The 57671-nt window shown below is 54.0% G+C and carries 43 protein-coding genes (1 of these 43 only partly in view); 28 read left to right on the top strand and 15 right to left on the bottom strand.

From position 1 onward, the window contains the following. On the top strand, positions 1-1319 hold the 3' portion of the coding sequence (locus PG062_RS14100) for a DUF5597 domain-containing protein (protein WP_270752732.1). It extends 319 nt beyond the left edge of the window; only the last 1319 of its 1638 coding nucleotides appear in the window; its start codon lies off the left edge, out of view; the stop codon is at positions 1317-1319. A 128-nt stretch (positions 1320-1447) separates the two neighbouring features. Here PG062_RS14100 and PG062_RS14095 read toward each other — a convergent pair whose 3' ends face one another. The 3 genes from PG062_RS14095 to PG062_RS14085 all read right to left on the bottom strand — a co-directional run bounded on the left by PG062_RS14095 (position 1448) and on the right by PG062_RS14085 (position 6969). After that, a complete protein-coding gene (locus PG062_RS14095) occupies positions 1448-2836 on the bottom strand; it encodes an MFS transporter (protein WP_270752730.1) in 1389 nt (462 codons plus the stop codon). A gap of 70 nt (positions 2837-2906) precedes the next feature. Then, a complete protein-coding gene (locus PG062_RS14090; protein ID WP_333559431.1) occupies positions 2907-5114 on the bottom strand; it encodes a glycoside hydrolase family 2 protein in 2208 nt (735 codons plus the stop codon). A 16-nt stretch (positions 5115-5130) separates the two neighbouring features. Continuing rightward, positions 5131-6969 (bottom strand): family 43 glycosylhydrolase, encoded by a 1839-nt coding sequence (locus PG062_RS14085; protein WP_270752729.1) that lies wholly within the window; start codon positions 6967-6969, stop codon positions 5131-5133. A 104-nt stretch (positions 6970-7073) separates the two neighbouring features. On the opposite strand from PG062_RS14085, the gene PG062_RS14080 reads away from it, so the two are divergent. From PG062_RS14080 to PG062_RS14050, 7 genes are all read left to right on the top strand, one after another. Then, positions 7074-8288: a helix-turn-helix domain-containing protein gene (locus PG062_RS14080; RefSeq protein ID WP_270752728.1), complete on the top strand. Its 1215-nt coding sequence runs from the start codon at positions 7074-7076 to the stop codon at positions 8286-8288. 208 nt (positions 8289-8496) lie between these two features. Further along, positions 8497-11094: a glycoside hydrolase family 2 TIM barrel-domain containing protein gene (locus PG062_RS14075; RefSeq protein WP_270752727.1), complete on the top strand. Its 2598-nt coding sequence runs from the start codon at positions 8497-8499 to the stop codon at positions 11092-11094. Positions 11095-11108: 14 nt separating this feature from the next. Next, positions 11109-13844 carry an alpha-L-rhamnosidase gene (locus PG062_RS14070; protein WP_270752726.1) on the top strand — a complete coding sequence of 912 codons (2736 nt, stop codon included), beginning with the start codon at positions 11109-11111 and terminating at the stop codon, positions 13842-13844. Positions 13845-13926: 82 nt separating this feature from the next. Continuing rightward, the gene (locus tag PG062_RS14065; protein WP_270752724.1) at positions 13927-15225 is read left to right on the top strand and encodes a glycoside hydrolase family 1 protein; all 1299 of its coding nucleotides are present in this window, start codon (positions 13927-13929) and stop codon (positions 15223-15225) included. A gap of 59 nt (positions 15226-15284) precedes the next feature. After that, the gene (locus PG062_RS14060; protein ID WP_333559430.1) at positions 15285-15644 is read left to right on the top strand and encodes a glycoside hydrolase family protein; all 360 of its coding nucleotides are present in this window, start codon (positions 15285-15287) and stop codon (positions 15642-15644) included. Between the two features lie 147 nt (positions 15645-15791). Next, positions 15792-16112, top strand: a complete 321-nt coding sequence (locus PG062_RS14055) for a type II toxin-antitoxin system RelB/DinJ family antitoxin (RefSeq protein WP_270752723.1) — start codon at positions 15792-15794, stop codon at positions 16110-16112. Continuing rightward, the gene (locus PG062_RS14050) at positions 16096-16434 is read left to right on the top strand and encodes a type II toxin-antitoxin system RelE/ParE family toxin (RefSeq protein WP_270752720.1); all 339 of its coding nucleotides are present in this window, start codon (positions 16096-16098) and stop codon (positions 16432-16434) included. Before PG062_RS14055 ends, PG062_RS14050 begins: the two co-directional genes overlap by 17 nt. A gap of 652 nt (positions 16435-17086) precedes the next feature. Here the strand turns inward: PG062_RS14050 and PG062_RS14045 are convergent. Then, entirely contained in the window at positions 17087-18466 is a 1380-nt protein-coding gene (locus tag PG062_RS14045) for an RNA-directed DNA polymerase (RefSeq protein WP_270752719.1), read from the bottom strand. A 309-nt stretch (positions 18467-18775) separates the two neighbouring features. On the opposite strand from PG062_RS14045, the gene PG062_RS14040 reads away from it, so the two are divergent. Together PG062_RS14040 and PG062_RS14035 are read left to right on the top strand one after the other, a co-directional pair. Beyond that, a complete protein-coding gene (locus PG062_RS14040; RefSeq protein WP_270752718.1) occupies positions 18776-19030 on the top strand; it encodes a DUF4160 domain-containing protein in 255 nt (84 codons plus the stop codon). Positions 19031-19043: 13 nt separating this feature from the next. After that, on the top strand, positions 19044-19478 hold the full coding sequence (locus tag PG062_RS14035) for a helix-turn-helix domain-containing protein (protein ID WP_270752717.1): 435 nt from the start codon (positions 19044-19046) through the stop codon (positions 19476-19478). 145 nt (positions 19479-19623) lie between these two features. Here the strand turns inward: PG062_RS14035 and PG062_RS14030 are convergent, their stop codons facing one another. Further along, positions 19624-20013 carry a hypothetical protein gene (locus PG062_RS14030; protein ID WP_270752716.1) on the bottom strand — a complete coding sequence of 130 codons (390 nt, stop codon included), beginning with the start codon at positions 20011-20013 and terminating at the stop codon, positions 19624-19626. A gap of 137 nt (positions 20014-20150) precedes the next feature. Between PG062_RS14030 and PG062_RS14025 the strand changes: the two genes are divergently transcribed. The 4 genes from PG062_RS14025 (at position 20151) to PG062_RS14010 (ending at position 25002) form a co-directional block, all read left to right on the top strand. Next, a complete protein-coding gene (locus tag PG062_RS14025) occupies positions 20151-20831 on the top strand; it encodes a response regulator transcription factor (protein WP_270752715.1) in 681 nt (226 codons plus the stop codon). A gap of 9 nt (positions 20832-20840) precedes the next feature. Next, positions 20841-21878: a HAMP domain-containing sensor histidine kinase gene (locus PG062_RS14020; RefSeq protein ID WP_270752714.1), complete on the top strand. Its 1038-nt coding sequence runs from the start codon at positions 20841-20843 to the stop codon at positions 21876-21878. Positions 21879-21979: 101 nt separating this feature from the next. Continuing rightward, a complete protein-coding gene (locus tag PG062_RS14015; RefSeq protein ID WP_005942816.1) occupies positions 21980-22663 on the top strand; it encodes an ABC transporter ATP-binding protein in 684 nt (227 codons plus the stop codon). An 11-nt stretch (positions 22664-22674) separates the two neighbouring features. Further along, a complete protein-coding gene (locus PG062_RS14010; RefSeq protein ID WP_456298759.1) occupies positions 22675-25002 on the top strand; it encodes an FtsX-like permease family protein in 2328 nt (775 codons plus the stop codon). Between the two features lie 394 nt (positions 25003-25396). Here PG062_RS14010 and PG062_RS14005 read toward each other — a convergent pair whose 3' ends face one another. Genes PG062_RS14005 through PG062_RS13980 form a run of 6 tightly spaced genes read right to left on the bottom strand, consistent with a single transcriptional unit; the run spans position 25397 to position 35071 of the window. Further along, positions 25397-26278: an SDR family oxidoreductase gene (locus PG062_RS14005; protein WP_270752712.1), complete on the bottom strand. Its 882-nt coding sequence runs from the start codon at positions 26276-26278 to the stop codon at positions 25397-25399. A 15-nt stretch (positions 26279-26293) separates the two neighbouring features. Next, on the bottom strand, positions 26294-27709 hold the full coding sequence (locus PG062_RS14000; RefSeq protein ID WP_270752711.1) for a family 43 glycosylhydrolase: 1416 nt from the start codon (positions 27707-27709) through the stop codon (positions 26294-26296). Between the two features lie 10 nt (positions 27710-27719). Then, positions 27720-30149 carry a glycoside hydrolase family 2 protein gene (locus tag PG062_RS13995; protein ID WP_270752710.1) on the bottom strand — a complete coding sequence of 810 codons (2430 nt, stop codon included), beginning with the start codon at positions 30147-30149 and terminating at the stop codon, positions 27720-27722. Between the two features lie 13 nt (positions 30150-30162). After that, positions 30163-32559 carry a glycoside hydrolase family 3 N-terminal domain-containing protein gene (locus PG062_RS13990; protein ID WP_270752709.1) on the bottom strand — a complete coding sequence of 799 codons (2397 nt, stop codon included), beginning with the start codon at positions 32557-32559 and terminating at the stop codon, positions 30163-30165. A 10-nt stretch (positions 32560-32569) separates the two neighbouring features. Then, positions 32570-33619: a family 43 glycosylhydrolase gene (locus PG062_RS13985; protein WP_270752708.1), complete on the bottom strand. Its 1050-nt coding sequence runs from the start codon at positions 33617-33619 to the stop codon at positions 32570-32572. Positions 33620-33679: 60 nt separating this feature from the next. Continuing rightward, complete coding sequence (locus PG062_RS13980; RefSeq protein WP_270752707.1) at positions 33680-35071, bottom strand: MFS transporter; 1392 nt, start codon at positions 35069-35071, stop codon at positions 33680-33682. Positions 35072-35303: 232 nt separating this feature from the next. On the opposite strand from PG062_RS13980, the gene PG062_RS13975 reads away from it, so the two are divergent. The 5 genes from PG062_RS13975 (at position 35304) to PG062_RS13955 (ending at position 43280) form a co-directional block, all read left to right on the top strand. Beyond that, entirely contained in the window at positions 35304-36527 is a 1224-nt protein-coding gene (locus PG062_RS13975; RefSeq protein ID WP_270752706.1) for a helix-turn-helix transcriptional regulator, read from the top strand. Then, the gene (locus PG062_RS13970; protein WP_270752705.1) at positions 36524-36760 is read left to right on the top strand and encodes a hypothetical protein; all 237 of its coding nucleotides are present in this window, start codon (positions 36524-36526) and stop codon (positions 36758-36760) included. The genes PG062_RS13975 and PG062_RS13970 overlap by 4 nt, the downstream gene beginning before the upstream one ends. A gap of 233 nt (positions 36761-36993) precedes the next feature. Next, positions 36994-39633 carry an alpha-L-rhamnosidase gene (locus PG062_RS13965; protein ID WP_270752704.1) on the top strand — a complete coding sequence of 880 codons (2640 nt, stop codon included), beginning with the start codon at positions 36994-36996 and terminating at the stop codon, positions 39631-39633. A gap of 88 nt (positions 39634-39721) precedes the next feature. Beyond that, positions 39722-41074 carry a family 43 glycosylhydrolase gene (locus PG062_RS13960; RefSeq protein ID WP_270752703.1) on the top strand — a complete coding sequence of 451 codons (1353 nt, stop codon included), beginning with the start codon at positions 39722-39724 and terminating at the stop codon, positions 41072-41074. A 10-nt stretch (positions 41075-41084) separates the two neighbouring features. Then, positions 41085-43280, top strand: a complete 2196-nt coding sequence (locus tag PG062_RS13955) for a glycoside hydrolase family 2 protein (protein WP_270752702.1) — start codon at positions 41085-41087, stop codon at positions 43278-43280. A 178-nt stretch (positions 43281-43458) separates the two neighbouring features. Here PG062_RS13955 and PG062_RS13950 read toward each other — a convergent pair whose 3' ends face one another. Beyond that, positions 43459-44694 carry a MobA/MobL family protein gene (locus PG062_RS13950; RefSeq protein WP_270752701.1) on the bottom strand — a complete coding sequence of 412 codons (1236 nt, stop codon included), beginning with the start codon at positions 44692-44694 and terminating at the stop codon, positions 43459-43461. Continuing rightward, positions 44691-45284, bottom strand: a complete 594-nt coding sequence (locus PG062_RS13945; RefSeq protein WP_270752700.1) for a CHC2 zinc finger domain-containing protein — start codon at positions 45282-45284, stop codon at positions 44691-44693. Before PG062_RS13945 ends, PG062_RS13950 begins: the two co-directional genes overlap by 4 nt. A 178-nt stretch (positions 45285-45462) precedes the next feature. Here PG062_RS13945 and PG062_RS13940 point away from each other — a divergent pair, with 178 nt between their 5' ends. Further along, entirely contained in the window at positions 45463-46584 is a 1122-nt protein-coding gene (locus PG062_RS13940) for a DUF6076 domain-containing protein (protein WP_270752699.1), read from the top strand. A 29-nt stretch (positions 46585-46613) separates the two neighbouring features. Next, positions 46614-48170: a hypothetical protein gene (locus tag PG062_RS13935; protein WP_270752698.1), complete on the top strand. Its 1557-nt coding sequence runs from the start codon at positions 46614-46616 to the stop codon at positions 48168-48170. Here the strand turns inward: PG062_RS13935 and PG062_RS13930 are convergent, their stop codons facing one another. Both PG062_RS13930 and PG062_RS13925 read right to left on the bottom strand, forming a co-directional pair. Continuing rightward, entirely contained in the window at positions 48171-49439 is a 1269-nt protein-coding gene (locus tag PG062_RS13930) for a sensor histidine kinase (RefSeq protein WP_333559432.1), read from the bottom strand. It lies immediately after the preceding gene. A gap of 47 nt (positions 49440-49486) precedes the next feature. Continuing rightward, positions 49487-50209 carry a LytR/AlgR family response regulator transcription factor gene (locus tag PG062_RS13925; protein WP_270752697.1) on the bottom strand — a complete coding sequence of 241 codons (723 nt, stop codon included), beginning with the start codon at positions 50207-50209 and terminating at the stop codon, positions 49487-49489. A gap of 190 nt (positions 50210-50399) precedes the next feature. On the opposite strand from PG062_RS13925, the gene PG062_RS13920 reads away from it, so the two are divergent. From PG062_RS13920 to PG062_RS13890, 7 genes are all read left to right on the top strand, one after another. Continuing rightward, entirely contained in the window at positions 50400-50759 is a 360-nt protein-coding gene (locus tag PG062_RS13920) for a response regulator (RefSeq protein WP_333559429.1), read from the top strand. A gap of 50 nt (positions 50760-50809) precedes the next feature. Continuing rightward, positions 50810-52873, top strand: a complete 2064-nt coding sequence (locus PG062_RS13915) for a PQQ-binding-like beta-propeller repeat protein (RefSeq protein ID WP_270752696.1) — start codon at positions 50810-50812, stop codon at positions 52871-52873. Positions 52874-53044: 171 nt separating this feature from the next. Continuing rightward, entirely contained in the window at positions 53045-53236 is a 192-nt protein-coding gene (locus PG062_RS13910; RefSeq protein ID WP_270752695.1) for a hypothetical protein, read from the top strand. Further along, positions 53212-53451 (top strand): hypothetical protein, encoded by a 240-nt coding sequence (locus PG062_RS13905; RefSeq protein ID WP_270752694.1) that lies wholly within the window; start codon positions 53212-53214, stop codon positions 53449-53451. Before PG062_RS13910 ends, PG062_RS13905 begins: the two co-directional genes overlap by 25 nt. A gap of 111 nt (positions 53452-53562) precedes the next feature. Next, the gene (locus PG062_RS13900; RefSeq protein ID WP_270752693.1) at positions 53563-54138 is read left to right on the top strand and encodes a TetR/AcrR family transcriptional regulator; all 576 of its coding nucleotides are present in this window, start codon (positions 53563-53565) and stop codon (positions 54136-54138) included. A 102-nt stretch (positions 54139-54240) separates the two neighbouring features. Next, entirely contained in the window at positions 54241-55623 is a 1383-nt protein-coding gene (locus PG062_RS13895; protein WP_270752691.1) for a DUF1254 domain-containing protein, read from the top strand. 21 nt (positions 55624-55644) lie between these two features. Further along, the coding region (locus PG062_RS13890) for an alkyl/aryl-sulfatase (protein ID WP_270752690.1) at positions 55645-57671 on the top strand (2027 nt) is incomplete at its 3' end.

Below are 57671 nucleotides of genomic sequence, written 5' to 3'. Positions count from 1 at the left end.
TTGGCAGTTGGAAAAACGCCGAATGTATGTACGCTCCTGCATGGGTAAAGACAGATTTACAGAGGTTCCGGCGCGGCCAGATTGTCAAAGGGAAAAACAAAGCGCCCCGCGAAAACGCCTATGGTATGCTGTATACGACCCTTTCTTATCTGTGCGAGGAGACCTGTGCTGCTGATGCCCGTGCCTTTGGCAGACTGATGCGACATCTGCGCACACTCGATGGTGAGGAAAACACCGTTCTTGCTGTTCAGGTGGAGAACGAAACCGGACTTTTGGGAACTGCTCGGGAACGTTCCGACGAGGCCGATGTTGCATTTGCTGCAGATGTTCCGCAGGACTTTGCCGAGTATATGCGTTCTCACATCGAAACAATGGTGCAGGACGTGCAGGAGGCTGTCGAGAACGGTGCAACCTCAGGCAGTTGGGGCGAAGTATTTGGCTCAGTTGCAGAGGAAATTTTCAGTGCATATTATATCTCACGCTATGTCAACCGTGTTGCTCAGGCCGGAAAAAAGGAATATCCATTGCCCATGACTGCAAACTGCTGGTTGGACAAGGGCGGCGAACCGGGCACTTATCCCAGCGGTGGGCCGGTTTCCCGTATGTATGAAGTCTGGCAGTACGGTGCCCCCTGCATTGACCTACATACGCCCGATATTTATGTTCATGATTTCTGCAACATTTGTGACGAATATACCCGCCGCGGTAAACCTTTAATGATTCCCGAATGCAGTACACACAGCTATTCTGGCCCGCGTATGCTCTATACGGTCGGTCATTATCATGCACTTTGCTATGCCCCCTTTGGCTTTGAAAATATGGGGCAGCCTTTTACCGGAACCCAAGGATATTTATTTGGCATGGACGTAACCGATCCCTTGCTTAAAACGCCGCAGAATACGGCGGAATACGGCTGGTACGGCCGTACACTGAACAGTCTTATGCCGCTGTTGGGCGAACGCTACGGCACAAAGAACCTACAGGCTGTCTGCAGCGAGCGTAAAGACCAGTGCGCTATGAACTTTGGTAAATTTACGGTCTATGCCATTGTAGAACATCCCATGATTCAGCAAAAGGACGGCGTTTGTCTGGCTATGAAACTGTCTGAAGATGAATGTATGCTTGTTGTAAACCGCTGCGGACTGCAGTTTGTTTCTGCGGAAGCAGACAAGCCCAATCTGGATTTACTTTCCGTGGAGGAAGGCCGCATGGAAAACGGCGAGTGGAAAGTGACACGCCGATTGAACGGTGACGAGGCCGCTTTGATGACTTTCTTTGAGCCGACCGTCCTGAAAGTTAAAGTGTTCACTTACGTATAAACACTTTTTCAAGTGATTTTCTTTGTTTGATACTCTTTATCTGCAAAAAGACAGACCGCGCATCGCCCTTGCCGGGAAATGCGCGGTCTGTTATTTCAGAACTGTTTTATAAATCAATCATTTCTGTTTCAGGCGTTTTCAGCCGGGGCGGCCTCGGCTTTGGCCTTCTGGGCGGCTTCCCATGCGGGGATTTTCTTTTCCAGCTTCATAAAGCCAAAGGAGCAGGCTGCAATCACAATCATCAGCACGGCGGGGACGAGCGCATAGTCAATGCGAATCATCATCAGTGCGCTTGCGGGCTGATCAACCGTACCCTCTGCGGCAATGTAACCGCCGACGCTGAGCAGGATGCCGGTGATGAAGCTGCCCATGGCGCCGCCGCACTTGCCCATGAAGTTTGCCAGAATACCGGCAGAGCCATCCATGCGGGGCAGGCCAATCATCTCGTTATAGGTGCAGCAGTTCATAATGAACAGAACGCCGTAGTATGCCAAAGGCAGACCGGCCAGACCGCCCAGCACACCGCCGAGCAGGACGCCGGTCAGGTTTGCGCCGGAGACGAAAACAATGATGTAACCAACGATACCGATGCAGGCAAAAACACCGACCATCTTGCTCATACCGCCGATTTTCTTCATAATCCACGGGAATACCAGCATCAGCGGCAGCAGCACAATGCTGAAAATGGAGGTAACGCTCATCATAGCGGTGTTGCCGATGATGTACTTGAAGTAGTAGGTCGTAACGGCCAGAGAGGTGCTGATGTTATAGCACAGCATAATAATAGCATACAGCCAGACATATTTGTTGCGGCGGAACATCGAGAAAATCTCATTCAGACGGACCGGCTGGAACTGCTCGTCACCGCCGTCCACGCTGGGATCCTCCTTGCAGAAGAAGAAACGCAGCAGAGAAATCAGCAGCAGGGGAAGGACAAAGATTGCCACAGTGGTACGCCAGCCGCCGGCGCTGGTGGCCAGCTTGCTCATTACGATGGGGAACAGGATGCTGACAATCATCGAACCGGCCATCGTGATAACGCCACCGTAGGAGGCAACCTTGCGAATCAGGATGGGGTTGTTGCTGAAGTGGCGGATGGTGTACGGTGTGTTGGCCGCACCGCGCAGGGTGGTGAAGATGGAGAACACCAGCGTGTACATACAGAAAATCCACACAACTTTCAGCGTGTTGCTCCATGCAGGGCTGCCGGAGAACAGGCCCAGAGAGCAGAGCATAACGCCGACAATGGCAAGCTCATAGGGGCGGCCCTTGCCCAGCTTGGTATGGGTGTTATCGACCAGCCAGCCCGCAAAAATATCCGTAAAAGCGTCGATGATTTTACTTACCATCAGCACAGTGCCCACAACTGCGGGTGCAATGCCAAGGGTGTCGCTGCAATAAATGCTCAGATAGCCCAGAACGATTACGTTCAGGCCGGCCATAGCGATGTCCGAGCTTTTCCACGCCATCAGGCGGCCGAAGCCGAGATGGTTGGGGTCGTTTTTCTTGTTAGCCATAGTATTGTTTCTCTCTTTCTTTTTACAAAATTTTCAATGTAGTTGTGGCACTGCCTTACAGGACCTGCGCTCACCCCTCCTTTTTTACCTGATTCAATGCGGCGTTCAGCTCATGTACAAAGGCGGGTGTGACCAGCTTACCCATCTGCTTCAGGGTGGCCTCCACGCTCATCTTGTCCATCATGCGCTGCATGGATTCGGGAATCTGAATATTTTTAGCAACATCGCCGTAGGCGGCTGCGGCCTTGGCCTGCAGCGGGGCAATAAGCTCATTCAGCACAGCAGAGGCTTGCGGATGGGCCTTGACATCTCCCATAGAATCCTTGATGGAGAAATACCCTTCCTTGACGATCTCGTCCGCGCGGTCAAACCAGTTCACAACCTCGCCGCCCGCTTTCACGTAGGCGGGGTTGGGCTTATCGACCTTGCGGATGGCAATGGTATCGCTGCAGGCACCGCTGCGGGCTTCGATTGTATGCTCGCCGGAAATCGGCACTGTGAATTTGAAAATCTTGTCGCCGTCCTGTGCGGCAAACTCCTTGCCGTCCACAAACAGTGTCACACGCGGCTGGTTGGAATAGACCTTGATTTCGGTTTCGCTCTCAGCACGGTCGGCGTAGCGGCGGCCGCAGATATGCACAAACGGCTCCTTGCTCAGGTAGGCCTTATAAATGTAGAAGGCATCCTTTTTCGTCTTGCGGTCAAAGGTGACAAGGCCCTTCTGGTTCTGGCCGGGCTTGCCGCCCTCATCGCGACCGTCCGCGCCAAAGTCGAACATATTCCAGCAGTGCATCGCCCAGATATAGGGCCGCTCCGCCCACATTTTGAGCATGTGTTCGTGGTAGACGGCCTGATAACCCTCGCTCCAATCGCCCTTGGCTGGCTTGGCGCTCTGGTAGGCGGGGTTTGCATCCGCACCGTACTCGGACAGGCCAATCACGGCATCGGGGTGGTTCTTGTGGAACTCATCAAACCATGCATCGTTCTGGTCCCACTCCCCTACATACCAGCCATAATAGAGGTTGTAGCTGCGGATGTCGGGCAGGAATACCAGCGGGTCATTGGCATCCAGCATAAAGATGTGCGCCATGGTGGTGGGGCGGGTGGCGTCCAGCTTGTGGCAGAGGTCGTTGAGCTGATTGTGGTTCTCGACCAGATCCTTCGTCTTGCCGCTGCCGGTAATCTCATTGGAAAGCCCCCAGCAGACGATGGACGGATGGTTGTAGTTCTGCACAACCAGTTCAGTCATCTGGGAGAGGGTGTTGGCGCGGCCCTCGGGCATATGCTCGGTGATGTAGGGGATTTCTGCCCACGCCACAAGGCCGTATTTATCGCACAGGTCGTAGAAATACTGCGCGTGCTGGTAGTGGGCCAGGCGCACGGTGTTCGCGCCCATCTCGCGCAGCAGGGCCATATCCTCGTCGTGCTCTTTTTCGGTCAGTGCGTTGCCAAGGCCCTGGCGGTCCTGATGTCGCGCTGCGCCGCACAGGCGGTAGGGACGACCGTTCAGGATAAAGCCCTTCTCCGCGTCAAAGGCAATCGTGCGGCAGCCGAAATTGGCTTCCACGGCATCGCCGCTATCGAGCGTGGCCTGCATTTTGTACAGATACGGGTCATTGACGCCATCCCACAGGTGGACGTTTTCGAGCTTGAACGTACCCTCGGCCTTGCCGTCCGTGACAGCCGCGGAAAGCGTCTCTTCGCCCAGCGTAAACTGCACGCTCTGCGCGGTGCCGGCAACCCACGCCTCGGCGTGAATTTCAGCGGTTTTCAAATCGGCGCTCAGCACAGGGGTGATGCGCAGGCCGGGCGCGCCGTGGTAGTCCAGCGCAAAGTGCGCCTTGGGCACAACCAGCAGATGCACCGGGCGGTAGATGCCGCCGTAGAAGGTGAAGTCGGCCTTCTGCGGGTAGACCGTGCGGTTTTTGCCGTTGTCCACGGCAACGGTCAGGGTGTTCTGCGCGGCCAGCGCGGGCGTCAGATTGACACGGAAGGTGGCGTAGCCGCCCTCATGCCGGGCCAACTCCTGCCCGTTCAGCGTGACCACGGCGGTCATGGCAACGCCCTCAAATTCCAGCCAGACCTCCTCGCTGTCACTGTGGGCGGGGGCGGCAAACGCCTTTGTGTAAAGGCAGGTGCCGCGGTAGTAGTCATTGCCGCCGTCCTGTCCGTCCTTGGCGTTCCAGGTGTGGGGCAGTGTGACCGGGGTTGCTTTCTCGGGGGTGTCCCCGCGTGCAAACAGCCAGTCACTGTTCCACAAAATTTGTTTTCTCATCATCCCAAACTCCTTGCAATTATTTATGATTCTCCGCCGGGCAATACAGCAGGCTGCCCTCGGTAATTCCGTTTTCATTAAAGCTGTCTACCCGCAGATAGTAGTCCTGCCCCGCCATCAGGGTGGACAAATCCAGCTCCTGCACGCCGTAGACCAGCCAGCTCTGGTAGAGCTTATCGGGTGCAATGCCATAGCGGATATTGCACCCCTGCGCGTCCATTTCGGCAAGCGGCTGCCACTGCACCAATGCATTCATGGGGCCGGTGCGGTGTACGGTGGCCTGTGCCTGTGCCGGGGCAGCACCGCCGCCGAAGCCAAAAATGCGCAGGCCGCTGATGCGCAGCGTCTGCCCATAGGGCAGTGCCCCGCCGGTCAGGCGAATGTAACGCGCCCGGACACGCTCCGGGAGCGGGAAATAGGCATTGCTGCCCTCATGGGATACCTCCTGCAGCAGCTGCCAGGTGGTGCCGTCCGTGCTGGTTTCCAGCGTATAACGGCTGATTTGCGGTTCCTTTTCGATATACCGCGCGCCGCCGCTCTGATGGCAGTACAGGTTCTCCGGGTAGTCCACCGACAATGCTTCATCCGCAAAATTCACCTGTATGGCGTGGATGTTGCAGATCTTCTCCAAATCCACCGAAAGCCACTGGCCGGGTCGGGCGTCTGCTGCGCTCCACCATGTGCGGCAGTTTTCGTCCGCGGCCAGCGCCGGGGCGCTGCCCTCTGCCGTTGAGGAGGCCGCTGTCGGCTTCTGATAGCTGAGCAGCATACACGCCGGACGCACGCTCCACGGGTCAAATTTTCCGTCTGGGATGCACAGCGGGTAATCCGCAAAATTCTGGTTGCAGAACAGCACGCCATCCGCATCCACGCCTGCCGGGAAGAGCCCGACGCGGCGTTCCATATCGTGATTCACGCTGACGCGCATGGTCGAGGCGTGCCAGAAATTCCCATCGGCATCCTGTATCGTGCTGCCATGCCCCGCGCCCTGCATAAAGCCGCCCGGCTTGGAGGAAAAGGGGTTGCTTTGCTGCAGCGTGAACGGCCCGAGCGGCGCATCGGCCACATAGACGCCATCGCAGTAGGTGTTGAACTGGGTGGCCGGGGAGGCATATTGCAGATAGTACTTGCCGTTATGCTTTGTCATAAAGGCGCCCTCGATGTAGGGCTTGCCAATCGAACGAAACATTTTGACGAGCTTTTCCCGATTGAAGCCGCCGCCCGCGGGCAGTGCTTGCGGCAGCTGCAGCTCCCCGGTGACCGGGTTGACAAAGGGCTTCAGTGCCTGATACACCGGGCTTGTCTCCTTGGGCGGGACATTTCCGTTCTCGCCGCAGCGCTCATAGCCCAGCGTGTCCGCCTGCTCAAAAATCAGCTCGCGGCGCTCCCCGATGGGCAGCATGGTGTCGGGGTCCATCTCGATTCCATAGATGGGGTCGGTGTTGCCGCAGCCCCAGTACAGATAGACGCGACCGTCATCGTCACAGAAGAGGTCTGGGTCCCAGAAATCAAACGGCGCACTGACCTGCTCAAACGTATCAGACAGCGGGTCCTTTGTGCGCAGGATGGGGCAGTTCTCGCCGCGGCGCGAGGCACAGAAGTACAGGTACTCCCCCACTTGGCGCACATCCGGCGCATAATCATAAATCAGCAAATCACGGTTGGTGTGGTATTTCCAGTCGGTCAAATCGCTGCTGTGCCAGAATCCGCCCGACATCGACGCGAACAGATAGTAGACACCCTTAAAGTAAATCAGTGTCGGGTCAGCAGCCTCACGGTAGGTAATCCGCTTTCCGTTTTCCATCATATGCTGGTAGCGGTAGCCAAGGTCAAGCGGGTTGCAATAGCTTCTTTTCATTTTCACAGGACGCTCCTTTCTGCGGTGGGTTGGCGGACGTTCTTGTCGGCACAGGAAAAATATGTTAAAATGAATCCACTTAGATTGTAAAACACGGAGGGACAATGCAAATGGATGTCCGGCAGAATCTGCAGCTTTATAAGGATATGATTCAGTGTGCGGGGCCGCTGTACCTGTGGGCCTACAACGACTGCGGCCGGCTTGTGTACAGTAACTGCCCCGAGGAAGAAGTTCTGGCACAGGTATTTGAGCTGTTCGGCTGCAAAAAGCGGCTGTATGACCACCTTTTGCCCGATACGCCCATGCAGGTTGCCTCCTCCATCGGCCTGCAGTGGTGTGCTGCGGCAGAAACGGACGGCGGCAAGGTAAAAATGGTCTACCTGATTGGCCCCTATTTTACCGAGAACACCGTTCTGCGCAATATGGAGCTGGCCATGCGGCAGCTGCAGAATCTGAATCTCAGTGTGGAGACCACCATGCAGATTGAAAAGGCTCTGAAAGCATTGCCGACCCTTGCCACGAACATCATGAACCACTATGCCATCACGCTGAATTACTGCGTGACCGGTGTGCAGAAAAATACCTTTGACATATACAACATTACAGATGAGGATTACGGAACCGTTGATGTGGAGGAGCAGCTTTCCACACGCGACCGCCATAAGGTCTGGACAACCGAGCAGGCGCTGCTGCGCATGGTGCGCGAGGGCGATCTGAACTACGCCTTTGTGGTCAATCAGGCCAACAGTGTCAGCAACGGCGTCAAGGTTGACACCAACGAAATTCTGGGGCAGGCGCGGATCTCGGTGATTGTATTTACCTCCCTGTGCTGCCGTGCTGCCATTGAAGGCGGCCTTTCCCCCGAGGAAGGCTATACACTGGGCGATGCCTACATTCAGCGTGTAGCCGACGCCAAGGACAGCACGGAGCTGGGCGAGCTTTCCAACACGATGTACGCGGATTTTGTACACCGGGTACACCGCTGCCGCACCAACCCGGAGGTGTCCAAGCAGATACAGGACTGCTGCGCGTATATTGAGCTGCACGCCGAGGAGGAAATTCCCATCGACCAGCTGGCCAAGCGCTTTGGCTACGCCGAATACTACCTGACAAAGAAATTCAAGCGGGAGATGCACACCAGCCTGACAAACTATATCAAATATGTACGCATTGAGCGCGCCAAGCTGCTGCTGACCACCACCGGGCTTTCCCTGCAGGAGATTGCCGACAGGCTGCATTTCTGCTCCCGCAGCTACTTCGGCAAGGTCTTTTACGAGGTGGTCGGCTGCTCGCCGTTGGAATATCGCCAGAAGCAATAAGAGCTTCTGTCTGCATTATAGCGCCCATCGCCCAGTCCTGAACAACAATAAAATAGTCACAAATGTAAAAAATTCGTCTTGTTTTCCCAACAAGGCGAATTTTTGACTTTCAAGGCAAATCTATTACTGTTTTACCCGGGCAAAGCTCTGTATGATAGAGACAAGCAAATAGCACACCCACAAGAACCTCACTGCAAAGGAGAACATTATGCAACGATTTGACCTGAACCAGAACTGGGAATATCTTGAAAGCAGCCTGCAGAACCCCCTGATGGTGGGTATGCTGCAGGGCTGGAAAAAAACAAGCCTGCCCCATGACTACGCCGTGGAAAAAGCACGCTCACCCGAGGCAGCGACCGGGCTGGATGAGGGCTTTATGGCCTGCGCCGGTCTTTACTACCGCAAGAGCTTTACCGTGGAACCGGAAATCATCGGCCAGCGCTTCTGGCTGGAATTTGAGGGCATTGCCGGCATTACCGAGGTCTGGCTGAACAAAAAGCCGATCGCCAAGCACAACAACCCCTATACCGGCTTCTGGGTGGAGGTGACGAATCTGCTGCAGGCGGGCGATAATGAAATCACCGTCTACACCGACAACCGCACCAAGCCTAACTCCCGCTGGTATGTGGGCTGCGGCATCTACCGCAGCGTGTGGCTGCACATGGCGGGGGCTGTCAGCGCCGCGCCGCACGGTATCCGCGCCACCACCGCCGCGCTGGACGGCAGCAGCGCTGTGGTAGAGGTCAGCACCGCACTGACCGGCACGGCGGACAGCGTAACCTATGAGCTGGTGGACGCAGAGGGGCAGGTGCTGGCTACGGCAGAGGGCCTTGGAACGGTGCAGCTTGCCGCCAACGGCATTACGCCGTGGACGCCGGAAACACCCGCCCTCTACATCCTGCGCGTGACCGTCACCGCCAACGGAACCGCCGACACGGCAGAGCAGCGCATTGGCATCCGCACAATTCAGGTAAGCAGCAAGACCGGTCTGCTGCTGAACGGTCAGCCCCGCACGATGAAGGGCGGCTGCATCCACCATGACTTGGGCATTCTCGGTGCGGCTGACCATGCCGCCGCCGAGCGCCGCCGGATCCGCCTGATGAAGGAGAGCGGCTTTGATGCCATCCGCGCCGCGCACAACCCCTTTGGCCCGGCGTTCCTGAACGCCTGCGATGAGCTGGGTATGCTGGTTGTGGAGGAAGCCTTTGACGAGTGGGTCATGGGCCGCACCAGCTTTGGCCTGCACGTCACCTTTGAGCAGTGCTGGGAAAAAGACCTCGAGGATATGATTACCCGCGACTACAACCATCCCTGCATTGTGATGTGGAGCACCGGCAACGAGGTGGAGGAGCGCGACGGCACGGCGGACGGCTTTGCATGGGCAAAGCGTCTTGCCGACAAGGTGCGTTCGCTGGACGCAAGCCGCCCGGTATCGGCCACGGCCTGCGCGCTGTTCTCGGAATACGGCAACCGCCCCGCAGGCGGCACCACCGGCAACCAGGCGCTGAATATGGCCTACGACACCTTTGCCGAGGGGCGCGACATCTGGGGCCCGGGCACCGCGCCCTACTTTGCCCCGCTGGACGTGGCAGGCTACAACTATAAGGTGGCGCGCTACGCCTACGATGCCGAAAAGTACCCCGACCGCGTGATTTACGGCTCCGAGAGCTACCCCCGCGCCGCACTGCTGAGCTGGCAGGGCGCGCGTGACAATGTCAATGTCATCGGCGATTTTGTCTGGACGGCATGGGATTACATCGGTGAGGTCGGCGTGGGCCGCTGGGAGGTCAGCGCCGAGCCGCGCCCCAGTCAGCCCGCATGGCCGTGGCTGACCGCCAACTGCGGCGACTTTGACCTGCTGGGCCGCAAGCGCCCGCAGAGCTATTACCGCGATGTAATCTGGGGCAACGACGCACCGCATATCTTCTGCCTGCCGCCCGAGCTGGTTGACAAGCATCTGGCACGGCTTTCGTGGGCGTGGCTGCCGGTGCAGCGCAACTACACCTTCCCCGGCTGCGAGGGGCAGGACGTGGAAGTCAATATCTACGCCGACGCCGACGAGGTAGAGCTGCTGCTGAACGGCCGTTCCCTCGGCCGCAAGCCCTGCACCGAAGCGCAGGAGTACCTTGCGGTGTTCCGCTTTGCCTATGAGCCTGGCACGCTGGAGGCTGTCAGCTACAAAAACAGCGTTGAAACGGGCCGCGACACGCTGGCAACCGCAAGCGAAACCGCCGCTTTGCGCCTGACGGCCGACCGCCCCGCCATCGCCGCGGACGGAAAAGACCTCTGCTTTGTGCAGATTCAGTGCGTTGACGCCGCCGGAAACCCGGTTCTTGCCGACCAGCGCGAAATCAAGGTGGAGCTGCTGGGCGGCGGCACACTGGCCGTGCTGGGCACCGCCGACCCCAAGCCAGACCGCCTGCTGCCCTTTGCCGGGCCGGTTTGCCCGCTGTATGACGGTGCCGCTATGGCAATTATCCGCAGCGAGGGCGGTGCCAAGGGTGCGCTGCTGCGCGTGACGCTGGGCGAGCTGGTGGCCGAGCTGGGCATCGGCTTCACCCCTGTTGCTGCGCAGTCTCTGCCTGTGCATGAGGCTGCCCCCAGTGCCGCCGACCTGCCGCTGGGCACCCTGCTGGAAAACGAGAAAGCCCGCGCCGTGCTGGCAAAGGTGCTGGGACCGATGCTGGAAAGCCCGATGCTGGCCCAGATGAAGAGCATGAGCCTAAAGAAGCTGCTTTCGATGGGCGGTCAGGCCCTGCCGCCGGAGGTGCTGCACGCACTGGATGCGGCGTGCGCCGGGGAATAAACAGGAGGAAAGCTATGCTGAAGGTTTCCAAAATTCTGATTGACCGGCAGGAAAACCCTGCCGCATTGAGTGAGCCGACGCCGTATCTGGGCTGGCAGCTCGAAAGCGACCGCCAGAACGTACACCAGACCGCTTACCGGATTTGTATCAGGGACGGCCTGATGCCCTTTTGGGACAGCGGGCGCATCACAGGCAGCGAGAGCGCCGCCGTCCGCTATGCGGGCCCGCCGCTGAACGAGGAATGCCGCTACACACTGGAGCTGACTGTCTGGGATAACCACGGCGAGTCCGCGCAGGGCAAGGCCGAATTTTCCACGGCACTGTTTGCGCCGCGCTTTCTCACCGCGCAGTGGATTACCCACACCCTGGCGGACAATCACAGCGAATGTCCTGTTTTTGTGCGACATTTTTCTGCCGAGCCTGTGCAGAAGGCAAGGCTGTATCTTTCCGCCTGCGGCATCTATACCGTGCGGCTGAACGGGCAGGAGGTCTCGCAGGACTGGTTTGCCCCCGGCTGGACCGAGTACGCCAGCCGCCTGCAATATCAGGTATATGACGTCACGGCGCTGATTCAGCCGGAAAACACGCTGGAAATCACCACCGCAAACGGCTGGTATGCCGGTTATCTGAACGGAACGCGGCAGGTGTACGGCAAGCAGACGGCCATCTTTGCCGAGCTTTCTCTCACCTGCATGGACAGCCACCGCGTCACGGTTGCCACCGATGTGCGCTGGCAGTGGTACCTTGGGCAGCACCGCGAGGCGGAGTTCTACCACGGTGAGCGCATCGACCGCACCGCTGTGCCAACTGCACCGCAGCCGGTTGTCCTTGCAGAAGATCTGAACGCCCATGCCCCGGCGCTGGTTCCCCAGCAATGCGAGCCGGTGCGCGTGCTCGAGCGCCGCGCCCCCGTGCAGCTGCTGCATACGCCGGACGGCACGCCGATTCTGGATTTCGGCCAGAATATGGCCGGTGTTGTCCGGCTGGACTGGCAGGGTTCCCCCGGGCAGGAAATCACCCTGCGCTTTGCTGAGGCCCTGACGCCGGACGGCAGCCTGTATACTGCCAACCTGCGCACCGCCAAGGCCACCGATACCTTTGTGTGCAGCGGCGGCAAGGATACGTTTGTCCCCCGCTTCACCTACCACGGCTTCCGCTATGTCTCGATTGCAGGCATGGGCGGCAATCCGCCGCTTGACGCCTTCACCGCGCTGGTGCTGGGCACGGACGCTGCCGCCACCGCGCAATTTTCCTGCTCCTCCCCGCTGGTCAACCGCCTGTGGGCGAACATCGTGTGGGGCCAGCGCTCCAACTTTGTCGATGTGCCTACCGACTGCCCGCAGCGCGATGAACGGCTGGGCTGGACCGGTGACGCTGCTGTTTTCTGCCGCACCGCCGCGCAGAATGAGGACGTCTACCGCTTTTTCCGCAAGTGGCTGGCCGACCTTGCCATTGGACAAGCCGCGGACGGCGGTGTGCCGCACATCGTGCCGAACGTGAACGGACAGGGCAGCGGCGGCGCTGCCGTCTGGTGTGACGCCGCCGTCACCATTCCGTGGACGCTCTACGAGCTTTACGGCGAACGGGATATTCTGGAACGGCAATACCCCAGCATGAAAGCGTGGGTAGAGTATATGCGCCGTCAGGAAACGCCCGACCATCTGCGGCAGTGCGGCTTTCAGCACGGCGACTGGCTGGCCCTTGACCGCGAGGAGGGCCGCGGCAACCGCGGCAGCACCGATGCCTACCTGATTGCCAGCGCCTACTATGCACATTGTACCCGGCTGCTTGCCAAGGCGGCGGCCGTGCTGGGCAAAGCACAGGAGGTAGCCGAATATACCGCGCTGCACCGCGCAATCTGCAGCGGTTTTCAGCAGGAGTACATCACCGCAACCGGGCGCGTGGTGGGCGAAACTCAGACCGCGCTGGCGCTGATTCTTCTGTTTGACCTTGCCAGGGCGGAGCACCGCGACCGCATTGCCCAAAGCCTTGTACAGAATCTGGACAAGCATCAGGGGCACCTGACAACCGGCTTTATCGGCACGCCGATTCTGATGGACGCGCTTTCTAAAATCGGCCGCAATGACCTTGCCGGAAAGCTGCTGCTGAACGAAGATTTCCCCGGTTGGCTGTATGAGGTGCGCTGCGGCGCAACTACCATGTGGGAGCGCTGGGACAGCGTCCGCCCCGACGGCAGCTTTGACGAAAGCGGCATGAACAGCTTTAACCACTATGCCTTTGGCGCTGTGGGTGACTGGCTGCTGGAGCAGCTGGTCGGTATCCGCCCGGCTGAACCGGGCTACCGCGCCATTACGCTGCAGCCGCAGCTGATTCAGGGCATCACGCAGGCTTGTGCCCTGCGCACCACCCCCTACGGCAGGGTGCGCCTTGCGTGGCAGTGCCTGAACCATCTCATCACCGTGGAGGTGGAAATCCCCGCCAACACCACCGCACAGCTTTTCCTGCCGGAGCAGGAAGGCTCCATCACGCTGGGCAGCGGCAGCTATCAGTATTCCTACGCCACTGAAACCGATTTAACCCCGCAGCGCTTTACGATGGACACACCGCTGCGCACCATGCTGGCGGACGCCGACGCCAAGGCGGTGCTTTCCGCTGCCCTGCCGGGTATGCTGGACGGTCCTGCCGCCGCATTCCTTGCCGGCAAGAGCTTCAACGACTTGAAAGGCATGATGCCGGGCGGCGAGGCACTGTTTGCGCAGCTATTGACAAAGCTCAACCAGCTCTGCTGACAGACCAAACAAACGCCATATTATTTTCTTTGCATTTCCGCACTTTATGATGGATGTAACACAAACGCAAGGAGACAACACTATGAAATTTCCCAAGGAGTTTTTACTGGGTGCGTCCACGGCGGCGCATCAGGTGGAGGGCAACAACCGCTACAGCGACCTGTGGGCACAGGAGCAGATGGAACATTCCAGCTTTGCCGAGCCGAGCAACGATGCCGTAGACCACTACCACCGCTACGAGGAGGACATCGCCCTTATGGCCGGGGCCGGGCTGAATGCCTACCGTTTTTCTATCGAGTGGGCGCGCGTGGAGCCGCAGGAGGGCTGCTTTGACGAGTCCGAGCTGGAGCATTACCGCAAGGTGATCCGCTGCTGCCGCGAGCACGGTGTTGAGCCCGTGGTGACGCTGCATCATTTTTCCAGCCCCAAATGGCTGATTGAGCGCGGCGGCTGGGAGGCCGAGAGCACGGTTGACTATTTCAAGCGCTATGCCGTCAAGGTTGTGGAGGCTCTCGGCGATGAGCTGCACTATATCTGCACCATCAACGAGGCCAATGTGGGCCTGCAGATTGCTGCCATCTCGAAGCGCTACATGATGCAGATGCAGAAGGCCGCCGCGGCCAGAGCAGCCGCCGGGCAGGCCGAAAGCAGCGTGCAGATGGGTATGAATTTGCAGAAGATGCTGGAAAACCGCAAGGCAGCCGCCGCGGAATCACTGGCGCTTTTCGGCACCGAGAACCCGCAGACCTTCCAGACGCAGCGCACGCCGGAGGGCGATTTGCTCATTATGCGCGCCCACGCCGCGGCGCGGGATGCCATCAAGGCGATTTGCCCCGAATTGAAGGTCGGTCTGACCCTGAGCCTGCACGATTTACAGCCGGAGCCGGGCTGTGAGGCACTGGCCGCCAAGGAGTGGGCCGAGGAATTTACCCACTATCTGCCCTACATCCAGAACGATGATTTTCTGGGCGTGCAGAACTACACACGCACCCGCATTGGCCCCGATGGCCAGCTGCCTATGCCGGAGGGCGCGGAGCTTACCCAGATGGGCTATGAGTTTTACCCGCAGGCGCTGGCCAACGTGCTGCGCGCCGTGGCCAAGGATTTCCACGGTGATTTGCTGATTACCGAGAACGGCATCGGCACCGGCGACGATACCCGCCGCGTGGAGTTTATCCGGCAGGCGCTGGCCGGTGTGCAGGATTGCCTTGCCGAGGGCCTGCCCATCAAGGGCTATCTGCATTGGAGCCTGCTTGACAACTTTGAGTGGCAGAAGGGCTTTTCGATGACGTTCGGCCTGATTGCCGTCGACCGTGCCAACGGCCAGACCCGCCACCCGAAGCCGAGCCTTGCCTTCCTGGGCAGCTACGCCGCCGATTGATAAGCCCCAGGCTGCAGCTTTGTTACAAGTAAGGAAAAATCCCCATAAAAAAACAAGCGATGAACCCGTTTCTTCCCCTGTGGGAGTACACCCCCGACGGCGAGCCGCATATCTTTGGGGACCGTATCTATCTGTTCGGCTCCCACGATACCAAGGGCGGTGACCGCTACTGCTCTAAAGGCGACTATGTCGGCTGGTCTGCCCAACTGGACGATCTGAGCGACTGGCGATATGAGGGCGTTATGTACACCGCCGAACAGGACCCCCACACCCGCCCCGGTGTTACTGATTTGTACGCGCCCGATGTGGTGCAGGGCAAGGACGCCGCTATTACCTCTACTACACGCTACCGGCACAGCGGCGCTCTATCTGATCTACCACGGCGAAGGCCCTGCGGATTTGCAGCAAATCCGTTTTGAAGCGCTGTAACCCACGGTTCCGGGATATTTTTCCACAAAAAAACAGCCGATTTCTCTGGGCAGCAAATAAAGCCAAGCCGCCACGCATTTGTATTGCAATATGTAATACAATGTGCTATACTGAAACTTAGAAAGGTGGTGCTTTGCATGGCAACCAAAACTTCTAATGTTACTGCGCGGGTTGAGCCGGAAGTCAAAGAACAGGCTGAAACCATCCTCTCCGATTTAGGAATTCCCGTTTCCACTGCAATCAATATCTTCTATAGGCAAATTGTCCTTTGGAACGGACTGCCGTTTCGTCCCTCCGTTCCTGCAGCGCGGCCCAAATCCCGAAGTGAAATGAACGATGCTGAATTCAATGCACGAATGTCTGCCGGTTATGCTCAGGCCAAGCAGAATCAAGCGGCACCTTCCGATGAAGTATTTGACCGTTTAATTGGTGAGATTCAGAATGGAAAAGCAGTATAAGGTCAAAGTCACTGTACGTGCAGAGCAATCTCTGCGCGAAATCAGCCACTATATTGCGGTTGACTTGATGGAACCACAAACTGCGGTTAAATTACTGCGAACATTGCAAAAGGCCATCAATTCATTGGATATGTTCCCTCACCGTGTTCATCTTACACCGGAAGAACCATGGCACAGTCTGGGCATTCACCGCTTGGTAAGCAAAAACTATTATATTTACTTCTGGATAAACGAATCAAATCTCTGCGTTCATATCACAGACGTGATTTACGCCGGGCAGAATCAGCCTGTACAATTAGAAAATATGAATTTCGAAGATTGACCACCAACTGACCACTAGCAGTGATTTTTGCTGCCGGTGGTCAGTTTTTATCGTTGACACATTGTTTTATATTGTTTGTGATCGGTGTGCCGTAGCAGTGCAGAACCAACAAAAAATCGCAGTATATCATCAAATCATGCGCCGCGTCGTAGTTCTCCGACCGAATGCCTATAAGTAACTACGCTAGCTGGCATAGGTTTCCCCAAAATGCACCGTGTCATCGTTCGTTTTTTGCCTTCTGCTTGCCTGTATAGTGCTTGATTTCATGTCGTTTTTCACATACTTTCCAACTCACTTTTTTAACTTCTATACTATAATCGACTATGATCAAGTCCTACTATTGCATGGATTTTCCGTTGCTACTACAAGCCATTGACTCATTTAGCTTCCGGTTGCGCTGTATTGCTGCAAGGTCAAGGTTTTTCATATAATAAATTGCACAGGCAGTTTATACTCACTTCTCAATAACTTCTTTAGTTGGTGTGATTTTCTTTGTTACCCACGCCTCTATAAATGTACAACCTGTAACATCTAACTTCCCATCTCCCTGCACTCCATTTATGTTGTCCAAAATCGCCTACGGGAATTATCTCATAAGATCTATTTTGTCATTTTATAAAAACACACAACACTTATCACGCTGATTACAATATTAATAGCAAAAATGAATCTGCTTTTCCTTCATTTTTCTGTACATAACAAGATTTTTATCAAGAATCAATTTTGAAGCAATTTCATCCTCAGCAAGCATACCTTCACAGAACAATTCATATGCCAAAATCCATGAAGTAGATTTCTCCGCAAGTAACTGCTTTTGCTCTTCAGTTAAAACGCCTTTCCTCAGCAGCATTATTTGAGCAAGCTCGTTTTTTCCTTGCACAATTTTATCGACAACATTTGTGTCCATTGTAATTGGATCCTGCGTTTCCAACAAAAGATAAAGAAGCCAGAGAACCTCTAAATCATGTTCCTCTGTGAGCTGCATTAACAGCATCTTTATGATTTGCTGCTCTTCATCTTCTTTTAGGCATTCTTGCTCTGCGCTTTTAAGTATCAACGAGCAAGCTTTAACCAGTGAGCGGTCATTATTTGCTAAAATTGTAAAAAGGTACGCACGATAAAGTTCTTGGTTTTCTTCATCTTCCAATCTGATTGGATTGGCCTCGATGCATTTCAAAAGATATCGCACGGCTCCTTCTATACCTGCAGTTTCAAGATTAAAAAACGTATTAAACAAATCCATTAGGTCCGAGGGACTCGTTTCTATATTGATATCGCTGCTATTTCGATACTTTTTAAATATTTTGCCCAAATTTTCAGCCACATAATACGGAAAGTCAACAATCTTTATTTTTTCGTAATTTAAAGAAAAGCCGTATTTCTTCAAAACCTTTATAAATTTGCTTATGACTTGCTTTTCATTGTCTTCGTAAAGGTACACATCATAATCATCTACATATCGTGTATAATTCAATTCCTCATTGTGGAGGTCTCTATCTATTCTTGTCAGCATTCCTTCCGCAATGATTCTAGAAGACAGGGGGCCTACAAGAAGACCATTTGTTCTCTCCAAATTCTGTCTGCGATAAACAGAATCCAGCTTTCTATACTTTTCGTATATATCCGATACCGCTTCCCTACGCCGCATATGTTGGTATTGATTATTTGCTTCTTCAACACCAAGCATAATTGCAGGAATCATATGAATATAAAAGCTCGAATAGAAATTTGATATGTCTAGTTTCAAGATTTTTTTGGCGCCTGACGATTTAATTATTTTTGAAGCTAAATTGGAAACATAGTTTGACAAGTCCGCGTGTGTTGTTACTTCACCATCATACACTTCTTCATGCCGCACAATTCGATAGTTTTTATCCAAAATCGGAGAAAAGGAGCAGGTATTTCCGTCCGTAAGCTCTATCAGATCCTTGATAATATGAGTTTCTTTCATATACAAATGTGTGATTGCATAAGCACCGATTTCTGGAATGCTAATAATTCTACGCGAATCATTTTGATTGAATCTACTCATATTAAAACTGTATGGCTGAATCAAGTCGCAGTTTTCCTGTGGTACATGTAGAAACACTTTCGTATCCAACCGAAAGCATGGTGGAAGGTACTCAGAGAAAAAGCCGGTATTTCTAATTTTTTTATCAATATCTTCGTATTGTGAATCCGTAAGCGACATAGTATAAATCACACTCCAACTATATACCTATGCAGGGTATACTAATATTAAATACCGCTTACGTTGATAAGTCAATATGATAATCTTATTTTATTTGCCCTTGACATTTTCACGATATCGTGATATCATAGTGGCAAGGAGATGGTAAAAATGCCGGTATTATCCAGATTTTACGGAATCATTATCCGTATGTATTTTCTGCAAAGCGAACACAATCCACCGCATATTCATGCCATCTATAACGATGATGTTGCTGCTATTGACTATATGACTGGTGAGGTTTTGGAGGGTTACTTGCCACCGAAAGCATTAGCTATGGTTCGAGAATGGCTTGTGCTACACAAAAACACCTTGCAGGAAATCTGGGAAACTCAAGAGTTTAAGAAAATTCCGCCGCTGGAGTAAGGAGGTTTCTTTTATGTTCCATAAGGTTAAAAGTGTATCACCTCTCCCTGATTATAAACTAAGCGTTGGATTTAGTGAGGGCGTTGTAAAATTATATGATGTCAAGCCTCTGCTTGAAAAGATTCCTGCTTTCAACTATCTGAAAGAGCATCCCGAAGAGTTTGCCTGTGTCAGCGTTGATGTCGGCGGCTACGGCATTATCTGGGACGATGAATTGGACTTGTCCTCTGATGAATTATGGGAGCATGGTGAGCAGGTCAGTACGCCTTTTGATGACTTGATGTCTTTCGGTGACGCTAGCGAATTGTGGGGACTGAGTGAAAGCACTCTGCGAAAAGCCGTTTCTTACGGAAAACTTGTGAACGGCGTAGATGTTTGTAAGTTCGGAAAGCAGTGGGTCGTATCAAAAGCAGCTATGAAAAGAGCTTATGGTGAGACTAAGAGGTAATGATCCTTTTCCATCTGTTTGAAAAGTTGACCACCATTTGACCACTACTGTGCAGTCATACTACAAAACGCAGAAAAAGCCTGTTGTGATAACCAACAATGAGCTTTTTCTTGTTTTGGCGGCAAATGTGCAGAACCAACAAAATTTACGGTTTATCGTTGGTCTGCGCCGACCTGTCGCAGTTCTCCGACCCGGAAGGCCAGAGGTTCGAATCCTCCCGGTCGCACCAAGAGCAGCACCTTATGGGGTGCTGCTCTTTTTGTTTTGCATGGATTTTATGGGGCGGTAAAAGAGTGGATTCGAACAGCCCGTGCCCCGCGTTTTGCGTCCCGCGGGGCAGAAACGCCCCAGTGGGAACTTTCTGTTTTTCGTTGTTTGCATGATGAGCCTGTTCCGCCTGCCACGCGGCAAACTCCCGCTGGCCCTCCTCGCTGTTCCAACAGGCAAGGATGGCCGGGTAGAATGCCCGCGCCAGACGGTCAATGACTTCATCGGGATAAGGGGAAGTGTTTGTGGACTTTTCCTTTTTGTTCAAACGCACGCTCCTTTGGACATCTGTGAACAGCATACCATGTGCCTGATTTCCGTTTCGCACATTGTAATGTTCGCAGAAAAAACTTATAATGCTTTTGAACCTGTAGGACACACAAAACGCGGAAAAGAGAGGGAATCATGAGAAAACTGTTCCTTTTGGAAGATGATCTGAGCCTGATCAGTGGGCTGACCTTTGCATTCAAGAAACAGGGCTTTGCACTGGATACAGCCCGGACGCTGGCAGAAGCCGAGGTGCTGTGGTCGGACAGAAAATATGACCTGCTGGTGCTGGATGTTTCCCTGCCGGATGGCTCTGGCTTCGATTTCTGCCAGAAGGTGCGGCGCACATCCAACGTGCCGATTCTGTTCCTGACTGCTTCGGATGAGGAAATGAATATCATCATGGGACTGGATATGGGCGGGGATGATTACCTGACCAAGCCGTTTAAGCTGGGTGTCCTTTTGTCGCGGGTCAATGCACTGCTTCGCCGTGCACATGCGTCCAGCGCAGGAGAACCCGTACTGGAATCGGGCAGCATCACCGTCCGGCTGTTGCAGGGACAGGCGTACAAAAACGGAATCTTGCTGGAACTGACCGGCGCAGAGTACAAGCTGCTCTGCTTCTTTATGCAGCATCCGAATGCCGTGCTATCCAAGGAACAAATTCTGGATGCACTGTGGGACTGCGATGGGGATTACATTGACAGCAGTGCCTTAACAGTGTACATCCGGCGGCTGCGGATGAAGATTGAGGACGACCCCGGCAAACCGCAGATGCTGCTGACTGTCCGCGGCATGGGCTATAAATGGAATGGGTAAAGGTGTCGTATGAAAGTATTTGCAAACCGGGAGATCCGGAATTTATTCCAAGCCGTGCTGGCGGTCTGGGCGGTGGCATTGGCGCTCACGCAGGGCATCGTATGGCATACGTCGCATGTATTTTCTTTCGGGTTACTATTGGTTTTTCTGCTTCTGGGCGGCTGTCTCTGGGGCGTGCTTTTTCGCTATTTTCAAAGGCAGAGCGCGCTTCTGGAACAGGCAGTCCAGCAAATCCAAAGTTGTCTGGATGGCAACCCGGATGCACGACTGGACTGCGACCGGGAGGGAGAACTTTACCGTCTGTTTCACGCCGTTAATGCATTGGCGGCAGTTCTGAGCGCACACGCAGACAACGAGCAGCGGGAGAAGCGTTTTTTGAAAAATACCATTGCAGATATTTCGCACCAGCTCAAAACACCGCTGGCAGCGTTGAATATCTACAACGGTCTGCTTCAGGACGAAGCTGTTTCGCCATCGGAGGTCAAAGAGTTTGCAGACCTGTCCGAACAGGAGTTGGACCGCATCGAAACGCTGGTGCAGAATCTGCTCAAAATCACCCGGCTGGATGCCGGTTCGGTCGTCTTGGAGAAGAAAAACGAAAATGTTGCTGAAATGGTGCAGGACATCGCGCGGCAGTATCACTATCGTACAGAGCAGGAACAGAAAAAGCTTGTTCTGTCCGGCTCAGAGGCGGTTACACTTTGGTGCGACCGTGACTGGATGCAGGAAGCTGTGGACAATCTTGTAAAGAATGCCCTTGACCACACAAAGAGCGGAGATACGATTCAGGTAGAGTGGAATGCACTGCCGTCCATGGTTCAGATCAAAGTGCGCGACAACGGCAGCGGCATCCACCCGGAGGATCTATACCATATCTTCAAGCGGTTTTATCGCAGCCGCTTCTCACAGGATACACAGGGCATCGGGCTGGGTCTGCCGCTGGCAAAAGCCGTTGTGGAAGCCCATCACGGCACCATTGAAGTAGACAGCGAGCTGGGAAAGGGCACGACCTTTACTCTGAATTTTCCGATTCCTACAAAACTGTAGGCTGGGTGTAGGCTTGCAGTAAGGTTGACGTGTTATCCTTTTCTGCACAGACAGAGAAGATCCGTCTGAATCGAAGGAACCTGCAAAGTGAGGGATACACTATGGAACTATTAGAAGTCAACCATCTCTGCAAGACCTACGGCAGCGGAGAAACTGCTGTCCATGCGCTGAAAGATGTCAGCTTTTCCGTGCCGAAAGGCGAATATGTGGCGGTCGTTGGCGAATCCGGCTCCGGCAAAAGCACCCTGCTCAATCTGATCGGCGGACTGGATACGCCGACTTCCGGCAAGGTGCTGATTGACGGCAAGGATGTTTTTGCCATGAAAGACCGGGAACTGACGATCTTCCGCCGCCGCAATATCGGTTTTATCTTTCAGGCATTCAACCTCATCCCGGAGCTGACCGTGGAGCAGAACATCCTGTTCCCGGTGCTGCTGGACTACCAAAAGCCGGACAGGGCATATCTGGAAGAACTGCTGACCGTGCTGAATCTGAAAGACCGTCGGAAGCATCTGCCAAGTCAGCTTTCCGGTGGGCAGCAGCAACGGGTAGCCATTGGCCGCGCCCTGATGACCCGCCCTTCACTGATTTTGGCGGATGAGCCGACCGGCAATCTGGACACCCAGAACACCAGCGAAGTCATTGCCCTGCTAAAAGAAACATCCCGGAAATACGAGCAGACCATCCTGATGATCACCCACAACCGCAGCATTGCGCAGACGGCAGATCGGGTGTTGCAGGTATCGGACGGCTGCCTGACCGATTTTGGGAGGTGCCGGGAATGAGCAGCACAGAAATGAAAAGCTATCTGAGCCTGATTCCGATTTCTGCCAAGGTACGCAGACGGCAGAACCGCATGACGATTTTGTGCATCGTCATTGCGGTGTTTCTGGTCAGTGCTATTTTCAGTGTAGCGGATATGATGCTGCGCACCCAAATGAATCGCGCAGCAGGAAAAGATGGCAGTTGGCATTTACAGATTGCTGGAATTACACAGAGTCAGGCAGAACAGCTGGCACAGCAGCCGGACGTGGTGTGCACAGGTGCAGGAGCGGTGTTCAATGAGGGCGGAGAAGAGGATTACCGCCTGAACGGAAAACGGGTGGTTCTTTACGGTTGTGATGTGCAATTTCTGCTTGTGAATCGTTCCGTAGCCTTTGCGGGGACTTTTCCGGAACAGGACGGAGAGGTGCTGCTTGGAAAAGGTGCCGCCCGGATTTTTGGTGTGGCAATCGGAGATTCGGTCACGCTGAAGCTGCCGGACGGGCAGAGCCGGACACTGACTGTGACTGGCATCGGCGGTGTGGACGAAAGCTATTACGAAATGCAATTTGCACTGGTGGATATTTATCTGCCGCAGGAGACATTTGAATCGCTTCTGACTGGGCAGGGAGAAGCTCTGCCGCAAACTGTGTACGATCTGCAGTATACCAGCGCTGCCAAGGCGGCAAAAGCTCTGCCGCAGCTACAGCAGCAGTATGGCGAGGATGCCGTGCATGAAAATTTGAATGTGATGGGTTCTGCCGGACAGAGCAACAGCACTGCGTTCCGGACGGTGTACGGCATGGCGGGCGTGCTGTTTGCTCTGGTGCTGCTTGCCGGTGTGCTGATGATCTCCGGTACCATGAACAGCAATGTTGCGCAGCGCACCCGGTTCTTTGGTATGATGCGCTGTCTCGGGATGAGCAAACAGCAGGTCGTTCATTTTGTCCGGATGGAAGCACTCAACTGGTGCAGGATTGCGGTCCCGATCGGCCTTGTTCTGGGGACATTTTCCAGTTGGGCGGTGTGCGGCGCACTGCGGTACGGCATTGGCGGCGAGTTTGCGACAACGCCAGTATTCCGGTTGAGTATGGGCGGTCTGTGCGCCGGTGTTGTGGTGGGCGTAGTAACGGTGTTGCTGGCGGCACAGGCTCCGGCCAAGCGGGCTGCAGAGGTCCCGCCTGTGGCGGCGGCTTCCGGGAGTGAACAGGCGGCAGTTGTGCATCATGCAGCGAATCTTGGCTCCGGTCGGACTGAAACTGCACTGGGCATATACCATGCCACCGCAAGCAAAAAGAATTGGTTCCTGATTACCGCAAGCTTTGCATTAAGCATTGTGCTTGCACTGGGATTTATCGTTATTTTGCAGTTTGCTTCTCTGCTGTTGCCAAGTTTGGCACCATGGCAGGCGGATGTGATATACACCGGTTATGACAACGAACGGGTGCTGCCGGATACCATGGCGCAGCAGTTGCGAAGGATGCCCGGTGTTGCACGTGTATGGGGCTGTACGGGTCTTGTCCATGTACCTGCCAGCAGCGACCGGAACAATGTCGAGCAGGTCACATTCTGTTCGTACGATGACTTTATGCTGGAATCCAGCAAAAGCATGGTGGTCAAGGGAAGAATGGCAAAAAATTCCGGTGCAGACAATGAAGTGATGACGATGTACAACAAAACAAACCCCATCCGTGTCGGGGATACCATCACGGTGAACGGTGTGCCGCTGACGGTCGTGGGCGCATTCTCACAGGGAATATTTTCGGACGATGTGACCATTATTGCGCCTGAAACGCTGTTCCGCCGTGTAGCAGGAGAACAGAATTACAATATGATCGGGGTGCAGCTGGACCGCACCGCCAGTGACGAGACCGTGCTGGCGCTGGCGGCTTTTTCCAGTGATCAGATCGTTGTGCAGGATTTGCGGGAAAGCAACCGGCAGGACCGTGGGACTTATTATGCGGCACGGATCGTACTGTATGGATTTCTTGCCATTATTGGCGGCATTTCCCTGCTGAACATCATCAACAGCATTTCCATGAGCGTGTCGGCACGAATGAAGCAGTATGGTATCCTGCGTGCCATCGGGATGGATGATGCACAGCTGAAACGCATGATCTCTGCCGAAGCTGGCACCTATGCGGTGTCCGGTTTTGTGGTGGGCATTGCGCTGGGTCTTGTGCTAAATCGGAAGCTGTATATCCTGCTCATCACCCATTATTTCGGTGCAGCATGGCAGGTGCCGTGGGGCTGTCTTGCCGTGATTGTCGTAGTCGTGCTGGCGGCTGTGGTGCTGGCAGTATATAACCCGGTCAGGCGAATCCTCATGCAGCCCATTACTGCAACCATCAGTGAATTATAAACCAGAACAACAGATGTCCATCAGCTTATGGCGAAAATCATAGGTCGGTGGGCATCTGATTTATGAAAAGGATTAAATGCTGTTCGCTGATTTTCCCATTGCAAACCGTTGTAAAATATGGTATTTGTCATATGCTCACATCCTTTCTTGATTTTTCCTGTTGCCTCGTGTACCCCATTTGAATACACTTTCCGGAGAGAAAAAAGAGCCCGGAGAACCTTACCGATTTGGTAAGGCCCTCCGGGCTCTTATATATTATCTCTGTTCTATCCGGGCGTAAGGGTACACTTTCCCCGCAAATCTTGATGTGAATTCAATAAAAATTAAATACTGCGCGTAATATCGTCAATCATGCAGTGATCTAAATAATAAAAGAAACCGCGCACATCAAATATCACTGATTGATTTTCAACTTGTTCTGAAAAAACTTCGTGTTATACAGTTTCAGTGCTGCGGGAACATCCAACTGATTTTTGCAGAATCCCAGCGTCTTTTCACAGTTGTGACCCATATCTGCAATCAGCAACAATCCGGAAACAAAGGCGGCCATACCACTGTTAAGGAACAGCAGCGGATCGGCCATCTCCTGTGGGGTGGCAAGGCGTCCTGCGCCGCCGTTTTCTTTGACAAGATTATCCTGCCCGCCGGCCATTTTCTCAAATTCTTTTTTCATGCCGGTGTCGGTGGAGCCCGGCAGCAATGCATTCACACGGATCCCGCGCTTTCCAAGTTCCACGGCTTTCAGCGAGGTGTAGTAGTTCATGGCACGCTTGGAGAGGGTGTAGGCCATAACACCCACGCCATCCTTAGGAGAAACTGATTTCATAAACGCAACCATTTCATCCCACGTCTTGCAGTCCATAACTTTCACATACTCTTTGCGCCATTTTTCCCACATCAGACCACCACAGCTTGTCACATAGGCAATGCTGCCGCCGGACGGAATGCGTTTTTCCAAATAGGTATCGGTCATGTACTTGTTTGCTATAAAATTCACTGTGAACGTCAGCCAGTAACTTGTCCGCGCCCCGGACAGACCCGCCACACCGAAGAATCGGTCAATCACCTGCGGCAAAACGCCAAAGGCCGCATCAATGCTTCCTTTATCGGACAAGTCTGTTTCAACAAAGGCTGACAAGCCCTCTATATCTGCTTTATTGCGATCCAGTGCGTATACCTGTGCGCCCAGTGCCACCAGTTTTTCACACAGTGCTTTGCCGATGCCGCTGGCGGCACCCGTTACAACGCAGACCTTATTTTGATAATCTTCCAGCATGGATTTGTTCCTTTCTCAATGAAACTTCGCGGCGGCCAACGACAGTGTTCCATAGCCCTTCATGCGGAAATAAATGGCACTGATTCCATCAGGGATTGCCAGTTCCGTTGTCTGCCATCTCCACTCGTTCCCTCTTGCCGCCGAAACCGTGCCAATCGGCTCACCATCCGCAGTGAGGAGTACGTCAAAGCCGCCATAATAGCACATACCACGCGTCTTGACCGATACTTTCGTGACATTCTGAAAATTCAGATATTTGAATCCAACTACCGTACCGGGAGTTAAATTGCAGATATAGGCTTCCGGTTTACTTTCACTTTCCGGCATGACATCCGCGCCGTCCTGCGTGATGTACGGGAACGGATTCTGCCCGGCCTCGGCATTGACCTGCGGCGGCTGCGTCATATACAGGTTACAGGCGGCATAGGCGGGCAGTTCACGCAATTCGACAGCCGGCAAGGGAGCGCCGCTCGGTCCGCTTGTTGTGATTTCCACCTGCGGGATACGCCCGTCCGGCAAAATTTCAATCGGTTCCACCATGCCTTGACGGCAGAACATACTGCTGTTCGTGTGGCGATGGTAGAACACATACCAGCGCCCATTTATCTGCTCGATACTGCCGTGGTTGTTGCCCGTAAAATACCGCGCCGTATCACACAAGCCTAAATCGGCATTATCTACCAGCGTGCCGCCATAAACAAAGCCGCGGCAGGGGCTGTCACTGACAGCATAGCACAGTTCATGGCTCAACTCGGACGAGTAGATAAAATAGTACTTATCCCCCACTTTGCGGATGCTGCTTGCCTCGAAAAATGCGTGTCCCTCAAAGCCCGTTCCTTTTGCAGTCTGGGCACCGGGTACAACAGCCGGATAGGTTTGCTCAACAGTCAGCATATCGGACGCAAGGCGATAACAGAGCGCCCCTGTGCGGCCCGGCATCATCGGCGGGCAGAAGCCGCTGTATAGCCATGTGGTTTCCCCCTCGGTCAGCACACCGGGGTCAAATTGCTGCTCATCACCGGGGCGTGCGCCCAAAGTCGTGCCATCTGGGTAATGAACATCCCCGTAATAGGTATATTTCCCTGCGGGGGTATCACAGACAGCCACCGAGATGGCAGAGGTTTCGTTCAGCGCATAATAGAGATAGTAGCGTCCATCCGGACCGCAGGTCACATCGGGGGCGTACAGGCACTGGCGGCCATCCTCGTTATGGGCAGCTTCGGCGCGGGTGTAGATGATGCCCTCGTACTGCCAATCAGTCAAGTCATCCACCGGGGCTGACCAGCATACATAGTCGTTCTGGCAAAAAGCATAGCCGGCAAAGCGGTCATGGCTGCCGTAGACATAGACACGTTTGCCAAACACATGCGGTTCACCGTCCGGCACATACTCCCAGCTTGGGAGATACGGGTTCATTCCGTGATTTTTCATAATTTTCTCCTCATTCAGCGCTCAAATGCAGGATTGCCGGAGCGCAGCCGTCGGCAGTAAAGGTCACAGTCACCGGTCCGGTCTTTTCCGTGCTGCGCAGGACAGCCTGTAAATGACCCTGCCAGCTCTTATGGTGGTGTTGGTCGTAATGCTCAGCATTTTTATAGGCGGCGCTGCCGTAGCCTTGCAAAGATGCCGCACCGACCACCTCGATTTTCACATCATAGTCGGGCAACAGTTTGACGGTGCCGTTTTTATCTGTTACATAAACATCCGCAAAGCAGAAATCCTGTCCGCCCGCGCGCAAAATGTTCTTATCGGTCTTGACGGTCAGCACGGTTTCGGCATCGGCTGTGCGCACCGAAGTGCGGTAGATTTCATGTCCGTCCGCATCATAGCCAACACCCACGAGTTCACCCGGTTCATAAATGCAGGGAATCTTGGCAAAGTAGTCTTTCACCTGTACCTTGCCCGCGCTCTTACCGTTCACAAAAATTTCCACACTGTCGGCATCCGTGTAGGCATCTACAAAAGTCCGTTTTCCCTCATATCCTTCATAAGTCCAGCCGTCTACCGTATCGGTCCAGCGGTAACTTGTGGCAATAGGGGGCTTTCCGTTATGAACAGGCGGCTGGCTGGCAAGGTACAGCGCGTGTACAGGCTTGTCTAAAAAGCCGCCCCAAATAAACTCATAACGATGCAGCGACGGCTCTGCCTGCCCTGTCAAATCCAGCACGCCGCCGTGGTTTGTGACCCACGGGTAGCTTTTGTGTTCCTCGTTTTCCTCATAGTGCAGGTCGCAGCAGTTGATTTCACCCAAGTGAGATTGCAATGTCCAGACAAAATCGCCGATCAAGTAGGGGTGTGTCTTGGCAAACTTCATCGTATCCGGCAGCATGGTATGGCGGGTTTCGGTACCCAGCAGTACACGTTCCGGGTGGAGTTCATGCAATACCTCATACCGATCCTCATAGTAGTTATACCCGGCAATATCCAAATAAGGGTAAAGGTTTTTTGTGGCATCTTCATCCATGCGGATGTAGGTTTCCGGGTAAACCTGCCCTTTCTCGTTGTCAGGCAGATTGTTGACTGCGCTGCGGAAGATGGACGCATAGTGCATCCAATCCGCCTTTTGCCGTTCTGGGTCATCGCGCATCCATTCGTCCTCATCGGTTGTCAGATAAGGCGTACCGTCCAGATATTCCCGCAGCCAATGTACGCTGGGGCATAAAGTGGTCGGACGGGTCGTATCCAGCGCATGGATGGCATCTACAATTTCCTTGCCGACGCGCACGCCCTTTACACCGCCGGCCTCCGGAATTTCGTTGCCGATGGAGTAAATCACCACACTGGGATGATTGTAGGCATCCTGCACCATTGCGGCTGTATCGACCTTAAAGTCCTGCATAAAATATCGGTTATAAGGGGAATTGGGGGACTTCATACGATACCAATAGTCAAACGCCTCATCCATCACATAAAGACCCACTTCATCGCAAGCTTTCATCAGACTGCGGCTCATCGGGTGGTGGGCGCTGCGGATTGCGTTGAACCCGGCCTTTTTGATATTGCGGGCGCGGTGCAGTTCGGTGGCATCATTGTTGATAACGCCGATAACGCCCATATCATTATGGATGCAGCCACCGCGCAAAAACGTCGGTTCCCCATTGATAAGCAATCCACGTGCGGGGTCAATTTCAATTACACGCAGACCAAACGATTCCGTGACCGTGTCAACTGCTTTTCCGCCGCTGTACAGGGTGACTTCGGCAAGATACAGATTCGGATGTTCGGCGTTCCAGAGCTTTGCGTCCGGAATTTCCAGTTCGACCACAGCATGTCCGTCTGCAACAGCCGCTTTGGCGCAAACTACTTCTTTCCCGTTTTTCTCGGCGATTCGCACCTCGGCACAGTCACCGCCGTGGGTCATTACCTCGACCCGCACGCAAGCGGGTGCGACAGACAACGTTGTGACACGCACGCCATATCGTTCTATATAGGCGTCCTCACCCACCAGCAGATGCACCGGGCGGTAAATACCGCCGCCCGTGTACCAACGATTGTGACCGTCCTGCGGCACATGGGCGGTGACTTCAATTGTATTGTCGCCTTCGTGCAGAAGTCCATCCAGTTCCACCGTAAATGGCGTGTACCCGTAAGCTTTTTCGGCGGCGGGGCGGTCATTCACTGTCACCGTCGTCATGCAGTATACACCCTCAAATTCCAGTACAAGGTGCTTATTTATAAGTTCCGACGTGATGTGCAGATTCTTTGTATAGGTATAATCGTTGCCGCGCCAGCCTGCCAGCAGAAACCATGTAAACCCCGGCTCGGTATTGCGCGGGGTGTTGAGCATGGCGTCATGCGGCAGGGTCACATCAAAATCGCGGCCATCGGGGCAGCTGAAATGCCAGCCGGTGTTAAAATCCAATCTTTGCATTGTCAATTTACCTTTACATGATTTTTGTGTCAGCTACAAAGCTGCGATTTTTGCCATCGGGATAAGCATCTCCCACAATCATGAACTCCGCTTTCCCGCGAATATCCTCAGAGGATGCCCCGACCATCAGCTCGACTTTCCCGTGTTCGACTTTCCAACGCATATCGGCATCCAGAAAAGCCAGTTGGCTCATTGGCAGGGAAAGACAGACCGTTTTTTCTTCACCCGGCTGCAGATTCACTTTGGCAAACCCAACCAGTTCTTTAACGGGACGCACCATGCTTGCCGCCACATCATGCACATAAAACTGCACGATTTCTGTGCCGGCTTTATTTCCTGCGTTGCGCACATGCAGCCGCCCTTTCAGTACACCGTCGGCCTGAACAGCGTCTTTTTCCAACTGCAATGTATCGTACTCGTATTTTGTATAACTCAGTCCATGACCAAAGCAGTAGCGTGGCGTGTGCGCTCCATCGATATAGGCGTTTTTCGGCGTGCCTCCTGTCATACTGTAACAGGTATTTGTCGGGTGGTTGTAGTACACAGGAATCTGCCCCTCATGGCGTGCCACGGTACAGGGCAGCTTGCCGCAGGGATTCGCCTTTCCGGTCAGCAGCGCGGCAATGGCCTCACCGCCCTGCGCACCGGGAGCCCATGCCTCCAGTATCGCGTTGCATACGCGGTCTGCCGTATCGCTGCTGATGGGGTGACCGTCAAAGTGAACGCCGACAACCGGCTTGTGCAGCGATTCCAATTTTTCTAGAAAGCGTTCCTGACAAACCGGCAGTCCAATGTGCATGGCATCAATACCCTCGCCCGTTGTGCAGGACGCATTCCAGCCATAATGACCGCCCAAAGTGCAAATCACCAAATCGGCATCTTTTGCGATCTGCAGTGCCGCATCATAACCGCTTTCCTCATTGCCAGCATAGGGGTATCCCTGTGCATACAGAAACTCTGTATGCGGGGCAGCAAGGCGCAATGCCCCCAGCATACTATACGCATCGGGATAGCAGCGCCGTGCCAGCGGCTCGACACCGGGGTTTTCCATAACGACTTCACTTCCCGGATATGTCTTCTGCACCGCATTTTCTGCAGCCGGAGAATCCGCATCGGCCTGGATGCCGGCCATGCTCATCTTAACGCCCAGCGTATTTTCTTTCATGGCCAGTGCCGAATATCCGCCGAATAAGGCACGGACACTGTCAGCGTGCCAGCCGATAACAGCCACCTTTTTTACGCTTTTTGCCAGTGGCAAGACACCGTCGTTTTTCAGCAGGATCATTGACTCCTGCGCGATTTTGCGGTTCAGCGCCGTATCTGCGGGAGTGATTTCCGCCTGTACATTTTCAGCGGGGAAGGGGTTTTCAAACAGACCCAAACGGAATTTCATCGTCAGAATACGCAGCACCGCTTCGTCCAGCAGCGATTCCTGCACAACACCGCTGCGAATGTTTTCTTTCAGTTCATCGTTATAAGCCGCAATGGTCGGAAGCTCTTGATCCATACCCGCTTCCAGCGCAAGGCGTCCTGCATCGGCAGGACTCTCAGCCAGATGATAAATCGATTCCAGCTGTTCCACAGCACTGTAATCCGACACAGTTACACCGTTAAAGCCCATCTCACCGCGCAGCAGATCACGCAGAATTGCCTTACTGCCTGCCGGGACCTGCCCATCAATGGCAGCATAGGAGTTCATTACGCTGTCAAGTTTTCCATCTGTAATGGCTGCCTGAAACGGCTTGGCATAAACTTCGCGCAGTTCACGCGGGGAAACGACTGCCTGTGCCGTATGGATTCCACCCTGTCCTGCCATAAACCCAAGAAAATGTTTGCTGCAGGCACTCATACGATGTTTATCCTGTAAGCCTTTCACATAGGCTGTCCCCATCGCAGCGGCAAGGGTCGGATCCTCACCGTAGGTTTCTCCCATACGACCAAAGCGCGGGTCACGGCAGATATCGAACACAGGAGCCAGCGCATGACTGATTCCCATAGCGCGTCCCTGTCGGGCAATGCAGGCTGCCATTTTCTTCTGCTGCTCCGGGTCCCATGTGGAAGCCTGCCCCAGCCCGCAGGGAAAAGAAGTCGCCGCTGTCACCATCACACCCGTTAATGTCTCGATATGGAAAATTGCGGGGATATGATGTTTGCCGGACTCCATGATTTGTTTCTGCAGCCTTGTAATAAGTCCCGCTACGCTGCCCACATCGTCCAGCATAGTCGCAATCAAAATGCAAACCTGACCGACACCGTAGGGGTTCTGCTTCTCCACCGATTTGCCAAGGAAAGAATCAATGGCATTGTAACATTGAATCTGACCAAATTTTTCATCCAAATTCATCCGTGCCAGCAGGTCACTTGCACGTTCTTCCGGGGAAAGACTGCTATCTTGGTATTTCTGCATCATCGTATTTCCTTTACTCGTAATCTTCCAGTTTCCAGCTGTCCCGCCATTCAATCTTCACATTATCGCCGTCAAAAAGGATGGGAAGCCAAACGTAGTCGGCATTGCGCGTATCCTCTTGCGGCAAATTGGCAAGCAGCGCCCAATCCGCAGGCGTTTTCTCCACGTCCGGATCAAAGAGTCTGTCGTAAAGCGGACCATAATGCGTGTAGTCGTAATCCGGTGCATTCGGCATCCAGCGGTCGGCACAGGCAATGTACAAGTCCTTTTTGTTCGGAACCTTGAATACCGACGAAATCTGGCTGTGAAAGCTCGTTTTTGTCTTGTCACCAATATGCGGGTCACCCTGTACCGTATAAGGACCGTGCCATGTATCAGCCATGGCTGCCTCTGACGGATTCGGGAAATACCCGGTTGTGCCGGAAGTCAACAAATAGTGTTTTCCATGCCGTATAAAATGAGCCGTAGCCTCCCGCACATGGGGCGGTCCTTTGTGGGGAAAATGCGTGGAGTAATAGCCGGTCACATCGGTGTAATCCTCCGTCAAATCGGCGATGATCGTCTCAGAATGTACGCGTTCAAAGAAATAATACGCTTTTCCGTCCGGTGCTACAGCCAAGTCAAAGTCACCCGCACTCATACCAAGTGGGCGCAGTTTTTCCCTCACTATGGTATACGGACCAAAGAAGGAGTCTGCCGTAAGCACTGTTTCGGTCTGCGTCTGGTCTTTCTCCATAATTTTCAGCCAACAGACATATTTTTGGGTTCGTGCATTATAAATGATGTGCGGACGATCCATCATAGAAGTGGGGTGCAGCGAACTGTTCGGGTCATCCGTCACGGGCGGGATGAGCAGACCTCGATCCTCCCAGTTATACAAATCTGTAGATGCGTAATAACGAACGCCCCAGTGCCAGATGCCCGCAGCCTTGTCCGTTTTTTCCTTGTTTTCGCCGTACCAGTAGTACACACCATCAAGATAAATCAGTGAGCCGCCATGTGCTTGAATGCGGTTCCCATTTGTATCCAGCCACACTTGACCGGGATAAAATGCATCGTACATTACTCGTATTCCCTTCTAAAAAGCGGGCAGAGAAGATTCCCTGCCCGCAAAAATAGTGTATTATTCGGCGGCTGCTTCCGTGGTCGCAGCAGCACGAGCCTCAAGATCCTGTTTGATTTGGGGCATCTGCTTATCTACGGTGTAGAAGCGCAGAATCGCAGCAACAACAAGCATGAGAGCCAGCGGAGCAACGGATGCAAGTACACGAATCATCATAATGGCAGAATCGACCTGCACATCCGCACCACCGACATAGCCGGAAGCGCTCATCAAAACGCCCATCAGGAAGCCACCAAATGCACTGCCAATCTTGCCGGCAAGACCGGTCAAGCTGCCCATCGTGCCTTCCATACGCTTAAGGCCTTTCCATTCGTTGTAGTCAGCTACATCGGCAATAAACATATTGAACATCATATTCAGCGGCACGGCACCGGCAGAAACGAGCAGAGCCGCCACAATAAAGAATACCATGTTGCCGCCTGCAAAGAACGTTGCAAGGTAGCCGATGCAGCCTACCAAAATACCGATGACAGACATACCGGCCATACCAAATTTTTTGCGCAGTCCGGGCAGGGCAAAAGCCAGCGGCAATACCAGAATCGTGGTCACCGAGGCAATGCCCATCATTCCAAGGTTTCCGATGATGTACTGCCAGTAGTAAGTGCCGACACCCAAGCCCGTGGCAATGTTCTGTACAAAACGAACCAAGCAGATAATAAGAACCGGGCGGCTTTCCTTCAGCAGAGGCAGCAGGTCTTTCAGATGTGTCTGCTCGCCATTTTTCTCGGAAACGGGGGTGAATTTTTCAGGAATGGTAAGGATGCGCAGCATACCGATTGCGGTCAACGGGATAGCGATCATACCGACCAGACGGCTCCAGCCGACGGCATCGGTTCCGACCTTTGCCATTGCCGTGGGGAACAGAACATTAAATACCATGGCACCGGCCATCGTAAAAATACTGCCGTAACCAACGATTTTAGACTGCTGTTCCTTGTTTTCGAAGGCGCGAACCATGTACACAACATTGTTGGCGTTCAGGAACGTAACGCAGATGGAGTTCATAAAGGTGTACATACAGAAGATCCAGATGCACTTGGCCGCGGTAGCAAAGCTCGTCGGGCAGCTGAACAGCAGCCATGTGGACAGCCACAGGAACAGCATAAAAATCTCATACGGGCGACCCTTGCCCCAGCGGGTTTGCGTGCGGTCGACAATAAAGCCCGCAACTACATCGGTAAAGCTGTCAAAAATTTTGCTGACCATGAACAGTGTGCCCACCAGAGCAGGGGCAAGCTGCAGTACATCGGTACAATAGAACGTGGCATAGCCAAGCATCAGGGTGGACAATGCTACGGAACAGGAACTGGAGTTCCACAAAAGCAGCTTGCCCAAACCGACTTTTTCGGCCTTGCGCTGCTGCTTGCGCGCCAGCTTTTCTTCTTTTGTCATAATGATTTCTCCTTCAACTTGTGTGATAGAGGCTTACCGTGTCAATCGATTGTGGTCTTATTGTATCAGAGGATTCGTCATCTTAACAGGCAAAAATTGGCGCAAGAGAAATATATTTGGCTTCGTTTGCCGGAAAACGCCAATTATCTTCTGCAAACGCTAAATAGCTATTTCTAATGTGGCTGCGTTCTGCTATAATACCGGTAGTAGAAATGCAAAAGGAGGTCTCGCAGTGGACCATGTCTTCACTATCGCCGAAGAACGGCTCAATTTGTTTGCCCGCATGGCGAACAGCGCTTGCGGACTGAGCTTATGGTGCTTTGGGATGAAAAAACAGCTGTACACCTGCACCTGCCCGGCTGAGAAGGAGTTCCGTTTATTTCTGGATTTAGGGCAGTGCCTCGACTATGCTATTGCTCATGGTCCCGAAAGCCATGCTCCCATTTTGATGAGCGACCCTATCGGTATGCTTTGGGTCGCTGAGTGCGTATGGCACGGCGATGATGCCGGCTATCTGGTAATATTGGGACCCGTGTTTGATGCCGCAGCTTCTTGGCAGACTCTTCAAAATTGCTTGCGCGGTATGAATCTGTCGGTGTCCTTGACTGCAACCATTATGGAAAAATTGGAACAGGTTCCGATTTTGCCTTTATCTACGCTGCATCAATATATCAAAATGCTGCATTGGGTTCTCTATGAGGAAACTCTGGATGTAGGGAGTATCCGTCTGCAAAATCGAAGCAACATAATTCCCGATAAGGAAGAGTCCCCCTACCCTTGGGATCCGGACCGTGCCCGCGTGGTGGAAGCACAAATCATGCAGCGAATCCGCGAGGGAGACATTTACTATCCGGATAATCATAAAGGCATGGAACGTTTTGCTGATAAAGATTCCTATAATTTGGGCAATCCCCTGAGGGAAAGCAAAGATACCGCTATTATTTTCACGGCGCTTTGTGCCCGTGCTGCCATGGAGGGCGGGCTTTCCCCCCGCATTGCGAAACAGCTGGAGGTGCAGTACATCCGTGCTATTGAACAATGTACCGACGTAGGGCTGATTGAAGTCAACAGCGCAATGGTATCGGACTTCGTTCACCGCGTCCACGACTGCCGCATGAATCCGGCTCTATCCGATGCTGTTCAGGAGATTTGTGCCTATGTGCATAGCCATCTGACCGATAACATTTTGCTGGATGACATAGCCGCTGCGGTGGGTTACACTTCCTACTATCTGACAAAGAAATTTTACCGCGAGACAGGACAGCGGATGACAGATTACATCAATCACGCCAAAATACAATACGCTTGTGTTCAATTAACCGGAACAGACAAAACGCTGCAACAAATCAGTGAGGAACTGCATTATAGTTCCCGCAGCTATTTTACCGCCGTATTCCGCAAGGTAATAGGATGCAGCCCCACGGAGTACCGCAATAACGGAGGAAACAAACCATGACCTTGACCAGCCATACAGATTTTGCCGCTTTTCTGGAGGCGGTACAGCAATGCCGTGGGGAGGTACTGTTTTGTACCCGGGAAGGCGACAAGCTGAATCTGAAATCCACCCTGTCCAAATATCTGTTCGCCGCGTTAGCCGGGAACGAGGAACTGCTGAGAAAGGGAAAAATCGTGTGCCAGTTTCCACAGGACGAGGAAAAATTGACACACACCCTTTCCGCCTCAATATAAAAGCAAACAGAGAATAAAGGCAGCAGCGCACAATTCCCGCCTTACGGCTTAAGCAGCGCTTCGGCGCTTAGAATTATGCAGTATTGCCAAAAAAATGGTGTTTGCGTATTTTGTTTGGTTTTTTTACCAAAGAAAGTCGAATTAGTATACGTAAACGCCATTTATTTTGTTTTCTGCGCGGAAGCAGCACTTTATACTGTAGGGTATACAATACAGAAAGATGGGTGCTTCCTATGAATCTCTATGCCCTTTCCGTGAATCATCGTGTGAACCCTCTCGGCATCAACTCTGCCGAGCAGCCCTATTTTGGTTGGAAACTGAAAAGTGAAAAACCGAACACGATGCAAGCCGCATATCGCTTACGGATCTATGCAGACGATACGGTTTGCTTCGACAGTGGGCGGGTGGAAACAGCATGCAACGCTTTTGTTTGCGGTCCCGATCTTCTGCAACCGCAAACATTCTACCGCTGGGCAGTGACTGTATGGGATAATCATGGCGAAAACACCACCGCCGAAAGCAGCTTTGAAACCTCGCTGTCTTCCAATGAATGGAAAGCCGATTGGATGCGCACACCCCGCGCCTATGTGCAGCGCAAAAAAGGGTTCGGCACACAGCCGCCGGCCACGCTGTTTCGTCGCGCGTTTACTCTTAGCGCTGCACCCCGCCGTGCGCGGCTATATGCCACCTGCCTTGGAGTTTACCGCCTGACCGTAAACGGAAAACGCCCCGATATGCGGGAGTTTGCCCCGGAACACACATCTTACAAGGGTTTGTTGTGCTTTCAGACTTACGATTTAACGGCACTTTTGCATATCGGCGAAAATGTACTGGGCATGGAAGTCGGCGACGGCTGGTATTGCTGCCCGCAGACGCAGCCGCCCATTGATGGCTTGCAGCCCGACCATACGGTGTTGTTCCAACTTGAAATTGAAAATGCCGATGGCACACACACCCGTATTTGCTCCGACGAAGGCGTGCTGACACACGAGAGCGCTGTGCGTGCCTCGGATATTTTTGATGGAGAACTCTATGACGCGCGTCTGGCCTTGCCCGGCTGGGATATGCCCGGTTTTACTGCTGCTGACTGGCTGCCCGCTGTCAAAGATACAAAGCAGAGCGATTCCGTTTTATACCCGCAGTTTGACGACCCGGTGATCTGCGTAAAAGAATTGCCCGCACAGGGTGTTTATACCAGCCCCAAGGGCGAGACAATCGTGGATTTTGGACAGGTCGTCGCGGGTCGTGCCCGTGTGACTGTGGATTTGCCGACAGGTGCCGCAGTGACGTTAGAACATTTTGAAGCAGTTGACGCAAAGGGAAACTATTTCAACAACATCGACAGTGCAATGGGCATAACCGAGCAAAAAGACGTGTTCATTTCCGATGGTATGCCGCAAACATTTGAGGCGCGGTTCACTTTTCACGGATTCCGTTATCTGCGTGTCAGCGGGGTGGAAAATCCGCTTGCCGAGCAATTTGTGGCTGTCGTTCTTTCTACCGAAAAAACAAATGCCGGAACCTTTGAATGTTCCAATGCAGATTTAAACCGCTTATACCAAAACACGCGCTGGAGCCAGTGTGCGAATATGCTGTCCATTCCCACCGACTGTCCCCAACGCGAAAAGGCGGGATGGACCGGTGATATCTCTTTGTATGCCAAAACCGCCTTGCTGAATGAGGATGTCACGCCGTTTCTGACCCAGTGGCTGCGATCCCTGTGTGTGGACCAGCGCGAAAACGGCTCGATTCCCTTTACGGTTCCGGATGTGTCTATCTATCACTATGCCGGCATTCAGATGGGGGAGCAAACCGGATGCGGCGGTCCCGTGTGCAGTGCCGGTTGGGGTGATGCTGCCGTGACGGTGCCAATGGCCATGTACGAAGTCACCGGCAATACCTGCATCCTTGAAAAGCAGTATGACAGCATGAAGGGCTGGTGCGACTATGTTATCAGCCGTGCCCGTATTCACGCACCGAACAGCACCCTGCCCGATGAAGTGGAAGAACATCTGTGGGACACCGGATTCCAGTTTGGTGAGTGGCTGGTGCCCAGCCTTGCCGGAGCACCTCAAGAGCAGTTATTCACCACAATGGCTATAACTTCTGCCTATACAACGCCGATTTTCGGCTGGCTGGTCGTCCACAAAATGGCACAGGCTGCCGCCGTTTTAGGGCGCGAAGAGGATGCTGTTCGGTATCAGGAAGAAGCCGACAAGATGAAACGCGCGATCCGGGCAGCACTTATTACGGCAGACGGTGTTTTAAGGTATGAACGGCAGGGTGCCTATGTGCTGATGTTGGTCTTTGGGCTTGTGCCGGATGCATGGGTGGACAAATTCGGTACAAAACTGGCAGAAATCATTCACGCAAACGGCGACCGCCTTGACACAGGATTTTTGCCCACGCCCTATTTGCTGGATGCGCTCTGCATCGGCGGGCAGCGCGAACTCGCCTATACGCTTTTGTACCAGACAGAGTCTCCGTCGTGGCTGGCGCAGGTAAAGCGCGGTGCCACTACAATTTGGGAAAGCTGGGAGATGTATCAACCCGATGGAACGCCTAAAAAAGAGAGCTTCAATCATTATACCTACGGCACGGTAGACGATTGGATTTTCCGCACCATCGGCGGCGTAGACCAAGAGGATACAGGCTATCGGCGGCTTATGATTCATCCTCAGCCGGACAAAAGCTTGACGTGGGCCAAGCGCAGCTTTGAAACGGAGAATGGAACCGTATATGCGTCTTGGAAACGTGAAGGCGGACAATTCATCTTAACCGCCGACATTCCCTGTAATACCACCGCCAGAATCATTCTGCCGGATGGCACACAGCATACGGTCGGCAGCGGTCACTATACATTTAATTGTTAAGGCAACACCGCACGGTAACCACGGTGCACCCGCCATGATCCAACAGCTGAACGCCGCATTGAATAAAATCAAGAAAGAGGGATGAACAATGAAGAAGGTTGCGCTTTCACTTGATAGCTCGTTGAAAGAGATTTTTACCTATGAAGAAAGCCGCGCAGTGTTTGACAAATTCCTGCCCGGTATGCGCACGATGGCAGAAAAACAGCCCGCAGCACTGGGCTTCTCCGTTCGTAAAATCCTGCAATTTTCGGGCGGAGCTATCCCCGACGAAGCTGCCGACGCGCTGGACGCAGCCCTGTGTGCGCTCGAACTGTACAGTGCCGAGCCGGAAATGTCCGACACGCCGCTGACCCCCGACGGGGCTGAGGTCGTGCCGGAACCTCCCCGCGACGCCATCTACCCCGGCAAGGTCTGGCGCGACACCAACGGTCGCCGCATCCAAGCCCACGGCGGCGCACTGTATTACGACGACGGCGTCTACTACTGGTATGGCGAAAACAAGGATCACACCGACGGCAAATGCCCGGTCTGGACATGGGGAATGCGCGCCTACCGATCCACCGACTTGTGTAACTGGGAAGATTTGGGCTTGTTCATCCAGCCCGACCTAACCGACAAGGATGCGCCGCTGTATCCCACGTCCCGCGCTGACCGCCCGCACATTGTCAAATGTGCGTACACGGGCAAGTATGTCTGTTGGATCAAGCACTGCGGTGACAATGCCTGCTTTACGGTCTTGCAGGCCGACAAATTCTTAGGTCCCTATGAAATTGTCAAAGCCCACTACCGCCCGTTTGGCTGCGAGGTCGGTGACTTTGACATTGCCGTTTGCGGCGATACGGCGTACCTCTATATGGACGCAAACCACAACGGTCAGCTGACGATGCGCCTGACGCGGGACTTCTTGGAGGCGGAAGAAAAAATCTGCTGGCAGTACGAGGGTCTGCACGCGCCGTTCAGCCGCGAAGCGCCGGCTGTGTTTGAGCATGGCGGCAAGTGGTATATGCTGACCTCCGGCATGACCGGGTATGTGCCGAACAAGAGCGACAGCGCCGTGTCCGACGCGCCCGACAGGCCGTTTGTGAGCATCGGTGACCCGCACGCAGATGACGCGAGCCATGCGTCCTTCAACAGCCAAATCTCGCAGGTGTTCAAAGTTCCCGGTAAGCGCGACCTCTACATTGCGCTGGCTGACCGCTGGGTGCCGGACTACCCCGTGGATGCTAAACTGGCTGATCTGCTGGAGCGCTGCACCGCACAACGCTTTGACCCCGAACACTACAAGGCAACGTCCGAAGAAATGCAAACCATGATGCAAAGCCCGATGCTGACCAGCGCCAATACTTCCCGCGCCAATTACGTCTGGCTGCCCATCACGTTTGAGGAAGGCAAGCCGAAGATCCACTGGCGCAACAGCTGGAAATTGAGCGATTTTGAATAAGGAGTTTTGTATGCGCAGCACATTGAATTTCAATTCCCATTGGCAGTTCACAAAACCCGGCGCGGCACCGGTGGCTGTGACCCTGCCCCACACATGGAACGCCGCCGACGGCACCGACGGCGGCAACGATTACTTCCGCGGGACCTGCACCTATACCAAGGAATTTGCCGCCCCCGCACACGCCGACGATGAGGAGGTCTGGCTGGAATTTGAGGGTGCCGCCATGACGGCAGTCGTCACCTTGAACGACCAGCAGCTGACCCGCCACGCGGGCGGCTATTCCACCTTCCGCGTCAACCTGACCCCCGCGCTGGCTGCGCAGAACACGCTGACTGTGACCGTGGACAACAGCGCCAACCGCACGGTGTACCCGCAGAAAGCGGACTTTACCTTCTATGGCGGGCTTTACCGTGATGTACATATCCTTATTGTACCGCACAGTCACTTTGCGCTGGGTAACCACGGTGCGCCCGCCCTGCGCGTGACGCCGGAGATGTCTGACGATTTGCACAGTGCCGCCGTCACGGTGGAAGCCACCTGTGAGAACACCCCCGACGGCACCGAGGTGCTGTTTGCCATCGAGGGTGTCGGGGAGCAGACCGCCGCCGTGCAGGGCGGCAAAGCTGTGACCGTGTTCCACATGGAAAACGTCCACCTGTGGGACGGCGTGGCGGACCCGTATCTGTACAGCATCGCCGCTTCTCTGCCCGACGGTGACGCCGTGGCGGTCAACTTCGGCTGCCGAAAAATTGATTCCAAACCCGATACAGGCTTCTGGCTCAACGGCAGAAATGTCCGCCTTGTGGGCGCAGCGCGGCATCAGGACCGCGCAGGGATCGGCAATGCGCTGACCGCCGCTGAGCATGAGGAAGATATGCAGATTTTGCGGGATATGGGCGCCAACACCGTGCGCCTTGCCCACTACCAGCACGCGCAGTATTTCTACGATCTATGCGATAAGTACGGTCTTGTCGCGTGGGCAGAGATTCCCTACATCACCGAGCATATGCCCGAAGCCACCGCCAACACGCTGAGCCAAATGGAAGAACTGGTGCTGCAAAACTACAACCATCCGTCCATTATCTGCTGGGGCTTATCCAATGAGATTACCGTCACTACCGGCGTAACAGAAGACCTGACGGCGAACCATCGCCTTCTGAACGACCTCTGCCATCGCCTGGACGCCACCCGCCCCACCACAATGGCGCACGCTTTTATGTTGGACCCCAACGACTCGTTTGTGCAGCTGCCCGATATTTGCAGTTATAATCTCTACTACGGCTGGTACTTGGGTGAATTGCAGCAGAACGATGAATTTTTTGACACGTTCCACAAAAACCACCCCGACCGCGTCATCGGTCTGTCGGAGTTCGGCGCGGACGCAAACCCCGCCTACCAGAGCGCCCGCCCGGAGCGCGGCGACTGGTCGGAAAGCTACCAAGCCGTCTACCACGAGCATATGCTCAAAATGTGGTCGGAGCGCCCTTACATCTGGGCGATGCACGTCTGGAACGGCTTCGACTTCGGCGCGGACGGTCGCGGTGAGGGCGGCAAGCCCGGTCAAAACCAGAAGGGTCTTGTGACCTTCGACCGCAAGACGAAGAAGGACGCTTACTTTATTTATAAGGCATATTTGAGCAGCGACCCGTTTGTGCATCTCTGCGGACGCCGCTACGTCCACCGCACCGAGAGCCAGACGGAAATCAAGGTCTACTCCAACCAGCCCCGCGTCACGCTGTTTGTGGACGGCAAAGAGTTTGCCGCGCAGGACGGCGACAAGATTTTTAAGTTTATCGTGCCCATCTCCGGCACGCACGAAATCAAGGCCGTGGCGGGCAGCTGCACCGACTGCATGACAATCACGAAGGCAGACAAACCCGACCCGACCTACCGCGCCGAGGGGCAAGTCGAAAACTGGTTCGATAAGCCGGAAGAGCTTATGAAAGAGGGCTATTACTCCATTATGGACTCAATGGAGACTCTGCAGAAATCTCCTGCTGCCAGCAAGCTTCTTTCTTCCCTTATGGTTAAGGCATCCAACGCCTATGGGGATGTTGCAAAAAATGTAAAAATGCCGCCGGAGATGGAACGTCAGATGGCACGCACATCTTTGCGCTCCATTCTGAAGCAGGTTGCAAAGTCCATCACCCCCGCAGATGTGCAACAGTTGAATGCGGCACTCAATAAAATCAAAAAAGAGAGCTGATCCATGTAGAACGTCCGCAGCGTATCGTCATGCTCCGACTTGTATTTCTGTCTGGATTTTTCAAAACGGATACTTCCCAGCTTATCCGCAACCGGTTTTCCATCGACATAATACTGTGCCATGCGCAGCAGCTCGTCCAGTTCCTTGATGCGGGATTGCTTTTCCCCGGCAGACGCTTTCATTGCGCTAATGCTGTTCTGCATGGAATGGAGCGCGGTATCCAGATCATCGGTGGTAAAAAGCTGCTTCGCCTGCAAAAGCGGAACGTATCCGCATACCGCTGTAAGTTGGCTATCTTGGCTTTTGTGCTGTATGCGCCTTTATTACGGTTATTGTAATAGGTCATCAGCAGATCGTTCAGCATGGGCGGCTGCGGCTTGGAGAGTTCTTCCTTAACCGCTTTCAGCCATTTCAGCAAAGAGGCGATTTTATTCTTTACTTCCCGCAGCATGGCGTTGGTTTTGCGAACCCAGCGGTTGAAGTCGCCCTTGTCGGTGCGGATGCCCTTCGCTTCCATTGCTCGGACAGACGGTCCCTCGTGGACGGTAGGAATCTGTTCAATGCCTTGTCGTTCATAGCTGCGGTGGTCGATCCGGCAATCCAAATCTTTCTCCGAAAACTTCGCGTTGCACAGATCAGCCCACGCCTGCCGCCAATGCTCCAAGGTTTCAGGACTGCCCCAATCGGTGGTCGGCACAGCGTTGAATACATAGTTGCCTGCCTCATCCCGGATGCGCTCACCATGCTCGTCCAGCACATATTCCCGCCGCTGCTTGTTGCCCCATCTGCCGTGTTCGTCCAAAGGGCGAATGGGACACATGACATGAAAGTGCGGATTGAAAATGCCGACGTCCTCCTTGTCGGGAGAATGAACAGCAAAGTCCACCACCATCCCTCGGCTCACAAAGTTCTCCAACAAAAATTGCCTTGCCAGAGCGATATTCTCCTGCATGGAAAACTCGCTCTGCAAGGCAATGTCAAAGCTGTACGCAAGCTGCGCTTTCTTTCCGCGTTCGGCTTTCTCCACCGCGTTCCAGAGGGTTTCACGGTCTGCATACTCCGATGGCGCATGAGAGGGCAAAAGGAAACTGCCGTCAGTGCGGAGCGTCCCGTTCTGCACATGAATTTCATCCGGCTTTGGCGGAAAACTCCCCGTGTGAGCTGCCAGCTTCATGATCTCCACGATGTTGGAAATGGTGCGTGGAATGTTCCTTGCGGCGCAGCACTCCAGCTCGGCGTAGATTTTCTCTTTCAGCAGCAGCGGGTCTGTCAGCCGTCCGTCCGATGTGAAAAATGCGTTGTCCGCATAGATGAGCTTGTTCTTTGATAGAAATTCCCGGCAAAAAGCAGCCTCATTGATGTCTTTGCCATCGAACCATGCTGGAATATCCAGCCCGGCATACTTCTTGTTCACGCTGCATCCCTCCCATTGATTTTTTCCTTGAGCTTGTCCAACCGACCATCTGCAAGCAGATAACTGACCACCTCGGCACGTTCGTGAGAATCACCTGCGCACAGAATGTCCAGATAATATTCCGTTTCATCGAGCTTGTGACAGGCTTCCATGAACCGTGCGTGAACAGGCTCGTCAGGTGACTGCGGCGCATACCGCACCTTCCAGTCCCGCATCACACGGGCATAATCGGACAGAACAGCAAAGCACAGCCGCTCGTTTTCCATGAGCTGCTGTGCTTCTGTTTGCTGTCTGCGTTTTTCAAGGATTTCCTTTGTCGGCGGTCTGTCCGTGTCAATGCCGAAGTCTGCTGCAAGCCGCTGGGCAGCTTCGTAAATCGGCAAACCAAAAAAGTTGGCGGCAAAGCCGATCATATCCCCATGTGCGCCACAGGCAAAACAATAATAATGATCGTCTGCCACGTATAGGCTGGGATGGCGGTCGTTATGAAAGGGGCAGAGGGCTTTGCCCTGCCGATTGACAGATACCCCATACCGTTCCGCAGCTTCCCGACAGCTCACGTCATATTTGACGGTTTGAAAAAGGTTCATGCTGTATCCTCCGTAAAATAGATTCAAGAGGCTGTTTCTTCACCTCTCTGTCTGTTTTATGTTCAGATTCTTTGCGGACAGGCGGATGGCATGACAAGTTCATTTCAAAAAACATGACAGGTCTTTTCGTGTTCATATTTGCATGGTATAATTAAAAAAACGTGACAGGAGGAAGCGCATGGCTACACCAATCATTGACCACAATCTGCTGACGCTGGACTACTGGCAGGACAGCGTGACCTACGAGGGCAAGACCGTACCCGGTGGCACCATTGGCTGTGAAGCTCTGAACATCCCGGATACGCTGAGGGAAAAGCTGGCACAGGCAAGTATTCCCTTGCAGAAGATCGTCGCGGCAATCAAAGAGAACAATCTGACTGCCGAGTTGCTTCGTCCTGCCAAGGGCAGTGTTCTGCATATGATACAGCTTGCGAAGGATACACCGCCGTTTTCCCGTGCCGACGCTGCTTATTACAACGGGCGTGTGGAGCATATCTTCTCGGAGGAAGGGATTCAGAATACCCTTGCCTATGTGCAGGCTGCCGCCGTGGTTGGGCTGCTGGCCACCTTCAACGAACAGTTCAGGCAGGGCGTTGGCATAACGAAGATCATCACCCTTGCGGAGGAGCTCCCTGCCACCATTCGCAACTACAAAAGCGGTATGACGGCGTTTGCAGACGAGCTGCATAAGGGGAAGCGGACTCCGGACGGCTATGCGCAGGTATTTGGCAGGATATTCTCCGGACAGCCGAAGCTGTCGCTGGATGACAAGTCATGGCAGGCATTTTCCAACACAACAATTCAATATGTGTCTGCCGTCCGCTCCGCTCAAGACGCGCCGCAGCTCATGCGCCGGATGCACTATATGTCTTTCGTGTCTATGTTCCGCTCCGATCTGTACGAGGGTCTATGCGTCGGACACGCGCCGAGGAAATGCGCCGTCTGCGGAAAATGGTTTCTGACCACTGACGCAAGATATGCCAAGTACTGTGACGGTCTGGCTCCCGGAGACAAACGCGGGCGCACCTGCCGTCAAGTCGGGAATCTTCGTGGACGGGAGCAGCGGGAGCTTGCCGCAGATCATCCCATCAAGAAAATCTATACAAAGCGGTTCAACACGATCACGCAGTATCTTGGGCGCGGCACGCTGGACGAGCAGACTGCCGCCGTGATGAAAGCACTTGCAAAAAGCAAGCTGGAAAAGGCGCTGCAAGACAATGACTATGCGCAGGGCAGCTACGCCGCCGAAATGGAGCAGGCGGCTTTGTTGGCAGAAGCGAAAGCGAATAGGAAGCGGTAATCAAAATCCAGGATGGAAGAGGTGCAGACATGGAGGATAACCGTGACAAACTGATACCGGCACAGCTTGCGGGCTACACATGGGAACTGTCCGGTTATGCGTCCAAAGTGCCGTTCGCCAATGAGGACAGCCTGACCATGCGCGAAGTCCGGAACGTCTTTCAGCTTGACCCGGAACCGCCGCAAATGGAGCTGAACGACTACATATGCGAAGCTGTCCGTCACAAAGACCTTGCATACTTTTCCTTCTTCCTGCACCACTTTGAAAAGCGTCTGAACAGCGTGATTTACCGGTTTCTCACCCGTAGCGGAATTGACCGCTACGACCCGGCGCGTTTTCTGGACTACAAGCTGGAAATCTTGCAAATGCTGCTGTTTTGCCTGCCGAGGTTCGACCCGGCGCAGGAAACAGAATTCCTGAAATACGCGAAACATTATATTCAGGACGGGCTGCTGTTCTGCCGTATGATGGGAGAAGCCGGTTCCTTTGCCAGTCTTGCAGAGTACCGGCGTGTACGCCAGATCGGCGCAATCTACAACGGTTCAAGCAAGAGTCGCGCAGAGATCGTTTCCGAGTTTGCCGCTCAAAGCGGGTACAAGGACGATAGCGTATCCGCAGATGAGCTGCTGACCATTGGCCAGCGCAACCGCAGCATTGTTTCCCTCTACCGCACGGAGCAGGACGAGGACGGCGAAGAAACCGGCGAGGATGTGACGCGCGACGATAGCTGGAACTACGCCGAAATCCTATGGAACGGAATACAGGCAAAGGCGGTCACGGCAGCGTTTGAGCAGCTTTCCTACAAAGAGCAATGGTATCTGGAAAAGCGGAACGCCATCTGCATGACCTGCGGGCGCGTCAGCCCCTTGTCCACGCAGTCCACCTTTGAAGATTTAGCGGTGGATTTTGAAGGAACGACAGCCAGCGGTGCGGAGCGATTCTATCGGCGCACATTAGACAAGCTACGGCTGAAGCTGCTGGAAAGCGGTGTGATCCATACCGTGACACTGAAACAAACCGATATGCGAAAAAAGAACAAAAGAATAGCCGCCGCTGTCTACCAATATCAGGCGGACAACGACGGCGAATGGGGCGAAATTCGGTTCGATTTTGAAAACGGCACAGCGGAGATCGTCAGGCTGGCGGATTGGGATACGGTAAAATCTAACATCTTTGCAAATACGGCGATCCGGTTTGTTCAGTGCTTACCGGAAGCGAGGCTGCTGAAATCCGTGGTCGTGCCGTTTGAGATGGACGTTCTGGAAAGACCGCTCCCTCTGACGAAAGCGGCAAAAGAATCGAACGGCAATTCCTCACACACGATCTCTCTGCGGCAGACGGAGCGCTGGAAAACAGGTGAAACGATTACCGCTGCTGTCTACGAATATCTGGTAGACAACGATGGCGAGTGGGGCGAGCTGCGGTTTGACTTTGAGAACGGCACAGCCGAGATAGTAAAACTGGCAGATTGGGACACAGTGAAATCTATCGTCTTTGCAAAAACGGCGATCCGGTACATACAGGGATTTCCGGAAGCGGGACTGCTGAAATCTGTGACCGTGCCGTTTTGGAAAGGCAGGGCATAATTACCCGCAGAGCATGACCTTTACACAGAACAGGCCGTCCTGATAGGTAACCGTACTCACCCCACTGGATTTTTCTGCGATGTGACGGACGGACTGAAGTCCGACGCCGTCTCCTTTTCGCTTGGAGGACTGGAATACGCCACCTTTTTCGCGGATGACTCCGTCATAGGTGTTTTCAACCTGAATCAGGGCCAGACTGTTTCCATGCAGACAGGCGGTCAGCTCGATTCTGCGTCGGGCAGGCGCAGTACGCAGGCTGGCTTCCAGCGCATTTTCCAGCAGATTCGAGAGAACCAGGCACAGATCGATCTCGTCTACAGGAAGACATTCCGGCAGATCGAGCTGCACGGAAAATGGGATCTGCTCCCGCTTCGCAAGTGCGCAGTAATACCCAACCACGCTGTCTGCCGCCCGGTTTTCGCAGAAGTGCATTTCAAGACTTGGAATTCTGGAAACCGCACCGGAGAGATAGGCTTTGATCTTTTCAAGATTCCCTTCTTCTGCAAGGGCAGCGAGCTGACATAGCTGGTGGCGCAGATCGTGCCGCGCCTGCCGGGCTTCCTCAATGGCAGCTTTCAGGCTTTCGTAGCGCTGCTGCTGCATGGAAAGCAGCTGGTTCTCCTGCTGCAATCTCACATTCCGGTTGATGCTGATCGCCATCAGAAGGAAGATTGCGTTGAAGAAAAGCATCAAAAACAAAAGTGTGATACTGATCACAAAATACCCCTGCAAAACACGCCCGGTATAGAGTGTGTCCGCATACTTGGGGATCATAAACAGATTCAGCGCAATGAACACCAGCGGCAGCACCCAAAACACATACCATGTCTGCGCCAAATTTTCATCCTCGACCATTCTCCGCACGCTGTGCGTCGCAGGATAATAGGCGATGGCGGCAAACAGCCAGCAGATCGCATGATAGCAAATCGCAGATCGCAGGCAGAGCCACGGCGCAGCCTGCGCCTGCGGCAAACCGGCCAGCATAGCGGCGTTAATCGCTCTTGAAAGGCTGTTGATACAGGCAAATACCGCACAGACGGACAACGCAATCGTTCCGGATTTCCAAAGCGAAATCCGGAGCGTTTTTATGTAGATCACGACTGCAAGCAAGGTTAGGCCTGCAAGCATCGGCACAGTCGGCATGCGGCGCGCATAGCACACCCCGCCTCCGGCGGCGCAAAGCAGCGCAAGCAGTGGAACAAGCCACAAAACAAGCTTTGACAGCGGCTGCTTTAAGCTGGATTTTGCCGGGAAGTAGGCAAGCAGCATGCCGGGAATCACCACGCCGAGCTCCAGAATTGGACGCAGCAGCTCCATTATGCCATCCGCCTCCTTTGAAGCAAGAACTCCATAAGCGCCTGCCGGGCGCTTTTCAGAAGGTCCTGACTGACAAACACGCGGCTTCCGTCCGTCATGCGGAAGGCGGCGTCTTCCAGATCCTTCGCGTGTTCCAGATTCACGATTACGCCGCGCCCGCACACAAAAAAGCGTGTGTCATCCTTTAGTGGTGCGATGAAAGTCTTGAAGGGTTGGCGTGTGGCAAGCGTCCTTTGAACCGTCGTATGGACGTAGATCAAGTGGGCGAAGTGTTCTGCGTAGACGATGTCCTGATAGCGCAGATGGATCTCGCTTCCCTCCACCTTTAGCTCCATATATTTGTCCGGCTGCGGTATGTGGGCAAGCAGCTCGTCCGTCAGCGCATCGATGTCCGCTTCGGTAAAGGGCTTGACCAGATAGTGCAGCGCCCGTACCTGAAAGCCCTCCAGCGCATGGTCGGTCGAGGTCGTGGTAAAAACCAGCAGGCAGTCTGTGTTGGTTTTCCGTAGCTTCTTTGCCGCCTCCATGCCCGTCATGCCATCCATATAAATATCCAGAAATGCGGCAGTAAAGGGCGCTTTCCTTGCCGCTTCCAGAAATGTCTCGCCGCTTTCGTATTCCAGAATATCCGCCTGCACATTTCTCCGGTGAAGCTGCTGCTCCAGCCGGTCTTTCAGCAGTGCACGTTCCGCAGCAAGATCATCCACAATCGCAATTCTCATGCAGGGTCCTCTCCTTGTGCTTGAATTCCAAGATAATTATATCACAGCGTGTCGAGGATGACAAAGAACCGCTGTCGGAATTCGTGCCAAAATCGCCCCTTTCGTGCTACGGCACTTGAAAAAACCGAATGGCCTTTTTATACTGAGCACAAGCAAAATGCCAAATCGGATGAAGAAAGGAGGGAAATCTGTGTATCGTATTGCCGTGCTGGCAGAACAGGAAGCAGAGCGGCAGCGCTACGCCGAGCAAATTACCCGGTTTTGTGAAGCGAAGGGGCTGTTTCCGCAGGTCATGCAATATGACGACCAGGAACGCTTTTTTGAAACGGCGCAGAAAGATGCTCCAACCAATACCGTCATTGCACTTTCCGGAGTGGCAGGACTGAATGCAGCGGAACATCTTCGCTCCTTATGCCCCGCGTGCCGGATGATCTGGTGCAGCGACTTGGATTTCTCCCTTCACGCCTTCCGGCTGCGGGCAGACTATTTCCTGCTGGAGCCGGTTTCCGAGGAAGCATTCCAGCGAGGACTGAATGCCTGGATTGAATAAACGGGCATCGAACCAAACCGAGACAACAAGCACAAAAATGGAGGATATCAATGAAAAAGAAAAAGTTACAATGTTCTGTACCAGCCCTTCTGCTGGCCGGTGTGTTGTGCCTGACATTGGCGGCCTGCGGTGCGAAGCAGTCTTCCGACATGCCTGCATCGGATACAGACTCCGCGGTAAGCGCTGCCCTGCCGGTAAAGGCCATGAATGCCAAACGTGTTGACGAAAACCCTTATATGGCAAAGAGCGACGCCAACATTCACCATGACGGCTACAATACCGACTCTACGGATGAAGTCCTGCCGCTTGGCATCTATCCGGAGATCAATGTTTCCTATGAAAAAACCAACGCGAACGCTTCGCCTGCCATTTACTTTGACAGCTACGGCCACGCAGTCGTTCCGCTGCTCGGCGGCATCGCCATCCGCGATCTGAATGCCGAAGAGACGAAGACTCTTGGCTATTTCTCTCCGAAGCAGCACGACGGCGGTGGTTACGTCATCCAGAGCTCCTACACGTTCCTTGACTCGGAAAACCGCATCGTCTGCCCCACCAGCAACAACCATGTGCTGATGCTGCGGGCAACCGATGAAGCAGGAAACGTCCTGCCGGAGTTTGAAAAGGTACTGGACATTGACATCAAGGCGGCAGCCGAAGCTGCGCTCGGCAAGGAGCTGACGCAGAATCTTCTTTCCGTGGTCTTTGACTACGACGGCAACCTCTGGTTTGCCACCGGCGGCTTCCGCATCTATCCCGAGCGTGAGCAGCAGGGCGTGCTCGGCTACATAGCCCACTCGGCGATCGAGGCGATCCTAAACGGAGAGCAGGCAGACCTTTCCAAGGCTGTCTTTGTCCACGAGCTGACCCCCGGTGAGGGCGCGGAAAACGGCATCGCCGCCTCCAAAGACGGTGCAGTGATCCTGACCAACCAGAACTGCTATCTTCTGCGCGCAGAAGAAGGCGTAGACGTTGTGTGGTGCACGCCGTATGAGAGTGCAGGCGCAAAGGTGAGCGGCGAGGGTGACAAGACCACCGGCGGCGGTCTTGCCTGGGGCGGCGGCTGCTCCCCGTCGCTGACGCCGGATCTTGTGATGTTCACCGACAACGCGGATCCCGTCAAGCTGCTGGCGCTCGATATGAAGACCGGTGAGATCGTTGCAAGCATGCCGGTTCTGGATGATCTGCCTGAGGGCTATCAGGTAGCGGTTGAAAACTCTGCCATCGTCTATGATGACAGTGAGGGCACCGTCAGCACGATTGTCTGCAACTGGTTCGGCGCAGGCAGCGCAGGCCTTGCCGATCCCGACAGCGATTCCTCCATCCAGAGCTATGCCAACATCTATGACACAAACTGGCTGACAAAGGGCAACTGCATGATCGCGCCCGGCGTCGAGCGCGTGGACACCGTGAAAACCGATTCCGGCTATGAGATGAAGAGCATCTGGTCTCGAAATGACCTGAGCGATACATCGATTCTCAAGCTCTCCACCGCGACGGGCTATATCTACGGCTATGTGCAGGATCTGGAAAGCGGCATGTGGCAGTACATCATTCTGGACTTTGCCACCGGCGAGACGGTATTCACCATGGACGTCTCCAACAAATATGGCTACAATAACATGGCTATCGGTATGTATGCCGGAAACAGCGGCAACGCGCTCTACTGCCCGACGGGCTATCTGGAGCTGCTGTGCTTGCAGGACCGCTTTGTGTATCTTCCCGAAATGCCCTACCGCAAGGTCGATCTCGATAAGGCCGCGCGGAACGTACTGACACAGGAACAGTTTGAGCAGGACGGCGGTGACGGCACGGTCGCCAGCTGGCGCAATACTGTGACGGTCGAAAATGTTCATCCCAACACGACGGTCTCGTTCCGGATGAACAACCTTTCCGGGGACACCGCCGGGCTGAAGCTCTATGCCTACGGTGCAGACGGAAAGCTGGCGGAGGTCGGCAATGAGCTGTGGTCGATCACGGATGAGACAGGCGCTGCCGTGGATACCCTGTCCGATGGCACACTGTATGAGCTGCGTGTGAGTGTCGCGGACGGCGGCGCGTTCGACCTGAGCGAGACGGAAAAGGAAATCAAAATTTCCGTTGTACTTGTAAAGTAAGACTCAAGGAAAGCTGTCAAAAAACTACAAAATCACCCCCGTTTCTGATTGATATGCTCCCTTTATGAGAGACAGTGAAATAAAAATACTGTCAATCACGAAGGGAGCATTGTTCATGTCAAGAAGGAAAACCAGCAGATCAGAGCAACTGTCGGCGGCGAAAGCCTCTGCATGACCTGTGGACGTGTCAGCCCTTTGTCCACGCAGTCTACCTTTGAGGACTTGGCGGTGGATTTCGAGGGTACAACCGCCAGTGGCGCGGAGCGATTCTACCGGCGGACGCTTGACAAGCTGCTTGAAAGCAGGCTTGTCCATGCCGTGACGCTGAAGCAGACCGAATGCCGCAAAAGGAACAAAAAATAGCCGCCGCTGTCTACCTATATCAGGTAGACAACGACGGCGAATGGGGAGAGATCAGATTTGACTTTGCAACCGGCACAGCGGAGATCGTCTGGCTGGCGGAGTGGGACACGATAAAGTCCAATATCTTTGCAAGGACGGCGATTCGGTACATCCAGAGCTTGCCGGAGGTGCGGCTGCTGAAAAAGGCTATTGTGATGTTTGATCAGGCATTGTGATCCTAAAAATTTATAGCTTTTATTCAAGCAATCGCTTGATTTATTTTATGAAGCCTGATATGCTATTATAAGAAATACTGGATATTGCACAGAAATGGGGGGAATTGTGTTTTGAGGGAAGAAAAGAAAGCTGAAAAGAGACAGGAGCTTGTAGGCGTCTGCCTTGGCTGCTTTGTCGAAAAGGGGCTGACCGTTACCACCACAAAGGATCTCTGTAGGGCGGCAAAGCTGCAAAACGGCGGCATCTACTATTACTTCTCCACCAAAGAGGAAATCGTTCTTGCCTGCGCCGAGGAAGCGATCAGTCGAATTGAAAAAGCTGCGTTTGCCATCGTGTTTGAAGATATTAGTGACGTCAAAAGCATGATGGATCATCTCGGTGAGCTGGCGGATAAAATGTCGCCTACCATGCGCTTTCTGGTCAGCGTATGTGTGTCGCGCGAATACGGAGAAAAAGTAAAGCCTTCCCTTGTGCGGCTTGCGGCAAGATACCCTTATTACACGGGCAGGATTGCGGAGATCCTCGGCTGCACCGACGAAGAGGTTGCGCCGTTCGTTCATCTGTCGATCCTTGCCATCAACAATTATATGATCTTTGCCGAGCGAGCGCTGTTTGACCCACAAATCGAAGCAGTCAAAAAAGAGCTTTCAAGGCTTGCAGAAAGAAAGGGGCGGAATAATCGATAGTTTACCATAAAGAGAAAATCACAAACGACTTCATAGTCAATCCATACGCACAAACCGTTCCGTGAAGATGACCAAAGCAGAAAAGAATCATAGGAGGACAACATGAAAAAGATACTTGCAATTCTACTATCGCTGCTTACACTGCTTTCCTGCGGACTTCTTTCCGCCTGCTCTGCCGAAAAAACGCAGCCGGATACATTGGATACTGAAACCGTGTGGGAAACGGTCAGTGAGGCATACATCTATGCGTTCCCGCTGGTGCTGACCGACGCAACCAAAACATTATCGACCAATACGGACGGGACCATGACTGGCCGTGCGCCCATCAATCAGTTCAACCATGTAAAAAAGCTGGCGGACGCCTCTTTCCGCACCGTCGTGACGCCGAACGTCGATACCGTCTATTCGCAGGCATGGCTTGACATCAGCACAGAGCCTATGGTCTACGTCCTGCCGGAAACGGATCGCTTCTGCAATGTGCAGCTTCTGGATGCGTGGACGAACACCGCCGCCGTGCTGGACAAGGCGGGTGCTTATGCCATTGCGCTTCCCGGCTGGGAGGGCGAGCTGCCCGACGGTGTGACGCGCGTGGACGTGCCCACCGCAACGGTGTGGTCGATCACCCGCACGGTGCTGTCCGGGAACGAGGATCTGCCCAATGTCTATGCCATTCAGGAGCAGATGCAGCTCCTGCCTCTTTCGGCTTATATACAGGGAGGCGAGTATGCCGCACCGCAGGGAGCTTATAAAGAGGAAAATGACTTTGTTCCCGTGAACAAGGTGCTTTCCATGACGCCAGCAGAGTTTTTCAATACGGCGAACGCTCTGATGCAGGTCAACCCGCCCGCCGATGCGGATAAGGAACTGCTGAAGAAACTCTCCGCCATCAACGTGGGCGCGGGTAAGACCTTCGACGCCGCTCTCCTGGGCGAAGGAGCTGCCGAGCGCTGGACGCAGATGCTTCAGGGGCTTCGCGCCACGCTTGCCGCCGACGGCGCGAAGTATGCGCAGAAACTCGGTCAGTGGATCTATTACGGCAAGCCCATCGGCGACTTCGGCACGGAGTATACCTACCGCGCGATGGTAGCGCTGGTGGGGCTTGGCGCCAACACCGTGGACGTGGCAATCTATCCCAAGACAGCGGTGGATGAGACCGGCGCAGCGCTGACCGGAGAAAAGAAGTATACGCTCCACTTTGAAACCCTTCCTCCCACGCTGGAGGGCGGCTTCTGGTCCGTGACCGCCTACGGAGAGGATGATTTCCTCATTGACAATTCCATCGACCGCTACTGCATCAACGACCGCTCCGACTTCAAGCTGAATGCGGACGGCACATTGGATATTATCCTGTCCAAGGATGCGCCGGAAGACACCCCTAACTGGCTGCCTGTTTCCGACGGGGAATTTCATCTGTTCATGCGGATCTATGTACCGGATATGACAGCACTGGATAGCTGGCAGCCGCCTGTTATCCGCGAACAATAAGGAGATGGAAAAAGAACGGCTATGAAACGTATTGCAGCAATGCTTCTTGTATCGGTACTGCTGCTTTCCTGCGTCGGCTGTGCGCAGGATGGGAGCAAAGAGCCGGACGCGGAAAAGGCAGACCTGGGTCTGACCGCCGAGGTCAAGCCCGCCACAGACTTTACGGCAAAGGCAAATGCCGCCGTCTACGATGAACTTGACTTCGATGATAAGCAGGAATATGAATTCGCCACCCGTGGACTGATCGACGCGCCGGAAACACTGGAACTAAAGGACGAGGATGGGACGATTCTCTGGAGTCAGGAAGCCTATGCGTTCCTGGACGATTATGAAAAAGCGCCTGACAGCGTAAATCCCAGCCTCTGGGAGAACACGAAGAACAACCATGCCTATGGTCTTTTTGAAGTGACGGATGGCATCTATCAGGTCCGCGGCTATGACATGGCAAATCTCACCGTTGTCAAGGGTGATACCGGCTGGATCGTCTTTGACACGCTGATGAGCGTGGAGTGCAGTCAGGCTGCCATGCAGCTAATCGAAAAGAATCTTGGTGAATTCCCGGTCAAGGCCGTCATCATCTCTCATTCCCACGCCGACCATTTTGGCGGCATCGCCGGCGTGATGGCGAAAGAGGATAAGGCAGACGAGACACTTTCTATTGAAGATCAGCTCGCCAGCGGCAAGATCCCCGTGATCACACCTGTGGGCTTCACGGAGCACTCTGTGAAGGAAAACGTCTACGCCGGTAAGGGTATGGGCCGCCGCAGCAATTATCAGTACGGTATCCTGCTGACGCCCGGCGTGACCGGCAAGCTGGCGCAGGGCATCGGCATGGGACAGTCCACCGGAACGGTCTCGTTCATGACGCCCAGCTATGAAATCACGCAGTCCGGCGAAAAGCTGACGATCGACGGTGTGGAGCTGGAGTTCCAGCTCACGCCGGGTACGGAAGCGCCCGCCGAAATGAACACGTGGCTGCCCCAGTACAAGGCGCTTTGGATGGCGGAAAACTGCACCGGCACGCTCCACAATCTCTACACGCTGCGCGGCGCGGAGGTGCGCGACGGCGCGGCATGGGCAAGCTATATCACCGAGGCCATTTCCCTTTACGGCAAGGACGCGGAGGTAACCTTCCAGTCCCACAACTGGCCGCATTGGGGAAACAACGTGGTGAACGACTACATGGTCAACACGGCTGCCGTGTATAAGTTCATTAACGACCAGACTCTGACCTATATCAATCAGGGCTACACCAGCGACGAGATCTCCAACATGATCGAGCTGCCGGAGGTGCTCAATAAAATCTGGTACACCCGCCAGTACTACGGGACGGTCGCCCACAACGCCAAGGCGGTCTACCAGAAGTTCATGGGATGGTATGACAGCAACCCTGTCAACCTGAACCCCCTCATGCCAAGCGACAGCGCAAAAAAATGGGTGGAGTACTTGGGGGATGTTGACAAGGTCCTGCAAATGGCAAAGGCGGATTTTGACAAGGGTGAATATCAGTGGGTCGCCGAGGTCACAAACACCATCGTCTTTGCCGACCCGACGAACACCGATGCACGGCTTCTGTGCGCCGATGCACTGGAGCAGCTGGGGTATCAGGCGGAGTCCGGTCCGTGGCGCAACGAATATCTGACCGCCGCGCAGGAGCTGCGCCATGGAAACGCCAATTTCACCGCTTCCACCAAATCTACCGGCGACATGGTCAAGGCCCTCTCCGCGCCCATGCTGTTTGACTATATGGCCATTGTCATGGACAAGCAGGCGCTGGCTGACCGCGACTTCACCATGAACGTGATCCTGCCTGACGTGGGCGAACAGCACATGCTCCGCGTGAAGAATGGTGTGCTGCTGGTCTATGCGGATACATTGTCTGATGATGCGGACGTGTCTATTACCTGTCTGAAGAATGCGCTGTTTGCGATCCTGACCAACAATCAGGAAACAGTTGCAAAGGCCGTCAAGGTCGAGGGCAGCGCAGAGCTGCTGACGCTGATGATGGAGAATATGAACCAGTTCCCGATCACCGGAGCCAACCCCTT

It is taken from the genome of Gemmiger qucibialis (genome assembly GCF_027689445.1).
Taxonomy (GTDB): domain Bacteria; phylum Bacillota; class Clostridia; order Oscillospirales; family Ruminococcaceae; genus Gemmiger; species Gemmiger qucibialis.
This window is presented reverse-complemented; position numbering and strand designations above follow the sequence as displayed.

What these genes read in the sequence shown, in the direction of transcription:
- PG062_RS14095 (WP_270752730.1), bottom strand. Translation starts at nt 2,836, where the DNA reads ATGGCTAACAAGAAAAACGACCCCAACCATCTCGGCTTCGGCCGCCTG.
- PG062_RS14090 (WP_333559431.1), bottom strand. Translation starts at nt 5,114, where the DNA reads ATGATGAGAAAACAAATTTTGTGGAACAGTGACTGGCTGTTTGCACGC.
- PG062_RS14085 (WP_270752729.1), bottom strand. Translation starts at nt 6,969, where the DNA reads ATGAAAAGAAGCTATTGCAACCCGCTTGACCTTGGCTACCGCTACCAG.
- PG062_RS14080 (WP_270752728.1), top strand. Translation starts at nt 7,074, where the DNA reads ATGCAAATGGATGTCCGGCAGAATCTGCAGCTTTATAAGGATATGATT.
- PG062_RS14075 (WP_270752727.1), top strand. Translation starts at nt 8,497, where the DNA reads ATGCAACGATTTGACCTGAACCAGAACTGGGAATATCTTGAAAGCAGC.
- PG062_RS14070 (WP_270752726.1), top strand. Translation starts at nt 11,109, where the DNA reads ATGCTGAAGGTTTCCAAAATTCTGATTGACCGGCAGGAAAACCCTGCC.
- PG062_RS14065 (WP_270752724.1), top strand. Translation starts at nt 13,927, where the DNA reads ATGAAATTTCCCAAGGAGTTTTTACTGGGTGCGTCCACGGCGGCGCAT.
- PG062_RS14060 (WP_333559430.1), top strand. Translation starts at nt 15,285, where the DNA reads ATGAACCCGTTTCTTCCCCTGTGGGAGTACACCCCCGACGGCGAGCCG.
- PG062_RS14055 (WP_270752723.1), top strand. Translation starts at nt 15,792, where the DNA reads ATGGCAACCAAAACTTCTAATGTTACTGCGCGGGTTGAGCCGGAAGTC.
- PG062_RS14050 (WP_270752720.1), top strand. Translation starts at nt 16,096, where the DNA reads ATGGAAAAGCAGTATAAGGTCAAAGTCACTGTACGTGCAGAGCAATCT.
- PG062_RS14045 (WP_270752719.1), bottom strand. Translation starts at nt 18,466, where the DNA reads ATGAGTAGATTCAATCAAAATGATTCGCGTAGAATTATTAGCATTCCA.
- PG062_RS14040 (WP_270752718.1), top strand. Translation starts at nt 18,776, where the DNA reads ATGCCGGTATTATCCAGATTTTACGGAATCATTATCCGTATGTATTTT.
- PG062_RS14035 (WP_270752717.1), top strand. Translation starts at nt 19,044, where the DNA reads ATGTTCCATAAGGTTAAAAGTGTATCACCTCTCCCTGATTATAAACTA.
- PG062_RS14025 (WP_270752715.1), top strand. Translation starts at nt 20,151, where the DNA reads ATGAGAAAACTGTTCCTTTTGGAAGATGATCTGAGCCTGATCAGTGGG.
- PG062_RS14020 (WP_270752714.1), top strand. Translation starts at nt 20,841, where the DNA reads ATGAAAGTATTTGCAAACCGGGAGATCCGGAATTTATTCCAAGCCGTG.
- PG062_RS14015 (WP_005942816.1), top strand. Translation starts at nt 21,980, where the DNA reads ATGGAACTATTAGAAGTCAACCATCTCTGCAAGACCTACGGCAGCGGA.
- PG062_RS14010 (WP_456298759.1), top strand. Translation starts at nt 22,675, where the DNA reads ATGAAAAGCTATCTGAGCCTGATTCCGATTTCTGCCAAGGTACGCAGA.
- PG062_RS14005 (WP_270752712.1), bottom strand. Translation starts at nt 26,278, where the DNA reads ATGCTGGAAGATTATCAAAATAAGGTCTGCGTTGTAACGGGTGCCGCC.
- PG062_RS14000 (WP_270752711.1), bottom strand. Translation starts at nt 27,709, where the DNA reads ATGAAAAATCACGGAATGAACCCGTATCTCCCAAGCTGGGAGTATGTG.
- PG062_RS13995 (WP_270752710.1), bottom strand. Translation starts at nt 30,149, where the DNA reads ATGCAAAGATTGGATTTTAACACCGGCTGGCATTTCAGCTGCCCCGAT.
- PG062_RS13990 (WP_270752709.1), bottom strand. Translation starts at nt 32,559, where the DNA reads ATGATGCAGAAATACCAAGATAGCAGTCTTTCCCCGGAAGAACGTGCA.
- PG062_RS13985 (WP_270752708.1), bottom strand. Translation starts at nt 33,619, where the DNA reads ATGTACGATGCATTTTATCCCGGTCAAGTGTGGCTGGATACAAATGGG.
- PG062_RS13980 (WP_270752707.1), bottom strand. Translation starts at nt 35,071, where the DNA reads ATGACAAAAGAAGAAAAGCTGGCGCGCAAGCAGCAGCGCAAGGCCGAA.
- PG062_RS13970 (WP_270752705.1), top strand. Translation starts at nt 36,524, where the DNA reads ATGACCTTGACCAGCCATACAGATTTTGCCGCTTTTCTGGAGGCGGTA.
- PG062_RS13965 (WP_270752704.1), top strand. Translation starts at nt 36,994, where the DNA reads ATGAATCTCTATGCCCTTTCCGTGAATCATCGTGTGAACCCTCTCGGC.
- PG062_RS13960 (WP_270752703.1), top strand. Translation starts at nt 39,722, where the DNA reads ATGAAGAAGGTTGCGCTTTCACTTGATAGCTCGTTGAAAGAGATTTTT.
- PG062_RS13955 (WP_270752702.1), top strand. Translation starts at nt 41,085, where the DNA reads ATGCGCAGCACATTGAATTTCAATTCCCATTGGCAGTTCACAAAACCC.
- PG062_RS13945 (WP_270752700.1), bottom strand. Translation starts at nt 45,284, where the DNA reads ATGAACCTTTTTCAAACCGTCAAATATGACGTGAGCTGTCGGGAAGCT.
- PG062_RS13940 (WP_270752699.1), top strand. Translation starts at nt 45,463, where the DNA reads ATGGCTACACCAATCATTGACCACAATCTGCTGACGCTGGACTACTGG.
- PG062_RS13935 (WP_270752698.1), top strand. Translation starts at nt 46,614, where the DNA reads ATGGAGGATAACCGTGACAAACTGATACCGGCACAGCTTGCGGGCTAC.
- PG062_RS13930 (WP_333559432.1), bottom strand. Translation starts at nt 49,439, where the DNA reads ATGCTGCTTGCCTACTTCCCGGCAAAATCCAGCTTAAAGCAGCCGCTG.
- PG062_RS13925 (WP_270752697.1), bottom strand. Translation starts at nt 50,209, where the DNA reads ATGAGAATTGCGATTGTGGATGATCTTGCTGCGGAACGTGCACTGCTG.
- PG062_RS13915 (WP_270752696.1), top strand. Translation starts at nt 50,810, where the DNA reads ATGAAAAAGAAAAAGTTACAATGTTCTGTACCAGCCCTTCTGCTGGCC.
- PG062_RS13910 (WP_270752695.1), top strand. Translation starts at nt 53,045, where the DNA reads ATGACCTGTGGACGTGTCAGCCCTTTGTCCACGCAGTCTACCTTTGAG.
- PG062_RS13905 (WP_270752694.1), top strand. Translation starts at nt 53,212, where the DNA reads ATGCCGCAAAAGGAACAAAAAATAGCCGCCGCTGTCTACCTATATCAG.
- PG062_RS13895 (WP_270752691.1), top strand. Translation starts at nt 54,241, where the DNA reads ATGAAAAAGATACTTGCAATTCTACTATCGCTGCTTACACTGCTTTCC.